Consider the following 57,671-nt stretch of genomic DNA (forward strand, 5'->3'; position numbering starts at 1 on the left):
TCCTTGAAGTAGCCTTCCTTGATCTTGGCCGTGACCCCGGCCAGGTCGCCGCCCATGTAGCCGCGCAGCGGCGCGGCATCGGCCTTGCGTCCATACGCCAGGTCGTTGGCCTTGTTGCCGTTGTTGAAGCGGTCCGTCAACAGGAAATACACAGTCGCGTTTTCCCACACAAACGGGGCGCGCGCCGGGGCTGGAGCGGCGCTGACGTGGGAGGCGCCGAAAGTGAGCGCCAGTGAGACTGCAAGTGCGGAAAATTTCATGTATTCCCTGTTGGTTGGATTAATTCGTCAAGTCGTGACCGTCGGCCTGTCGCGCCCCGTGCGCTGGTGCAGGCCGGCCAGCCGGTCGGCAATCGCCGCCAGGCCCGCCAGCGCTTCCTGCGCCGGGATGTCGTGCATCGCCGCGTCGCGCTCGTAGCGTTCGAGGTAAAGACGGATGGTCGCGCCTTCGGTTCCGGTGCCCGACAGGCGGAACACGATGCGCGAGCCGTCCGTCATGACAATGCGTACTCCCTGCTTGCCGGCGATGCTGCCGTCGACCGGGTCCTTGTAGACAAAATCGTCGGCGACATCGACAGTGTAGCCGTCGATGGCCTGGCCGGCCAGTGCGGGCAGCTGTTCGCGCAGGTGCGTCATCAGCTCCTCCGCCGCCTTGGACTCGACCGCCTCGTAATCGTGGCGCGAGTAGTAATTACGGCCGAAGCGCGCCCAATGCTCGCGTACCAGCGTGTCGACCGATTTGCCGCTCGCGGCCAGCAGGTTAAGCCAGAACAGCACCGCCCACAAGCCATCCTTTTCGCGGATATGGTTCGAGCCTGTACCGTAGCTCTCTTCGCCGCACAGGGTCACCATGCCGGCATCCATCAGGTTGCCGAAGTACTTCCAGCCGGTCGGCGTTTCGTAGCACGGCACCTTGAGCGCTTGCGCCACCCGGTCGGGTGCGGTGGACGTGGGCATGGAGCGGGCGATGCCCTTGATGCCGCCGCGGTAGCCCGGCGCCACGGTCGCATTGGCGGCGATGATGGCCAGGCTGTCGGACGGCGTGACGGCGATGCCGCGCCCGACGATCATGTTGCGGTCGGCGTCGCCATCGGAAGCGGCGCCGAAGTCCGGCGCGTCGGGCGCCGACATCAGCGCCACCAGTTCGGCCGCGTTGACGGGATTCGGATCGGGATGGTGGCCGCCGAAGTCTTCCAGTGGCGTGCCGTTGATGACGGTGCCGGCCGGTGCGCCCAGCAAGCCTTCGAGGATCGCGTGCGCATACGGGCCGGAGACGGCATGCATGCCGTCGAAGCGCATGGTAAAGCCGCGCGCGAACAGCGCCCTGATGGCGCCGAAGTCGAACAGCTCGCCCATCAGGGCAGCGTAGTCGGCCACCGGATCGATCACTTCCACATCCATCTGTTCGATGCGCGCACTGCCGATGGCGTCCAGATCGAGGTCGCCGGCGTCGCTGGTGCGGTATTGGCTCAGGACCCGGGTCTGTTCGTAGATGGCGTCGGTGACTTTTTCGGGCGCCGGGCCGCCGTTGGCGATGTTGTACTTGATCCCGAAGTCGCCATCGGGTCCGCCGGGATTATGGCTGGCCGAGAGCACGATGCCGCCCGAGGCGCCGCGCTTGCGTACCACGCAGCTCAGGGCCGGCGTGGACAGGATGCCGCCCTGCCCCACCAGCACCCTGGCAAAGCCGTGGGCCGCCGCCATGCGCAGGATGACCTGGATGGCGTGGCGGTTGAAATAGCGGCCGTCGCCGCCGAGAACCAGGGTCTGGCCGGCGCAGTCGCCGAGCGTGTTGAAGATCGACTGCACGAAGTTTTCGAGGTAAGCGGGTTGCTGGAACTCGCCGACTTTTTTGCGCAAGCCGGACGTGCCGGGGCGTTGTCCGGCAAAAGCCGTGGTGTTTACGGTGTGGATGGTCATTTTTGCTCCTGTCTGTTAACAATACGATACGACAGGTAGAAAAAATTCGACGCCAGCTTAGTTGGCTTGCTCGCCTTTATCGTTCACCAGCATGGTCAGCAAACCGCCGACGGCCATGCAGGCGCCGGCCAGCAGCAGGGTCGCCACCGGACGCCCGCCCAGCAGGGCCTTGCTGATCGGGCCGAGGATCACGCCGCCGATAATCTGCGGGATCACCACGAAGAAGTTGAAGACACCCATGTAGAAACCCATGCGCTGCGCCGGCAGCGCACCGGCCAGGATCGCATACGGCACGGTGAGGATGCTGGCCCACGCGATGCCCACGCCGACCATCGGCAGCAGCAGCATCTCTTTTTGGGTGATGAAGAAGATGCTGGCCAGGCTGATGCCGCCGATGACCAGGCAGGCCAGGTGCGTCATCTTGCGGTTGGTGCGGCGCGCGATCGCCGGCAGGATAAAGGCGGCAATCGCCGACACGCCGTTATACACGGCGAACATCACGCCGACCCAGTTGCCGGCGCTCTGGAAGGCGGCCGACTGCGCGTCGACCGTGCCGAAGACGTTTTCGGCCACGGCCGGCGTGGTGTTGACCCACATCGTAAACAGCGCCAGCCAGGAGAAGAAGCTCACGCTCGCCAGCTGCACCATCGTGCGCGGCATGGTGGTGAAGCCTTTGACGATTTCGCGCAGCGCGGTCAAGGTGCCCTTGCGCTGTTCGACCTCGGCGCGGAAGGCCGCCATGTCCTCGGGCGGCGTTTCGCGCGTGGTGATGACGGTCCACGACACCGCCCCCATGAAGGCCAGTCCGCCGGCATAGAAGGAGTAGCGCACCGTATCCGGAATGCCGCCGTCGACGGGGATGTTACTGACGTTGAACCATTCGGTAAACATGGTCGGCAGCAGCGAGGCGATCACCGAACCGCAGCCGATGAAGAAGGTCTGCATCGCAAAGCCGGAAGTCTGCTGGGCCGGATGCAGCTTGTCGCCCACAAAAGCGCGGAACGGCTCCATCGACACGTTGATCGACGCGTCCATCATCCACAGCACGAACACCGCCATCCACAGCGACGAGGAATTCGGCATCAGGAACATGGCCACGGTCGCGAGCAAGGCGCCGAGGAAGAAGAAGGGACGGCGCCGGCCCCAGAACGGATGCCAGGTGTTGTCGCTCAGGTAGCCGATGATCGGCTGCACCAGGAGACCCGTGACCGGCGCGGCGAGCCAGAACAGCGGCAGGTCGTCGGCGTTCGCGCCCAGGGTCGAGAAAATGCGGCTGGTGTTGGCGTTTTGCAGGGCAAACCCGAACTGGATGCCGAAGAAGCCGAAGCTCATGTTCCACAACTGCCAGAAGCTCAGGCGCGGTTTGGTCGGCGGGAATTGCATCTGCATCGGGAGTCTCCAGGCGTTTGGCCACGCATTATATTTGTAGGAAAATAACATGACGATTTCTAAGTGTCAATCTAAACAGTTCCATAGTAGAATCGCCGCAGGAAGACGGATAAATCGCACGACAAATCCAGGGATTTGTAGTCAAATAACAGAACCAGATGGGGACACGATGCGGGACATGCAGAAGCACCTGAACAAGCTTTTTTACGCGACCCTGAGCCTGCCGTCGACGGCCATGGGCTTCGCGCTGTGCATCCAGATTTCAGCGCTGAGCTGGATTTTGAGCACCCGCTTCAACCTGGAGATTCACGAAATCGGCATCGTCTGGGCGGCCGGCCCGCTGGCCGGCATCTTCGGCCAGGTGATCATCGGCCTGATCAGCGACGACGCCTGGTTCTGGGGCGGGCGGCGCCGGCCCTTCATCCTGATCGGCGGCACGCTGGCCGCGCTGATGGTGTTCCTGCTGCCGCGCATCGACGTGGTGGGCAAGGTCCTCGGCATCGACGACATGGTCATCGTCGCGGTGATCATTGCGCTCACGCTGGACCTGTCGATCAATATCAGTTTCAACCCGACCCGCTCGATCATCGCCGACCTCACGCCCGAAGGCGAAGCGCGCACGCGCGGCTATACCTGGATGCAGACCATCTCGGGCTTTTTCGGCGTGCTGGCCTACGTGATCGGCGCGACCATGGGCAACGACGTGCTCATTTCGGTCGGCGCGGGCATCGTGTTCCTGTTTTCGGTGGTGCCGATGTTCTTCATCAAGGAAGAACGCGAGCTGGTGAAAAAGAGCGCGACCGCCGTGGCCACGGTGGCCACCAGGGCCGACTGGGGCCAGCTGTGGCGCATCTACATCGCGCACGGCTTCGCGTGGCTGGGCGTGCAGTCGATGTTCGTCTACACCTATGGTTTCATACAGCAGCAGCTGGTGCCGGCGGGGCTGGACACCAGGGCGGCCGACGCGATGAGCGGGCAGATTATCGCCTACGCCTTCGCCGTATTGAATACCGTCGGCTTCCTGCTGCCGGCCCTGGTGCTGGCGCCACTGGCGCGCCGGATCGGACGCGTGCATACGCAGGCCGCCTGCATCGCCATCATGGCGCTCGGGTACTTTGCGATTGCGACCATGGCGCGCACGCCGATGATGCTGTATGCGCTGATGGCGGTGGTCGGCATCGGCTGGAGCGCGATTGTCAGCCTGCCGTTTGCGATCATGAGCGACAAGGTGGACAAGAGCCGCATGGGATTCTTCATGGGCGTGTTCAACCTGTCGGTGGTGCTGCCGCAGCTGATGTCCACGGGCGTGGGCTTCGTGCTGAAAAAAGTGCCGGACCAGAGTACCTTGTACCTTATCTGCGGCGTGTCGCTGGCCATCTCGGCGGCCTTGTGGTGCCTGGTGAAGGACGACGCGCCGGCGGCGCAAGCCGCGATGCCCGCTTCCGCGCACTGAGGTAAACGCAAAATGGGCAGCCGAAGCTGCCCATCTTTTTTACCCGCCTGCCGAATTACTCCGGCTTGGCCAGCTTGCGTGCTTCCTTCTTGGCCTTGGTGGCCGCGTCGTAGGGCTTGCGCGGTCCGAGCTTCTTCTCTTCGAAACGACGGTCGCCGGCTTTTTTCGGCGCCGCCTTCTTGACCGCCGGCGCTTCGCCGTCACGGGTGATGTTCAACTGCTGGCCTGCGACCCACACACCCTTGAGGTGGTCGATCAGGTCGGCCGGCATGTCGATCGGCAGGTCGAGCGTGCTGTAGTCGTCGTAGATCTCGATGCGGCCGATGAACTTGGACTCGATGTTCGCTTCGTTGGCGATCGCGCCGACGATGTTGCCCGGCTTGACGCCGTGCGCATGACCGACTTCGATACGGAAGGTACCCATGCCTTCTTCCGACGGACGCGAGACGCGTTCGCGCTTGAACGCCGGCGCATCGCCACGGTCGCCGCGCATCGGCGCGTCCGAACGCGGTGCGCGCGCGGCAGGCGCGTTCTCTTGCCACGATGGCGCGCTCTTGGCGTCGCGGTTCGGTTTTTCCAGCAGCAGCGGCACATCGCCGCGCGCCAGCCTGGCCAGCGCCGCCGCGATTTCGACCGCAGGCACGTTCTGCTCGCGCTCATACTCTTCGATCAGCGAACGGAATACATCGAGTCCGCCGGCGGCCAGCATCTCGGTGATCTGGTCCTTGAATTTGGCGATACGCACGTCGTTGACGGCTTTGACGGTCGGCAGCGTCAATGGCGCCACCGGCTGGCGCGTGGCGCGCTCGATCGCTTTCAGCAAACCCTGCTCGCGCGGGGTGATGAACAGAATCGCTTCGCCGCTGCGGCCCGCGCGGCCGGTACGGCCGATGCGGTGGGTGTAGCTTTCCGGGTCGGACGGCACGTCGTAGTTGATCACGTGGCTGATGCGTTCCACGTCCAGGCCGCGCGCGGCGACGTCGGTGGCGACCAGGATGTCGATCTTGCCGTTCTTGAGCTGTTCGATGGTGCGCTCGCGCTGCGCCTGCTGCATGTCGCCGTTGATCGCCGTGGCCGCGAAACCGCGCGCCTGCAGCTTGGTCGCCAGTTCTTCGGTACCGAGCTTGGTGCGCGCAAAAATGATCATGCCGTCGAACGGTTCGGCTTCCAGGATGCGGGTCAGCGCTTCGAGCTTCTGCATGCCGCTGACCATCCAGTAACGCTGGCGGATGTTGTCGGCGGTGCCGGTCTTGGCGGCGACCGTCACTTCGGCCGGTTCGCGCAAATAGGTCTTGGCGATGCGCTTGATCGCCGACGGCATGGTGGCCGAGAACAGCGCGGTCTGGCGCGATTCGGGCGTCTTTTGCAGGATCTGTTCGACGTCGTCGATAAAGCCCATGCGCAGCATCTCGTCGGCTTCGTCGAGCACCAGCGTCTTGAGCTTGGACAGGTCGAGCGAACCTTTTTCGAGGTGGTCGATGACGCGGCCCGGGGTGCCGACGATCACGTGCACGCCGCGGCGCAGCGCCTGCAGCTGCGGACCGTAGCTCTGGCCGCCGTAGATCGGCAGGACGTGGAAATCTTTAATATGGGTAGCGTACTTCTGGAATGCTTCGGCGACCTGGATCGCCAGTTCGCGGGTCGGTGCCAGCACCAGCGCCTGCGGCGACTGCTGCTTGATGTCGATGCGCGACAAGATCGGCAGCGCGAACGCCGCGGTCTTGCCGGTTCCGGTCTGGGCCTGCCCCAGCACGTCGCGATTGGCCAGGAGCAGCGGGATGGTGGCAGCCTGGATCGGCGACGGCGTTTCGTAACCGACCTCTTTCATGACCTTCAGCACGGCGGCGCTCAGGTTGAGTTCGGAAAACAGTAGTACAGGGGTTTCAGACATAGGACACTCACAATTTGACTAGCTAGCCCGACGGGAAAGCATCCTGCAGTTTACTCTCTTGTAGTCCAGAATGCGATTTTTTGTAACGGCGTTGCGTGCAAGTGGGCGCACATTGAGGCTATTCGTGCAATCTGCACCTCATTCGCGCTCGCCCCAAACGCAACAACCCCGCCGCACTCGCGTGCAACGGGGTTGTTTTCGGCGCCGGGATCGCCCCGGCAGCCCCTTCATCAGAACTTGTAGTTGGCGCCCATCAGGAAGGTGCGGCCATACTTCTGGTATTCCAGCGGCTTGTTGCGGTCGCCGGCGTAGGTTTCGTAGGCGGTATCGCCAACGTTATTAACCTGCAACACCAATCCCAGGCCCTTGAAGCTGCCTTCGGTAAAGTTGTAGCCGATCTGGAAGTCGACCACATCTTCGCCAACCACATAACGCAGGCTGCGCTCGTTGGCAAAGTTGCCGATTTCACCAACGAAATCGGAACGCTTGCGCTGGCTGACGCGGGTTTCGAAACCGTTCTTTTCATAGTACAAAGTCAGGTTGGTCACGCGCTTCGACAAGCCCGGCAGCGGGATGTTCTTGCCGATGTTGCTGTCCGGATCTTCGATGTTGATCGAGCTCTTGCTATGCGTGGCACTGGCCGAGACGCCGAAGCCGTCGAGTACCGGGGTCAGCAGGCTCAGCGGCAGCGATGCCGACAGTTCCAGGCCCTTCAGCTTGCCGCCATTGCCGTTGTACGGCGCCTTGTAGTTACCGATCGGGGTAATGGCATTGGTGCCAGGAATATATTTCGAGAAATCGTAATCCTTGGTCTGCGTAAAGATGTAGGTATCGAGCTTCTTGTGGAAAGCCGCGACCGCCACATACGCCTTGTTGCCGAAATATTTCTCGTACGACAAGTCGAGTGCCTTGGCGCGCCATGGATCGAGGCGCGCATTGCCGCCGTTGGCGCTTGGCTTGAAGTCGGTGGTGCCGACGTTGAAGTCGAGCGCCGAGCGCAGCTGGTCGATACGCGGACGTGCCAGTTGCTTGGCGGCCGCAAAACGGATGGTCTGCTGGTTGCTCAGGCCAAACGACAGATTCAGGCTCGGCAGGTAATCGGTGTACGTCATGCCATCCGTGACCGGCTTGACCTGGCTGCCGACCGGTGCGGTACCGTCGAAATAATTGGCATTCGAGGACTGCTCGGTGCGCTGCACCTGCACGCCCACATTCCCCTTCACGCTGACCGAACCGATTTCGCTGTCGATATTGGCCTTGACGAAGCTGGTCGTGATCTTTTCGTTCACTTCCCAGGCCTTCGAAATCAGGAACGATTCCGTCGAGCTCGGGTTGAAGTTCATGTACTGGCCCACCACGCCCGGCACATTCCACGAAGGAATCATGCCCGTGCCGGCAAAGCCCAGGTCGACCTGGCTGTACAGCAGCTCGCCCGGCACCGGACCCGGCGCGCCGCGCAGGGTGATCGCGCCTTCCGGCTGGACCTTGTTCTTGCTGCGGTCGGCGTAGTTGACACCCACGTCCACGCCCGAGAAATAGCTTTCGAGCACGGTCGGCATCGGCAGCGAGGCGACCAGCTTGAAGCCCTTGAGTTCGTCTTCGATCTGCGGCGTCTTGCCGTAGCCAGAACCGTAGATCGTGTTGCGCAGGTACAGGTTCTTGGCGTCGCTGTAATTCAGGCGGCCGGCGATCTGCGAGAAACCGCCGGTCGCGAACTTGAGGTTGACGGTGTCGAGGAAAGGATCGCCGGCGGCGTTGCTCAGTTGCAGGTTATTTTCCAGGCTGACTTCATCGCGGTTCGCCTTCGAATAGCTGACGTCGGCAAACAGCGACCAGCCGCCTTCGAAGCGCAGGGTATTGCCCCAGCCGATGGCCTTGATTTCATCCTTGCGGTCGTTGTACATGCCGCGCACCAATGGATACACGCCGCTGGCCGAGCCGCCGGTCAGCACGCCGTTGGAGGTGGTCGCCGGCGTGTACTGCAGGCCCGGCTCGAAGCCGCCGTTGTAGTTGCTCAGGTTGACTTCGAACTGGTTGGCGGTTTCTTCACGTTTGAATTTCGATGCGTACACATCGATCATGCTGGTCCAGGTCTTGTTCGGACGATATTGCAGCACGCCCATGACGCCGTCGCGCTTGTTGGTACCGCTGCGGGCGACCGATTTCAGGCCGTCCATCAGGTAGGTGCCGGCAGGCACGCCCGGACGCGCATCGGTTTTCCATGGCTCGTACAGGCCGGTTTCGTTGGACAGCACCGGCGAGGCCAGGTGCGCGTAGCCGATGGCGATACCGATCGTGCGGTCGGCGAACTGGTCGATGTAGCTGACGCTGAAACGCTTGCCGGTATCTTTGGCATTGGCGATGCCGCCGAGCGAGTTTTTCTCGCCGCGCACGTTCATGGCGATGGTGCGCTTGCCGAACGACAGCGGACGCACGGTCTGCATGTCGATCGTGCCGGACAGGCCCTGGCCGACCAGGCCGGCGTCCGGGGTCTTGTAAATGGTCACGCCGCTGAGCAGCTCGGACGGATACTGGTCGAACTCGACGCTGCGGTTGTCGCCGGTGCTGACCTGTTCGCGGCCGTTCAGCAAGGTGGTCGAGAAGTCGGGCGACAGGCCGCGCACGCTGATCACCTGGGCGCGGCCGCCGACGCGCTGCGCCGCCAGGCCGGGAAGGCGGGCGATCGATTCAGCGATACTCACGTCCGGCAACTTGCCGATATCTTCCGCGGAGATCGCCTCGACGATGGAAGACGCATCCTTTTTCACCGAAATCGCATCCTCGATACCGCGGCGAATGCCCGACACCTTGACCGTGGCAATCGGCTGCTCGCTCGCTTGCGGGGCCGCGGGCGCTTGCGCATACACGCTGCCCGACATGGCGGAAACGAACAGGGCGCAACCTGCGGCGACCGGGCTCAGTGGAAATGCGGCACTCCTGGTACGGGTATTGGCGAAAAATTTCATTCTGTCCCCTCATCTCATCATTACTACACAATTCCCGTATCTTCAGTGCTGGCGACGACTGGACGGGTTCCAAAGGCAACGTTCTAGGACGTCTGAAGGCGATTCTGTATTAAAACTAGATGCACTGTCAACGTGAGTTGCGTACGACTACGTAAAAGTGCACTTTTTCTATATCTTGCCCGCAAGATGAGGCCCTCTCGTTGTATTTCGGCTACAGAGAATGACAAGAGCAACTGTAGTACGACTACAAAATCACCTATTTTCACCACTTTGGACAGGCCTCGCACCATGACGGAGCAAGTTTTCCTTTTAGATATTTATCGTTACTACATTTTCGTAGTAATTTCGTAGTAAAACCAAGCTGCGCCGGGCGTGCTGCGGCGCGCGCGGGCGAGCGGCACCGCAGCAACAGCGGCAAGGCCGTCGCCGGACGGACTATGTAGCAAAACTAGCAAAGTAAACACGCGCCGAGCGGTCGATATGGCGGCGCTTTGATAGCCGCGCTCTTCTGTAGTATGCTTTATCGATAATAAGACCATGTAGCCATACTACGAGACTGCCCCGCAGTCGCCACAACCGGAGACCGCATGACCCCAGCAGGCCGCCGCACGCCCGTGCCCAGACTGTTCGCCGCCCTTGTCCTCGGCAGCGCCGCCGCGCTTGCCGGCGCCGCGCCCGGGCCGATCGCCCACCTCGAACCGCCTTCATGGTGGGTCGGCATGCGCCACAACAAACTCCAGCTGATGGTCCATGGCGAACGGATCGCCGACAGCACGCCGGCGATCGACTATCCCGGCGTGCGCATCGACGCGGTCACCCGCGTCCCGAACCGCAACTACCTCTTCATCGACCTGCTGATCGCGCCCGAGGCCGCGGCCGGCAAGTTCGACATCCTGTTCAGGCAAGGTAACCGCACCATGCGGCACGCCTACGAGCTGCACGCGCGCGAGAACGGATCGGCCGGGCGCCAGGGCTTCGGCAGCGGCGACGCGATCTACCAGATCATGCCCGACCGCTTCGCCAACGGCGACCCGGCCAACGACGACATCGCCGGCATGGCCGACAAGGCAAACCGCGCCGACGGCAAGGGGCGGCACGGCGGCGACCTGCGCGGCGTGGCAAACCATCTGGATTACATCGCCGCCATGGGCTTCACCCAGATCTGGCCCACGCCGCTGGTGGAGAACGACATGCCGGCCTACTCCTACCACGGCTACGCGGCCACCGACCATTACCGCATCGACCGCCGCTACGGCAGCAACGAGGATTACCGCGCCCTGTCGGCCAAGGCGCGCGCCAAAGGCATCGGCATCATCCAGGACGTGGTGCTCTCGCACATCGGCAGCCATCACTGGTGGATGAAGGACCTGCCCGGCCCCGACTGGACCACCAACGGCGGCGCCTTCACGCCGACCCAGCACCATCGCGTGGCGGTGCAGGACCCGTACGGATCGCAGCAGGACCGCAGCAACTTCACCCAAGGCTGGTTCGCCAGCAGCATGCCGGACCTGAACCAGGCCAACCCGCTGGTGGCCACCTACCTCATTCAAAACAACATCTGGTGGATCGAGTACGCCGGCCTGTCCGGCCTGCGCATCGACACCTACGGCTACTCCGACAGTGCCTTCCTCACCGACTACACGCGGCGCCTGATGGCCGAATACCCCAGGCTGAACCTGGTGGGCGAGGAGTGGCACAAGTCGCCGGCGGTGGTGTCGCACTGGCAGCGCGGCAAAGTCAACTTCGACGGCTACGTCAGCTACCTTCCGAGCCTGATGGACTTTCCCATGTCCGAGACGATCCGCTCCACGCTCGCCGCCACCGACCCCGGTGGCGACACCAGCGGCTTCACCGACGTCTACGAAATGCTCGCGCAGGACCATCTGTATCCGGACCCCGGCAGCCTGGTGCTGTTCGAAGGGAACCACGACATCGCGCGCACCTTCAGCGTGGTGGGCGAAGACATCGATCTCTACAAGATCAGCCTCGCCATGCTCATGACCTTGCCGCGCATACCGCAGTTCTACTACGGCACCGAGGTGCTCATGACCAGCGAGACAAAGACCCGCGACGACGCCAGCTACCGGCGCGACTTCCCGGGCGGCTGGCGCGGCGACGCCGCCAGCGCCTTCAGCGGCCAGGGATTGAACCCGCAGCAGCGCCAAGCCCAGGCCTTCGTCAAGAAGCTGGTCAACTGGCGCAAGTCGCGCAGCGTGATCCACCACGGCAAGACCATGCACTACGGCGCCGAGAATGGCACCTACGTCTACTTCCGCTACGACGGCAAGAACAAGGTCATGGTGGCGCTGAACAAGGGCGACAAGGATGCCGTGCTGCCCTTGGCGCGCTTTCGCGAAATGCTCAAGGGCGCCACGCGCGGGGTCGATGCCATCAGCGGCGCCACCCATGCACTTGCGACGACGCTGACCTTGCCGGCCCGCTCGGCACAGATCCTGGAGATCGAATGAAGCACCTGATCACCCTGGCGGCCGCCATCGCCATGCCGCTCGCGGCCAGCGCCGCCAAACCCGGCGTGGACGCCTTTTTCGACGCCATGGCGATCGCCGTGCCGCCGGGCCAGCAATCGCAGTTCGTGGTCGGCGACAACCTGGCCGGCTACTTCGAAGGCTATACGCAAAGCCACGTCAGAGGGGCGGGCTACACGATCGGCAATACCTCCGTGTTCGAAGGCTACGCCACCCTGGTCGACGGCGTGCCCAGGCAACGCGCGCACGCCGACGAACAGGTGCTGCCCTACGGCCACCGGGTGCGCCACGCCGGCGGCGCCATCGAGGAAATGGCGCTGCTGTCGAAACAGCAGGCGCTCGCGATCCGCCTGAGCAATCCGTCCAGCGCCAGCCTGACCGTGCAAACGCTGTTCAAGGCGCCCGGCGCCATCCGCCGCGACGGCGACGTGGTGCTGATCGCTCCTTCGGAGGGCGGCGCGCGCCTGTTCACCGCCATCGCCGCCGACCAGCCCTTCGTGCTGGAAGATGCACTCGCGCTGCGCAGCGCACAAGCCGCGCGCGCCATGACCGTGATCGTGGCCTTCGGCGACACTGCCGCCCAGGCCAGCGCGCGCGCGCAGGCACTGGCCAAGGGCGATGCCATCGGCGCCGAACGCAAGGCGCTGTACGAGGCGCTCACCAGGAGCTACCTCGCCACCAGCGACCTCGAATACAACAAGGCGCTGAACTGGGCCAAGGCCGCCAGCCGCATGTTCGTGGTGGAGGAATTCGGCACCGGCATCTGGGCCGGCCTGCCATGGTTCCGCGACAACTGGGGCCGCGACACCTTCATCGCCCTGCCCGGCACCCTGCTCGTATCGGGCCAGTTCGACGAGGCCAAGGCCGTGCTGTCGAACTTCGCGCGCTACCAGAACCTGCGCGAGCCGCGCGACCAGGAGTACGGCCGCATTCCCAACCGCGTGTCCGCCAGCGAGAAGACCATCTACAACACCGTCGACGGCACGCCGTGGATGCTGCGCGAAGCCTTCGAATACATCCAGTACACCGGCGACAAAGCCTTTGCGCGCCAGATGTACCAGCTCGCCCTGCCCTACTTCGACGGCGCCATCGCCAACTACGCCGACCGCGACGGCCTGCTGGCGCACGACGGGGCCGATACCTGGATGGACGCGCGCATCGACAACCAGGACCCCTGGTCCGCGCGCGGCCCGCGCGCCGTCGAAATCCAGGCCCTGTGGCACACCGCCCTCAAGACCGGCGCCTACCTGGCAACGCAGGCCGGCGACATCGGGCGCGCGCGCCAGTGGAACGCCCTTGCCGCCAAGGCGCAGCGCAGCTTCCTCAAGCTGTACTGGGACGGCAAGCTCATGGCCGACCGCCTGCGCGAGGATGCCAGCCGCGATACCAAGGTCCGCCCCAACCAGCTGATGCTGGTGTCGATTCCGTTCGACGACTTCATCCCGCCCCGGGTGCAGGCGCGCGTGACGCGCAATGCGGTCTGCGGACTGCTCTACCCCTACGGCATCGCCTCGCTCAGCCAGGACGATCCCTACTTCCATCCGCGCCATGAAAACCCGGCCTACCACCACAAGGACGCGGCCTACCACCAGGGCACCATCTGGGGCTGGAATGCCGGCTTCACCGTCACGGCGCTGAACAAGTTCGGCTACCAGGACCTGGCGTGGCAATTGAGCCGGAACCTGGGCAGCCAGATACTCGGCCTCGGAACGCTGGGGAACATGAGCGAACTGCTCGACGCCCTGCCCGGCGACGACGGCAGGCCCAGACCATCGGGCACCTACGCGCAATCGTGGAGCGTGGCCGAATATGCGCGCAACGGCTACCAGGACTACGTGGGCTTTCGTCCGCGCCTGCTCGACGACACGCTGGCCTTCACGCCGGCGATTCCGGCCGCATGGAGCGATTTCCATGCGGTCCTGCCGTTCGGCGCGGCCGACAGCATCGAGGTCGATTTCAGGCGCGTGGGCAAACGGCAGCGGTGGACGCTGCGCCTGCACGGCGCCAAGAAGCGCAAGGTCGCCTTCAGCATCCTCAACGACGACAAGAGCCGCTCGCAGCTCGCGTTCGACCTCGCGCCCGGCAAGGCCGCTGTCCTGACGACGGGCGGCGGCAAGGCCAGCGTCGACGGCAAGCCGCTGGTACTGCGCGCGCACCAGGCCAGCTACGCCGGCGAAATCGGCGAACTGGTTTTCCGCACGCCCAGGCCCTACCGCCCTGGCGACTTCCCCATGCTCAGATCGAAGGATGTCCTGAAAGGCATCGTCGAACGTAAGGAATACCGCTGATGTCGACCACCTCCCACCTGCTGGCCGCGGCCGCCCTGTTCTCGGCCAGCGCCGCCTGCATCGCCGACAGCGGCACGCTGGCCACGCCCATGTACCTGCGCGGCGGCTTCAATGGCTGGGGCATCGACCATCCGCTGGCCTACAAGGGCAAGGGCCTGTACCAAGCCGATATCCTGGTCAGTCCGGGCTACCACGGCTTCAAGGTCGGCAGCAAGGACTGGTCGTCCGAATGGGTGATCGACCCGACCGCCAGCGTCACCGTGAACCCCCGCGCCAGCTACACGATGCGCACGCAAGCCGGTCCCGAAGACTACCTGTTCGTCAGGCAGACCTCGACCTGGCGCTTCTCCATCGACGCGTCCGACCCGGCGGCGCCGCTGCTGCGCGTGGCCCAGACCGGCACGCCGCCGGCCAGCACGGAAAACCCGCACCAGGGGCACGCGGCCAGCGTCGCCAGCAAGTACGGCGGCAACACGGTGCGCTGGTCGACACCCGATGCCGCGGCGGCGCTGCGCAGCTACACCCAGTCGACCACGATGCCGCTACGCGATCCGGGGCCGCAATCGACGACCTACCGGGAAGCGGCGGACGGGCCGACGGTACGCAGCGGCAGCCTGGCCTTCGATGCGCTGTTCGCGCTGGCGGTGGCCGAAATGAAGCAGAACGCGGTCGCGCAGATCAAGGACGGCAACTACAACGGCGGCGCCGCCATCGACTGCGCCTGCTTCGAAACCGGCGAAAAGTGGCACTACGTGTGGACGCGCGACCTGTCGTATGCGGCCGACCTGGGGCTGGCGATGCTCGACCCCGAGCGCGTGCGCAATTCGCTCGACTTCAAACTGTCCGGCTACCGCGCCGGCATCGAGCGCGCCCCGCATGTGGCGGGCAGCGCCGACGGCCTGCAGATCATCCAGGATACCGGCACCGGCGGCAGCTGGCCGGCCAGCACCGACCGCGTGGCCTGGGTGCTCGGCGCCGAAGCGGCGCTCGACAACCTGGCCCCGCAGCAGCGCGCGCCGTTCGCCGCGCGTGCCTTGCGCGCGCTCGTCAACACCCTGGAAAACGACCGCCTGGCCGCCTTCGATGCCGCCTCCGGCCTGTACATGGGCGAACAGTCCTTTCTCGACTGGCGCGACCAGAGCTACGCCGCCTGGATCGTGGGCGACCTCGCCTCGCTGGCCAGTTCCAAGGCGCTGTCCACCAACGTCCTGCACTACAAGGCACTGGCATTCGCCGCCATGCTCGCGCGCGCGAGCGGCGAACACGCGCAAGCGGCCAGGTATGCCGCCTGGGCCGGCGCGCTCAAACGCAGCATCAACCAGCGCTTCTGGCTGGAAGACGCGGGCATGTACAGCAGCCTCACCGCACCCCATTTCGACGCGGCGCCGCTGCACAAATTCGACTGGCTGGGACAAGCCCTGGCGATCGTCACCGGCGTGGCCGACGGCGAACGCGCGCGCCGCATCCTGGCCAGCTATCCGCACGGGCCGATGGGCGCGCCGGTCATCTACCCGCAGCAGCAGGGCATGCCGGTGTATCACAACCGCGCGATCTGGCCCTTCGTCACAGCGTACGGCCTGAAGGCGGCCGCCATGCACGCCAATGTCGGCGTGGCCGACGCCGCGTACGACACCCTGATGCGCGGCGCCGCGCTGAACCTGTCGAACATGGAGAACCTGGAGTGGATCACCGGCCAGCCGCTGCTGCTCGACGAACGGCAGCCGGCCCTGATCGGCCCCGTCATCAACTCGAAGCGCCAACTGTGGTCGGTGGGCGGCTACCTCGGCATGGTGATCGGGAACGTGTTCGGTATCGAAGCGACCGCCGGCGGCATCGACGTGCGCCCCTTCATCACCAGCAAACTGCGGCGCGAGGTGTTCGGCGCGGCGAAGGTCATCACCCTCGACAGCCTGACCGTGCGCGGCAAGCGCATCAAGGTGCGCATCGCGCTGCCCGATGCGACGGATGAACAGGGCTGGTTCCCGGTCAAAACCATCAGCGTCGACGGCGCCCCCGCCACGCAATCGATCGCATGGCGCCAGCTGCCCGACAACGCCACCATCGACATCACGCTCGGCGCGCTGCGGCAAGGCGACACGACGATGCGCCGCGTCGACGCCGCGCCGTATGCGCAAGGCGCGGACGTCTTCGCCCCGCGCGAACCGTCCATCGCCGGCATCGCCAGGGGCACCCTGCGCATCGACGCCAACGGCAATGGCGCGGACACCGTGTACAACGTCTACCGCGACGGCAAGCTGGTCGCCGCCAGGATCGCCGCCGGCGCCTGGACCGACCGCAACGCGCCGGCCGCCGCGTGCTACGCCGTGGAAGCGCAGTTTGCCGCCTCCGGCAACCGCAGCCACCACAGCGTGCCGCGCTGCACCGGGACGGCGCTCGACATCCCGGTGATGGTCGACGGCGTGGCGCAGGCGCAGGTCACGGACTGGGGCAAGCCGGGCGAGCGCCTGCGCTTCGGCGCGGTGGACGTTGCGCAGGGCGGCGAGTACGGCGTGCAGGTGCGTTACCACAACCGCGCCAACCAGATCAACCTGGGCATCAGCGGCGGCGTAAAATGGCTGGCCCTGAAAGACGCCGCCGGACGCATCGCGGCGCAGGGCGTGGTGCAGCTGCCGCACGCGCGCATCGATCGAACCGGCGCGCCGCCGGTGATATCCACGCCGCTGGCGGCGCGCCTCAAGCCCGGCCGCTACCGGCTGGAGATGAGCGACTTCTATAATATGAGCTACCTGCAAAGCAACAGCACCTTCAGCGCGGCCGGCGGCGCCGACGGTCCGTCCAACAAGTTCGATGTGCATGGCGCGCGCCTGCTGCGCCTGAAGTAGAAGGGAAGATCCAATGACACTGGCACGACTCACGCTCGCGGCGGCAGGCCTGCTGCCGCTGGCCGCCACCGCCACCGCCACCACGGTGCGCGTCCATTACGACAGTCCGGACGGCGGCGTTAGCATCCGTGGCGACAAGGGCCCGATGTCATGGTCCAAAGGCGTGGCGGCCAAGAGCGACGACGGCAAGGTCTGGACCTACAGCTGGCCGGACGAACTGGGCGACGTGGTCATGAAGCCGGTGCTCGGCGAGGACAAGGTGGCCATCGGCGGCACCTACAAGCTCGCCGCCGGCAGCACGCGCGACATCTATCCCTTTTTCGGCGCGCCCTTCGGCAAGGTCAGGATCATCCCCGACTTCGCCTCCCCGCAACTGAAGAACAGCCGCAAGCTGCGCATCTACCTGCCCCCGAGCTACGAGGAAAACCGCGCCAAGCGCTATCCGGTGCTGTACATGCACGACGGCCAGAACCTGTTCGATGCCAGGACGGCGGCCTTCGGCGCCGAATGGGGCATCGACGAAACGGTCAACCGCCTGGTGGCCACCGGCGCGATGGAAGAAATCATCGTGGTCGGCATCGACAACACCTTTTCGCGCATCGACGAATACACGCCCTGCTGCGACCCGCAATACGGCGGCGGCCAGCTCGATACCTACCAGCGCTTCGTGGTCGATACCGTCAAGCCCTACGTCGACAGCACGCTGCGCACCATGCCCGGCAAGGAATCGACCGCCATCATGGGGTCGTCCCTGGGCGGCATCGCCTCGGTCTGGATCGCGCAGAAAAACGCGGGCGTGTTTTCCAAGGCCGGGGCCCTATCCGGCTCGTTCTGGTGGAATAAACAGGAACTGGTGACGGCGCTGCCGCCACGCCTGCCGGTGAAGTTCTACCTCGACGCCGGCACGGTCAAGGATGGGCTGGGGGATACGATCAGGATGCGCGACGCGATGCTCAGGCAGGGCTACCGGCAGGACGCCGACCTGTTCTACCACGCCGCCGAAGGCGCCGGCCACAACGAAAAATCGTGGGCCGCGCGCGTCGACAAACCGCTGACCTGGTTCTTCCCCTGGCAATGAGCCAGGATCAGCGCTTGCGGCGCTGCAGGTCGAGCGACGTGACCTTGGCAAAATCGATCGGCTTGACGATATGGTCGTCGAAGCCCGCTTCCATGGCCTGCTCGCGGTCGCGCGCCTGGCCGTAGCCGGTCAGCGCGACCAGCAGCGCGTCGTCCATGCCGGGCAATTCCCGCATTTTGGCCGCCACCTGGTAACCGCTCATGTCGGGCAGGCCGATATCGAGGAACACATACGCGGGCCTGAATTGCGCCGCGCGTTCGAGCGCCTGCTGGCCGTTGTAGGCGACCTTCACATCGTGGCCGCCGATGCCGAGCAGCTCGGCCAGCATGTCGGCCGCATCGACGTTATCGTCCACCACCAGGATGCGCGTCGCCGCCGCATCGGCGCCGGCAGCTTGCGCGCCGGCGTCGCCGCTGCCGATGGCGTCGATCGGCAGGCGCACTTCGAACACGCTGCCCTGGTCCACGCCGGCGCTCGACGCGCTGACGGTCCCGTGATGCAGGGTGACCAGCGTGCGCACCAGCGACAGGCCGATACCCAGGCCATCCTGCACCCGGTCCGGCGTAAAGCCATCCTGCGCGAACAGGTCGAAAATCACATCGAGCTTGTTGGCGGCGATGCCGATGCCGTTGTCCGCCACGCGGATCACGATTTCCTGCCCGGCCACCTCGGCGCTGAGCTTGACGATCCCGCCCGGCGGCGTGAACTTGAAGGCGTTATGCAGCAGGTTGCCGACGATTTGCCCCAGCCGCACATGGTCGCCGCTAAGCCACACTTCGTGCGCCGGCAGCGCCACTTCCAGGCGCTGGTTGCGGCTCTCGGCGATGTGCGCCACCGACTCGCGCGCGCTGCCGATAAAGGTTTGCAGCTCCACCCGCTCTTCGTGCAGCGTGATCTTGCCCTTCGAAATACGGGCCACGTCGAGCAGGTCTTCGACCAGCCGCACCAGGTGGCCGGTGTGGCGCAAGATGGTCTGGCGCGCCTTGTCCTGGCGTTCCGGCACGTTGGGGTCGAGCCGGCACAGGAGCTCGACCGCGTTGCGGATCGGCCCCAGGGGATTGCGCAGTTCATGCGCCAGGGTGGCCAGGAATTCGTCCTTGCGGCGGTCCACGTCGCGCAGTTCGCGCTCCACCTGTCCCAGGCGCAGCAGCGCCTTGACGTTGGCGACCAGTTCTTCCGGTTCGATCGGCTCGAACAGATAGTTGTCGGCCCCGCCTTCGAGCGCGCGGATCTTGTCGGCCACGCCGATGTACGAGGCGGACGTTTGCAGCACCAGCACGGCGCGCGTTTCCGGGTCGGCCTTGAGCAGGCGGCACACTTCGAAGCCGTTGATGTCCGGGAGCTTGACGTCGAGCAGGACCAGGTCCGGCTTGTCTTCGCGCGCGCGCAGCAGGGCCGAGTTGCCGTCGGCAGCTTCGATCACGCGGAAACCGGCACGCGTGAGGATGCGCGACTTGGCGTAGCGCGCGCCTTCGCTGTCGTCGACGTTGAGGATCAGTGAATCGGCAAATGACGTGGACTGCATGGTGGACCTCAATCCGGTGAAAGTGAATGCGGCATGGTGGCGGCCTCGCCTCCCTGCGCCGTGTAATTGATCGGAACCGACACATGGAACACGGAACCGGCGCCCGGCACGCTCTCGACGCCGACCGACCCGCCCAGCAGGTCGGCCAGCTTGCGGCACAGCGGCAAACCGAGGCCGGTGCCCTTCACGCGCGTCTGCAGGCGGTTCTCGATCTGGCTGAATTCCTCGAAAATGAAGGCCTGGTCGGCGGCGGCGATCCCCAGCCCGGTGTCGGCGACGCTGAACCGCATCATACCCTGCCCGGGAACCAGGGCCGCAAGAACCGTGATGTCGCCCTGTTCGGTGTACTTGATCGCGTTCGAAATGAAATTGCGCAGGATTTGCGACAGCTTGCCCTGGTCGCTGACCAGCGCCAGGCCGGGCGGCGGTTCCTGGAAGGTCAGCGCGACGGCGGAACCGCCCAGCAATGGCCGCAGCAGGCCGCGCAAGGTGCTGAACATCTCGGCCACCATGAAGCGTTCGGCGCGCACATCGACCTTGCCCGCTTCGATCTTGGCCAGGTCGAGCAGGTCGTCGACCATCTCGTTGAGGGCGACGGTCCCCTGCAGGATATAGCTGACCTGTTTCTCCTGCCCTTCCGACAGTTCGCCGTCGGCGCGCGCCAGCAGCAGCTTGGCCAGCGCCCGGATCGAACTGAGTGGGGTGCGGAATTCGTGGCTCATGTTCGACAGGAAGCGCGTCTTGGCCTGGTCGGCGCGGCGCAGGTGCTCGGCCTTTTCGTCGAGCTCCGCGTACAGCACCTTGACGGCGCGGTTGTTCTCTTCCAGCTCGCGCGTCAGTTGCAGCAGTTCTTCCTGGCGCGCCTTGAGTTCGTCGAGGGTGCCGAGCAGTTCCTGGTTCTGCTGCTGCACTTCGCCCAGCATCGAATCGGGCGCCAGTGCGCTCAGATGGGCGCACATCTCGCCCACCATGCGCGCCGTCATGCGCGGCGCGTCGCCGGCGAAGCGCTTCTGCAGCACGATCTGGGTACCGCTGCCGGCGGCTGTGCGGATATCGCAGCGGTCCATCAGGCGGCGCGCGCCGAGGATGCCCAGGCCCATGCCGGTGGCCGACTGGTAGCGCCCGGACAGCACCAGATCGAGGTCGGCGATGCCCGGTCCCTGGTCGTCGATGCGGATCTGCAGCGCCTGCGCGCCGTCGGCCTCCTCGATCGAAAACTCGACCCGGCCGCCGTGCGCATAATTGAAGACGTTGCGCGCGAACTCCGACACCGAGGTCGCGATGCGCACCTGATCCTGCATGGCGAAGCCGCACAGCACCGCGATCTCGCGCGCGCGCTGGCGGGCGCCGACCACATCGAGCTCGGTGCCGATGGCGATCTTGAGGATGCGCAGCGACATTAGCCGAACCTCCGCTCGCGCACCACCAGCACGCTGGCGTCGTCGCGCTGGCGCGCAAAATCGCGGTACAGCACGGCCGCGATCAGGGCCGGATGGCGCAAGGCCAGGCCCGGATAGGCATCCAGGTCCCAGCGCGTTCCCAGGCCGTCGGAATGCATGATCAGCGTGGCCTCCGGCGTCCATGGATGGGTGAACATCTGCACCTTGCGCAGGTTGCTGCCGACGATGCCGTTATGCGACATCAGATGGCGGCGCGCCGTGCCGTCGAAAATGCAGCCGGCGATATTGCCGATGCCCGCGAACGTCAGCTCGCCGGCGTCGCAATCGATGGCGGCGATCGCCACCGCCGCGCCGCGCGTGCCGTGCAGGGCGCCGTGCGCCAGCTGCATCAGTTCCGACACGCCCACCGCCGGGCGGTCGGCCACCAGCGCCACCGCCGCTTCCGAGGCGACGGCGGCGTGCGGGCCGTGGCCCAGGCCATCGGCCATGCCGACCGTCAGGCCCCACCTGGGGAAACCGACGTCCCAGGCGTCGCCGCAGACTTCCTCGCTGGGAATCGGCAGGCACACCGCGCCCACTTCCCAGTCCTGCAACGGCGCGCCGGCGGGGCCGTTCCAGACCGTCATGAACAGTGCGGTGCCCTGGCCCTCGGCCGAATAGATATCGAATTCCGGCGCCAGGCGGCCGATCGCGCCCAGGCCCACGCCATACGTGCCGGCGGTGGAATTGCCGTCCTCCATGCGCAGCGCCACATTGGCCATGCCGGGACCGCGGTCGAGCGCGATCACTTCCACCCCGGCGCGCTCGCCCGCGTGCAGCGCGCGCAGCAGGATTTCGCCCTCGCCCGCATGCTTGACGATGTTGGTGGCCGCCTCGGTGATGACGATGGCCAGCTGGCCGGCGCGCGTTTCGTCGAAGTCGAGCTGGCGCGCCAGCGTGTTGCCGGCGCGCCGGGCTGCCGCTATTTCGCTCGATTCACCTACATGAAACGTCGCCTGCCTGCCTAATCGGTTCAAAACAGCTTCCATTTCGCGATGGTGACGGTGGTGCCCTGGCCCGGCGCGCTGTCGAGAATGAAGTCGTCGGCCAGGCGGCGCGCGCCGGACAGGCCCAGGCCCATCCCGCCGCCGCTGGTATAGCCGTCGGTCAGCGCCAGGTCGATATCGGCGATGCCGGGACCCTGGTCGATGAAGCTGACCTTGACGCCGCGCTTGCCGCCGCGCTCGACCAGTTCGAGTTCGGCGCGTCCGCCGCCGCCGTAGCGCAGCGTATTGCGCGCCAGTTCGCTGGCGGCGGTCACCATCTTGGTCTGTTCGATCAGGGAGAATTTGAGCGCGACCATTTCATCGCGCACCAGCTTGCGCAGGCGGACCACATCTTCGTCGGTGATCAGGGGTGCGTGGACCAGGCCGTCGGCGGCGGCGCTCACGGCACGCCCCGCCGTTGTGCCGGGGCGGTCATTCCCGTTCCTGCTGCAGCAGTGCCAGGCCGCGTTCGACATTGAGCGCGGTGCTGACGCCATCGAGCGTCAGGCCCAGCTCCACCAGCGTGATCGCCACGGCCGGCTGCATCCCCACCAGCACCGTGCGTGCGTCCAGGATGCGCGCCATGGCCGCCGTATGGCTGATCATGCGGCCGATGAAGGAGTCGACGATGTCGAGCGCCGAAATATCGATCAGGACCCCGGTGGCGCGGTCCTTGACGATGCGCGCGGTCAGGTCGTCCTGCAGGGTCATGGCCAGGCGGTCGTGCATGTCGACCTGGATGGTCACCAGCAGCAGACGGCCCATTTTCAGGATGGGAATGCGTTCCATGGCTTAGCGCGCGTTGTGCGGATGGGTGATGGTCGAACCGGTGCGCTTGAGCGCGACCACGAAGGCGTCCGCCAGGGTGGCCTTGGTGACCACGTCTTCCAGGTTCACGCCGAGGTGCACGATGGTCTGCGCGATTTGCGGGCGGATGCCGCTGATGATGCAGTCGGCGCCCATCAGGCGCGCGGCGGCGATGGTTTTCAGCAGATGCTGGGCCACCAGCGTGTCCACGGTCGGCACGCCGGTGATGTCGATGATCGCGATCGAGGCGCCGGTGTCGACGATTTTCTGCAGCAGGTTTTCCATCACCACCTGGGTGCGGGCGCTGTCGAGGGTGCCGATCAGCGGCAGGGCCAGCACGCCTTCCCACAACTGGACGACGGGGGTGGACAACTCCAGCAGTTCCTGTTGCTGGCGCAGGATGACCTGCTCGCGCGCCTTCTGGTAGACCTCGATGGTGAACAGGCCGAGGCGGTCGAACAGCGCGCTGGTGACGGCGGTTTCCTCGACCATCCGGACCGGATCGTCGGCCAGGGCGGTGCGCAGGTGGGCGAACAGCGGCTCTTTCAGCGCGAAGATGAAGCTGGCCGTCTCGATCGACGAGAAGCCCTGGCGCACGCGCGCCTGGGAAATCTCGGCCAGCATGTGGCGGGTATCGTCCCAGGCGGCGCCTTCGATATCGATGGTGGCGCCGCGTTCCAGGGCCTGCACCAGCAGGGGCAGGAAACGCGTGGCTTGCTGGCGCAGTTCGGCCTCGGCGTTCTTGTCGCGCCGAATCATCCGCGTCATCAGTCCCGACAGCCACACTTCCAGCAGCTCATCTTCGAACTTGGTGATAATCAGGGCTAACTGCGTGCTTTTGTCGTTGCTCATTGGATCCTTAGGGAGTGTTCTGCTGAGATGGGGAAGGATAGGCGGACCGGTCCCGGCCAGCGCAATACCGCCATATTATATAGATACTGGACAACACACCGTGCACAATTAGTAGAGTCTCCGCCGCCCCGCCGATCGCGTCCGGCGCACCATTGCAAGCGAGCGTAGGAAGTCTGATCACCCAAACCCCGGCAAGTTCCCACAACCGGGGTCAGAGCTTTAATTAGCAACATTTCCTCACCTACAAGCGGGGTCTGACCTCTGATTCGAACCATTTCTTCCCCCGCCAAAGACCGCTGAACCAAACGACGTTGAAAGCTGCGATATCCGGCAAAAGTGGTGTCGAAGCGACATCCTGACGCGCGCCGACGCAAAAAACCGGGGAGCTCCCCCGGTTTCTTAAACCTAAAGCGCGACATGTTTCGAATCGGAGGTCGGCCCCCTGTTGGGGAATGTGAAATATTTCCAATTAAAGCTCTGACCCCGGTTGGGGGTGTTGCCAATTAAAGCTCTGACCCCGGTTGGGGTGTCAGAACTCTTCCCATTCCTTGTCGCCGGCGGGGACCGGGCGGGCGGGGGCGGGTTTGGCTTTGCTGGCCGGCAGGCGCACCGCCGGCGACGAACGCGCGACCGCGACGCTGCGATGCTGCGCGGCACGCACCGCCGGCGCCGCCGCCACGTGCTGCTCGCTAATCTTGAAAACACTGACCGCTTCGGCCAGGCTGGCCGCCTGGTGCTTCATCGCTTCCGCCGCCGCGGCCGCTTCTTCGACCAGCGCCGCGTTTTGCTGCGTCACCGTATCCATCTGGCTGATGGCGTCGTTGATCTGGTCGATACCCACGTTTTGTTCGCCGCTGGCAACGGCGATCTCGCCGATGATCGAGGTGACCCGCTGCACGCTGGCGACCACTTCGTTCATCGTGTTGCCGGCCTGCCCCACCAGCTTGCTGCCGGTTTCGACCTTGTCGACCGAGTCGCCGATCAGGGCCTTGATTTCCTTGGCCGCCGCCGCCGAACGCTGGGCCAGATTGCGCACTTCCGACGCCACCACGGCAAAGCCGCGCCCCTGCTCGCCCGCGCGCGCCGCTTCCACGGCCGCGTTCAGGGCCAGGATATTGGTCTGGAAAGCAATGCCGTCGATCACGCCGATGATGTCCACGATCTTGCGCGACGATTCGTTGATCGAACCCATGGTGTGGATCATTTGCGCCACCGCATCGCCGCCGCGCACCGCCACCGTCGAGGCATCCCCGGCGAGCTTGCTGGCCTGGCTGGCGTTTTCGCCGTTCTGCTTCACGGTCGAGGTCAGTTCTTCCATGGCCGAGGCGGTTTGTTCCAGCGAACTGGCCTGCTCTTCGGTGCGGGCCGACAGATCCTGGTTGCCGTCGGCGATTTCGCTCGAGGCGCTGGCGATCGCATCGGTGCCGGCGCGCACCTTGCCGACGATCTCGGCCAGGCTGTCGTGCATGTCCTTGAGCGACTTGAGCAGCATGCCGATCTCATCGCTGCCGCGCGCTTCGATCGTGGTCGACAGGTCGCCGCTGGCGACGATGCGGGCGATATTCACGGCCTCGTCCAGCGGCCCGGTGATGCTGCGCACCAGCCACACCATGATCGCCGCGCCCACCACCACCGTGATCAGCACGATCACCAGCAGTTCGATGGTGGCGGCGCGTTCGACGGCGGCCTGGTCCTTCGCCATGGCCAGCGTCAGCGCGCGCGATTCGGTGCCGATGTAGGTGACGATGGCGTCGATCTTCTGGGTCGGCTCGCGGTCCATGCCCTTGACCAGGTTGTCGACGATCTTGTAGCTGTCCGGATTGGCGCCATCGTATTTTTGCAGCGCGCCAAGATAGTTTTTCCCGAGCTCGTCGGTGGCGCGCATGGCGTCGTCGACCAGCGGCGTTTTCAGCCCCAGCCCGGCGAGCAGGCCGTTGACCTTGGCCAGTTCGGCGCGCGTGGCCTCGCCGCTCTTGCGGAAGGAGGCGCTGTATTTGTCGAGCTGGGCCGGGTCGCTGCCGCGCAGCAGGATGTTCTTCCATTCCTGCACCTGGATCTTGAATTCGACCTGGGCGCTGCGCGCCGTGTCGACCGCCTCGGTCAGCTTGGCGGCCTGCTGCATCGCCAGCGCACTCTTGGCGTTGGCGCCGGACAGCGCCGACCAGGCGCCGATTCCCACCAATAACAATGCGGCAAAGAAGAAGGCGCCGAGCGCGCCAAGGCGCACGGCAATTCGGAGGTTGGCGAGTTTCATGATCTCTCTCGGATGGTTGCATGGAGGCCGATAGCAGCGCTGTAAAGACGCGTGCTCTGCCATTCAATCATGCACTCGCAAAACCCAAAAAGAAATACGTTTCAGTTAACTGACAACAAGTATTTCAGTCGGGTGCACACAGTTGCATCCGATACAGCCGGGTTCCCGTGTCTTCCGGTGTAAGGTGGACAATCTTGTCAAACCGCAGGCCCAGTTTTTCGAGCAGCGCGCCGGACGCCGTGTTGTCCGGCGAGGTAATCGCCAGCAGGCGCGCCAGCCGCAGCGTGTGGCGCGCGTAGTCGACCACGGCGCGCGCCGCCTCGATCGCATAGCCCTGGCCGCGCCAGGCCGGCAGGAAGGCGTAGCCGAGGTCGACCTCGGGCAAGGTGTCGCGCTTGATCAGGCCGCACATGCCGATCGGCACGCCGCTGTCCTTCAGGGCCACCAGCCAGATGGCGTGGCCCAGCGTGGCCTGCATGCGCACCGGGCCGTTGTCGATGTGCTCGCGCGCCGCGTCCAGCGTGCGGATGCCGCGGTCGCCGATGTGCGCCAGGAAATCGGGGTCGTTGACCAGCTCCAGGTAGAACGGCGCATCGTCCTCCTGCACGGTGCGGATCGACAGGCGCGCGGTATCGAGGATGTGCTTCAAGCCCGGTCCTCCAGCAGCTGGTACATGACGTAGGCGTCGACGTCGCCGAGGCGCGCATGGCGGAAGGCCCTGGGCAAGGTGCCGACGATGGCGAAGCCGAGCTTCTTCCACAGCGCGACGGCGGCGTGGTTGGTGCTGATGACGTAGTTGAACTGCATCGCCAGGTAGCCCTGGCGCCGCGCCTCCTCCAGGCTGTGCCGGCCCAGCAGGGTGCCCACGCCGGCGCCGCGCGCCTGCGGGCTGACCATGTACGAGGCATTGGCCACGTGCGCGCCCAGGTCGACCTGGTTCGGCACCAGCTTGTACATGCCCAGCACGCGGCCATCGGCGTCGACCGCGACAAAGCTGGTCGAGCGCGCATTGAACCAGTAGCCGGCGCAGGTCTCGCGCGAGGTCCCCGGCGCGAACGGATAGGATTCGCCGGCCTCGATGACGGCGTCGAAAATCGGCCACAGCGCGTCGATGTCGGTGTCGACCGCCGCACGGATCCGGATCTGCATGTGTGTCACGCGTTCTCCCTCTTAAAACGTCTTCGAATGGGGCGCCCCGGGATTCAGCGTCCGAGGCGGAAATCGGTGCCGGCCGGGCGTCCCGGCAGGTTCAGGGTGGCGCGCGCCGGCGGCGCTTCGCTCACCACCACGCCGCGCCGGATCACCATGCGGCGCGCCGCGCGCAGGCGGATCGCTTCGACCGTGCTGGCGGCGTCCAGCAGCACCAGGTCGGCGTGGCAGCCGGGCGCAATGCCATAGCCTTCCAGCCCCAGGATGCGGGCCGGCGCCTCGGTCACCGCCAGGAAGCACTGGTGCATCGCCTCCTGCCCCGTCATCTGCGCCACGTGCAGGCCCATATGCGCCACTTCCAGCATGTCGCCCGAGCCGAGGCTGTACCATGGGTCCATCGCGCAATCGTGGCCGAAGGCCACCTCCACCCCGGCCGCGATCAGTTCCGGCACGCGCGTCATGCCGCGCCGCTTGGGATAGCTGTCGTGCCGGCCCTGCAGGGTGATGTTGATCAGCGGGTTGGCGATCGCCGCCACGCCCGCCTCGCGGATCAGCGGCAGCAGCTTGCTCACATAGTAGTTGTCCATCGAATGCATCGAAGTCAGGTGCGAGCCGGCCACCCGGCCCTGCATGCCGAGGCGCTCGGTTTCGAAGGCCAGCGTCTCGATATGGCGCGACAGGGGGTCGTCCGATTCGTCGCAGTGCATGTCCACCCGCAGTCCCTGCTCCGCGGCGTACTCGCACAGCAGGCGCACCGAGGCCGCGCCCTCGCCCATGGTGCGTTCGAAATGGGGAATCCCGCCCACCACGTCCACCCCCATGCCGATCGCGCGCTTGAGGTTATCGAAGGCGCCGGGACTGCGCAGGATCCCGTCCTGCGGAAAGGCCACCAGCTGCAGGTCGAGGTAGGGCGCCACCCGGCGCCGCACTTCCAGCAGCGCTTCCACCGCCAGCAGGCGCTCGTCGCAGATGTCGACGTGCGAGCGGATCGCCAGCAGGCCGCGCGCCACCGCCCAGTCGCAGTACTGCATGGCGCGTTCGACCAGCGCATCCTGGGTCAGGCCGGGTTTCAGTTCGCCCCACAGCGCGATCCCTTCGAGCAGGGTGCCGCTCCGGTTCACGCGCGGCAGGCCGTAGCTGAGCGTGGCGTCCATATGGAAGTGGGCGTCGACGAAGGGCGGCGTCACCAGGTCGCCGCCGGCGTCGATCTCGCGCGCGCCGCGCACGGCCAGGCGCGGGCCGACGGCGGCGATGCGCCCGTCCTCGACCGCGATGTCGATGTGAAGGCGCCCGTCGGGCAGGCTGGCGTTGCGCAGTACGAGATCCATCGGTGGCTCCTTGGGAACGGCGGTGTGCTTCCGATTGTAGCGAAGTCGGCCCGCGCTGGCGCGTTTGTCATGCGCCTGTCATGCAGATTCGATAAATGCTGCGATGCAAGATAATTTCGTGAACACCGTTGAAAAATTGCTTTTCAAGGCAGGCAATCATGGATAGACTTAGCAATATTGCAGCGCGTCATAAAACACTTCCAAGGAACCCAGATGAGTAACCTTCCAGAACAGTTTTCCGCAGCACGCAAAGCCCAGCTCGAAGCCCAGCTCGACGCCTTCCGCCATTTCTCCGGCAAAGCCGTAGAAAATACCGAGAAGCTCATTGCCCTGAACCTGAAGACCACCCGCGCCAGCGTCGAGAAATCGACGGCGGCCCTGCAGCAGCTGCTGGCGGCCAAGGATCCGCGCGACCTGTTTGCGCTCACCGCGCACAGCCGCGACAGTTTCGATACCCTGCTCGACTACAGCCGCGCCCTGTTCGGCATCGCCGGCAGCGCGCGCGCCGATGCGTCGCCTTCGTCGCCTTCGTCGACCTTCGCGGCGCTGGCCGCGCCAGGCGCGGCGCGCGAACCCGCCAACGATGAAGCGCATGGCGCCGACGACGAGGACTACAGCGAGGATTACGACGACCAAGCCGCTGCCGAACACGCCGGCGGCGTCGCGCCGGACGCACGCGACGAACCGATCATCGTCAGCCTGCGCGCGGCCGACGAAGCGCAGGCTCACGAGACCGGCGTCGATCCGCTGCCGCTGGCCGAGGCCTCGCCGATCGCGCGCGCCGCCGCCAGCGTCGCCGGCGCCACCCACGAGACGCCGGCCGCCGCGCCGCTGGCCGCCGACGACGCGATCCAGATCGACGTTTCCGGCATCAAGCCGGTCGACGCCACGCCACCGCCGGCGCCGTATTCGGGCAAGCCGGGCACCCCCAAAGTGGGCGAGACCTCGCCGTCGAAAGGCGCGCGCCGCAAGTAGCACACGGCGCCGGGCACGGTCGGCCTCTGCGCCAAGTTGCCAAAAGTAGTAAATTGACGGGCTTCGGCCCGTTTTTTCATATGGGCGCAACATCCAAGGAATGTCATGACATTATCGCGGCTCGTCGGCAGCTTCGTGCTGCGCCACTGGCGCTCCTATATTTCGTCGGCCTTCATGCTGGCCGGCGTGGCGGCGCTCACCGTCTGGATCCCGCGCAAGATCGGCGCGCTGATCGACGGCCTGGCCGCGCACAGCCTGTCGCGCGACGACCTGCTGCTGGGACTTGTGCAACTGCTCGGCATGGGCGTGGCCATCTACCTGCTGCGGGTCGGCTGGCGCCTGCGCCTGTTCGCGGCCGCCTACCAGCTCGGCGTCGAACTGCGCACGCGCTTTTACGCGCGCCTGTCGGCGCAAGGGCCGGCCTTCTACCAGAAGCAGCGCACCGGCGACCTGATGGCGCTCGCCACCAACGATATCGACGCCATCGAAATGGCGGCCGGCGAAGCCATGCTGGCCGGCTTCGACGGCACCCTGACCCTGGTCATGGTGCTGGGGATCATGACGCTCGGCGTCGACTGGCGCCTGGCCTGCGTGGCCCTGCTGCCCTTCCCCTTCATGGCGTTCGCGTTCTGGCGCATCTCCACCCATATCCATGTGGCGGCCACCGAATCGCTGCAGCGTTTTTCGAGCCTGAACGACCATGTGCAGGAAGCCTTGTCGGGCGTGCGCACCTTGCGCGCGCTCGGCCTGGAGCAGCGCAGCGCGGCGCAATTCGGCGAGCTGGCCGCGCACGCCGCCGACGCCAGCCTGCGCGCGCAAAAATGGGAAGCCGCCTACGAGCCGGCGGTCGGCCTGACCCTCACCGCCGCCAGCGCGCTCACGCTCGGCCTGGGCGGCTACCTGGTGTGGCAAGACCAGCTGACCATCGGCGCGCTGACCAGCTTTACCATGTATCTGGGCCAGTTGATCTGGCCGATGTTCGCGGCCGGCTGGGTGCTCTCCCTCATCGAACGCGGGCGCGCCGCGCTGGCGCGCGTGCAGCCCCTGCTCGACACGCCCCTCTCCGTGGACGATCACGGCAAGCTCGCCACGCTGGCAGCCGGTCCGCTGGTGCTCGCGCAGGTCGGCTACAGCTACAGCGGCCAGGGCACGCCCGCGCTGGCCGATATCTCGTGCAGCGTCGCGCCCGGCCAGACCCTGGGCCTGGTGGGACCGACCGGCTCCGGCAAGTCGACCCTGCTGCGCGTGCTGCTGCGCCAGGCCACGCCGCAAACCGGCACCGTCACCTGGGGCGGCCAGCCGCTGGCCGACTACACCCTGGCGACCTTGCGCGCGGCGATCAGCTGGGTGCCGCAGGAATCCTTCCTGTTCTCGGCCACCATCGCCGAGAACATCGCGCTGGCCCGGCCCGACGCCTCGCGCGCGCAGATCGAGCACGCGGCCCACATGGCCGCCATCCACGAGGACATCCTGCGCTTCCCGCAGGGCTACGACACGCCGGTGGGCGAACGCGGCATCACCCTCTCGGGCGGACAGCGCCAGCGCGTGGCGATCGCCCGTTCGCTGCTGGCCGACAGCACCCTGCTGCTGCTCGACGACGCCCTGTCGGCGGTCGATACCGGCACCGAAACGCGCATCCTCGAACACCTGGAAGAACTGCGCCGCGCGCGCCCCGAGCGCAGCGTCATCATCGCCAGCCACCGCCTGTCGGCCGTGGTCAATGCCGATCACATCGTGGTGCTGCGCGACGGCCGCATCACCGAGTCGGGCACCCACGAGTCCCTGCTCGAACGCGACGGCTGGTACGCCAGCCAGTGGCGCTATCAACAACTGGAGGCCAGCCTCGATGCAATCTGATTCCACGCCCAAGGACATGCGCGCGCAAGCCGCGCAAGCCGTTGGCCTGCTGCGCCGCGCCGCCCATCCCGACCGCCGCCATCTGCTGTGGGCCACCCTGTGGCTGATCCTCGCGGCCGGCCTGGAAGTGATCGGCCCGATCCTCGGCAAGGCCCTGATCGACGAACACCTGCTGCCGCGCCACCTGGACTTTCCGCGCATGGCCATGCTGCTCGGCGCCCTGCTGGCAAGCGGCTGGATCGCCAGCTGGCTGCGCTACCTGCAGCTGGTGCGCCTGTCGGGGCTGGCCATGCGCTCGGTGCAGCGCCTGCGCGAATGGGTGTTCGGCCATGTGCTGCGCCTGCCGATGGCGTTTTTCGACCGCGCCATCACCGGCCAGTTGATCAGCCGCGTCACCAACGACACCGAAGCGGTCAAGACCCTCTACATCCAGGTGCTGTTCGTGATCCTCGACAGCAGCATCGTGCTGGTCGGGACCATGATCGCCATGGCCTGGCTGGACTGGCGCCTGATGCTGATCGTGCTGGCCCTGGTGCCGGCCGTGGTGGTGATCGTGTTCGTATACCAGCGCCTGTCGGCGCCGGCGGTGACCCGCGCGCGCGCCCTGCGCAGCGACATCAACGGCCAGATCGCCGAATCGATCGGCGGCATGAGCGTGCTGCAGGCGAATAACGCGGAGAAGCGCTTCGGCGCGCGCTTTGCCGCCACCAACGAGTCGCACTACAAGGCGCGCCTGGCCGAGCTGCGCGCCAACGCCTTCCTGCTGCGCCCCGCGCTCGACCTGCTCAACGTGATCCTGCTGGCGGTGGTGATCTACAGCTTCGGCCGGCGCGAGATGAACGCGGTCGAAGTCGGCGTGCTGTACGCCTTCATCAGCTACATCGCGCGCGTGGTCGAACCGATGATCCAGATTACGATGCAGTTCAGCGGCCTGCAGCAAGCCGTGGTGGCGACCGCGCGCGTGTCGACCCTGCTCGACGAAGCGGGCGCGCCGGAACATGCGGCCGGGCGCGCGCTGCCGCTGGACGCGGCCGCGCCGGACGCGCCGGCGGTGCGCATCCGCGACCTGACGTTCGGCTATGCGCCGGGCCAGGACGTGCTGCACGGCCTGACCCTGGATGTGCCGCAGGGCGCCTTCTTCGGCATCGTCGGCCACACCGGCAGCGGCAAATCGACCCTGCTGTCGCTGCTGCTGCGCTACTACCCGTCGCGTCCCGGCGCGATCGACGTCAACGGCCAGCCGCTGGCGTCCATCGACAACGAGCGTTTCCGCGCCGAGGTGGGGCTGGTGCCGCAGGACCCGTTCCTGCTGGCGGCGTCGGCGCGCGAGAACATCGACATGGGACGCGGCCTGTCGCAGCAGGCCATCGAAACGGCGGCGCGCGCGGCGCACGCGCACGACTTCATCGCCGCGCTGGAAGACGGCTACGACACCCCGCTCGGCGAAGGCGGCTCGCGCCTGTCGACCGGCCAGAAGCAGCTGATCGCGATCGCGCGCGCGCTGGCCGGCCAGCCGCGCATCCTGCTGCTCGACGAGGCCACCTCGCACATCGACAGCGCGACCGAACAGGTGGTGCAGGAAGCGCTGAACGAATTGCGCGGGCGCGTGACCATCATCGCCATCGCGCACCGCCTGTCGACGATTCGCGAAGCGGACCGCATCGTGGTGCTCAATCACGGCCGCATTGCCGAAGCCGGTTCGCACGACCAGTTAATGCTGGTCGACGGCGGCCTGTATCAGCGCCTGTACCTGCTGCAGCAGCTGGCGGTCTAGCCGCGCCGGGCGCAGGCAGGCGCACGCCTGCCTGCGCGCCCATGGTCTTTCCTGACATATTAATCAATCGGCTTGCAGGGAAATCAAGACCGGCCTGGCGCGCCGCTTCGCGCACGCGCCAGCCCTGCCGGATCGCGCTCATCCATTGCCGCCGCGGGCGTCGCATCGGACCAACACTTCCATGCCAAAGCGTCATCGAAACACCGCTGCCTGCCACTTAAATGTGCATTCGCAGGCACAATCTGTGTGTGCCTCGGGATTTCCGCTCTGCAACAAGAATATAATTGTCCGCAGTTTTCCGGTTCGGGAAGCACCCGGTTTTCTCATGAAGGAACGTGATGTTGGCAGGTTTATCAGACACCCCGTCGGGCCGCAAGGTCCGCGTGCTGCTGGCATCGCTATGCCTGGTGTCCGGTCTCGCCCATGCCCAGCATCCGGTGCTCGATGCGCGCCTGCTGGAGATCCGCGAGATCAACCGCTACGTGCCGCCCAGGGCCCTCGGCGAACTGCGCAAGATCGAAGCCGAGGCGCGCGCGGCGCCGGTGCGCACCAAGGCCGACTTCCTGGTCCAGCTCTGCCTGGCCCTGCGCGGCTTGAACCAGGTGCCGGAAGCGCTGGCCGCGGCCGAGGAACTGATCGCCTTCGGCCGCGAGACCAGGGACAATGTGGTCATCGCCAAGGGCCTGCTGACCAAGGCCTACGTGGTCTCGCGCATGGACCAGCTGGCCCTGTCGCACCAGCTGGCGTGGGAAGGCGAAAAAATCGCCAACACCACCGGCGACATGGTGCTGCGCGTGCAGGCGGCGATCACCTCGGGCCAGGCCTACGCGGAAGACGGCAATTTTCCGGCCGCGATGGGCAAGATGCAGACCGCGCTGACCCTGGCGCGCCAGCACGGCGAGCCGATTCCCAAGGTCCAGGCCCTCAATTCGCTGGCCATCCTGTACGGCCAGTTAAATGAGCACGACAAGGGCTTCGAGGCGCTGGAAGAAGCCACCGCGCTGGCCGAGCAGACCAATTCGCCGGGGCGCCTGGCGACCCTGAAGGATACCGAATACGGCCTGGCGGTCGACACCAACCAGCCGCAGCGCGGCTTGCGCGCCCTGCTGGCGGGGCTGGAATACGAACGCCGGATCGGCGCCGAGGCGATGATCGCCGGGACGTTGGTCAATCTCTCCGACAGCTACCTGAAGCAGCACGATTACGCGCGCACCCTGTCGTACGGGAACCAGGCCTTGCGCGCCGGACGCCGCCTGAACGACGACAGCACCGTGGCCACCGCGCACCTGAACCTGGGCCAGGCGCACCTGGGCCTGGGCAGCCTGTCCGAGGGCAAGCGCCATTTCGAACTGGGCCTGGCCTGGTACGAAAAGGTCGGCGACAAGCCGGAACTGCAGGAAGTGCTGATGGAGTACGGCGCCGCGCTCGAACGCGCCGGCGACATGGCGGGCGCGGTCAAGGCGTATCACCGCGAGCGCGCGCTGTCGAACGAGCTGTTCGAAAAGCGGCGCCAGAAAGCCACGCTGGAACTGCAGGAAAAGTACGACACCGAAAAGAAGCAGCGCCAGATCGAACTGTTAAGCCGCGAGAACCAGCTCAAGACGACCGAGATCGACAACCGCCGCCTTCAGCAGCGCGTGTGGTGGCTGCTGGCGGTGGTGTTTGCGCTGGCCGCGCTGGTGGTCGGCATCCTGTACCGCAAGGTGCGCCATGCGAATGCCCAGCTGAAGGTCAAGAACCTCGAACTGAAGCAGCAAAGCTCGCGCGATCCGCTGACCGGCTTGTACAACCGGCGCCACTTCCAGGAATTCATGCGCAGCCACCTGCAGGTGGAAAAGCGCGGCGCCGGCACCTCGGGCGAAGAAATCGTCGGCGCCCTGTTCCTGCTCGACGTCGACCACTTCAAGCACGTCAACGACAGCCATGGCCACGCGGCCGGCGACGCGGTGCTGAAAACCATCGCCGACAGCCTGCGCGAGATCCTGCGCGAGACCGACATGATCGTGCGCTGGGGCGGCGAGGAATTCCTCGCCTTCCTGCCGGCCATTCCGCGCAGCGGCGTCGAGGAAATCGCGCGCCGCCTGCTGTCGGGCATTTCGCAGCAGCGCATCGACTACCAGGACAAGGCGCTGTCGGTGAACGTGTCGATCGGCTTTGCGCCGTTTCCGCTGATACCGGGCACCAATGCGCTGCCGTGGGAGCGCGCCGTCAACCTGGTCGACATGGCGCTCTACCTGGCCAAGGCGCACGGGCGCAACCGCGCCTACGGCGTGCGCGGCTTCGCCAATTTCGAGCAGACCACGATGGAACACATCGAGCAGGACCTGGAACGCGCCTGGGGCGCCGGCTACGTCGACATGTCGATCGTGCTGGGCGCCGCCCAAGAACCGAAGAACCCGGCGGCGCCGCCGAAACTGACCATCGTCTGACATGCCGCGCACGCAGCTTTCGTTCGCCAGGCTGGGCCTGGGCCCGGACGCCGATACCCGCTCGGTGCGGCGCGCCTATGCGCGTGAACTCAAGCAGATCGACCAGGAACACGACGCCGCCGGCTTCCAATGCCTGCGCGAGGCCTACGAACTGGCGCTGGCCTGGGCCGGGCGGGCGCTGGCCGGCGCGCCGGCGCCGCCGCTGGCGCCGGACCTGGAGCGGGGCGACCCGCAGCATCTGTGCGACCTGGCCATTGCGCAGTACCGCGCCGTGCTGCCGCGCCTGACGCAGGCGCACGCGGCCGGCGACGAGGCGTCGTGGCGGCGCGAGATGCAGCGCATCCTCGATAGCGAGGCCATGGTCAACCTCTGCGCGCGCGCCCTGTTCGAGGAAGTCATGGCGCACCTGCTGGCGGCCGGCTGGAAGCCGGGCCACGAGACCCTGCTGCCGGTGGCGGCCAGCCTGTTCGACTGGGCCGCCGACCGGGGCCGCGTGCTGCGCTTCGGCGCGGCCGGATGGCTGGTCGACCGCGCCATCGGCGAACTGGCGCTGTTCAATGCCGGCGGCCACGCCGACCTGGCGCACCGGCGCGGCGTGCTGGAACGCTTGCGCGCGCCGGCGCGGCCCGGCCCCGACCAGCTGATGCAGGACCTGCCCTGGCTGGACCAGATGCTCGAGCGCTTTCCCAACATGGTGGCGCTGGTGGTGAGCGCCGACGCTGTCGACGACTGGCGCCGGGCCCTGTAGGCGCGACTTATTTGCGCGCCGCTTCCTGGATCTTCTCGCCCGCTTCTTCCACCTTCTTGCCGACATTCTCGGTGGCCTGGTCCAGGCCCTTGCTGGCGTCCTGGGTCGCTTCGTCGATCTTGTTTCCGGTGGCCTTGGCCGCGTCGGTGATCTTCTTGCCGGCTTCCTCGGCCTTGTCGATGTTGGCCTTCAGGTTCTCGCCGACGTTCTCGCCGGCCTTGTCGAGCTTGGCGCCTGCCTTCTGCGCCGGCCCGATGCCCTGCTCGTCCTTCTGGCAGCCGCCCAGCGCGGCGAGCATCATGGCGCAGACGATGAGCGATGTGATTTTCATGGTTTCCCCCTACGGTTGTTGTTGCCTTATAGCATACACCGGCGCCCGACATTTCGGTTGACAGTTGGGCCACGAGTGCACACAATCGCACGACCGTTCGATTTTTTGGAAAGCGCTCGCCATGACCTTGTCCACCCCCGTCCCGACCACCGTTCCCGCCGCCGTCGCGCACCGTATCTGTCCGTTTTGCGAAGCCTGCTGCGGGCTCGAACTCGATCTCGAAGAAAACAAGGTGGTGCGCATTCGGGGCGACGCCAACGACGTGTTCTCGCGCGGTTTCCTGTGTCCCAAGGCGATCGGCCTGAAAGACCTGCACGACGATCCGGACCGCCTGCGCACGCCCCTGATCAAGCGCAACGGCGTGTTCGAACCGGCCAGCTGGGACGAAGCCTACGCCGAGATCGAACGCCGCCTGCCGCCCGTCATCGCCGCCGGCGGCGCCAACGCCGTGGCCACGGTGCTGGGCAATCCGGTCTCGCACAAAATGAGCCTGATGCTGTACTTCCCGCGCCTGGCGCGCGCGCTCGGCACGCGCAATATGTTCTCGGCGTCGAGCGTGGACCAGGTGCCGAAGATGCTGTCGGTCGGGCTGATGTTCGGCAGCTGGCTGTCGGTGCCGGTGCCGGACATCGAACGCTGCGACTTTTTGCTGGTCCTGGGCGCCAATCCCATGGTGTCGAACGGCAGCCTGTGGACGGTGCCGGACTTTCGCGGCAAGGCCAAGGCCCTGCGCGCGCGCGGCGGCCAGCTGGTCGTGGTCGATCCGCGCCGCACCGAAACGGCCGACGTGGCCGACGCCCACCACTTCATCCGCCCCGGTGCCGACGTCTTCTTCCTGCTCGGGATCGCGCACGCGCTGTTCGACGAAAACCTGGTGCGCCTCGGCCGCCTGGCGGATCACACCGTGGGCCTGGAACAGCTCGAAGCGGCGGTGCGCGAGTACGCGCCCGAGCTGGTGGCGGCGCGCTGCGGCATCGACGCGGCCACCATGCGCCAGCTGGCGCGCAGCCTGGCCAACACCCCGCGCGCGGCCATCTACGGGCGGATCGGCACCTGCACCCAGCAATTCGGGACCCTGTGTTCGTGGCTGATCGATGCGATCAACGTGCTGACCGGGCACCTCGACGAAGAAGGCGGCGCCATGTTCCCGAAAGCGGCGGCGTTTTCGGCCAACACGCGCGGCGCGCCCGGCATCGGGCGCGGCGTGACGACGGGACGCTACCGCTCGCGCGTCTCCGGCGCGGCGGAAGTCTCGGGCGAACTGCCGGTGACCTGCCTGGCCGAAGAAATCGACACGCCCGGCCCCGGCCAGGTGCGCGCGCTCATCGCGATCGCCGCCAATCCGGTGCTGTCGGCGCCGAACGGGGCGCGCCTGGCCAAGGCGCTCGACCAGCTCGACTTCATGGTCAGCCTCGATATCTACCTGAACGAAACCTCGCGCCACGCCGACGTGATCCTGCCGGGCGCCTCGCCGCTGGAAGACGCGCATTACGACGTCACCTTCACCCAGTTCTCGCACCGCAATCACGCGCGTTTCAGCGCGCCGGTGCTGGCGCGCGCGGGCGAGCAGCCGGACGAATGGCAAAGCATGATGCGCATCGCCGCCATCGCCAAGGGCCTTGGCGCCAGGGCCGACATCGCGGCGCTCGACGACGAACAGATGCAGGAAGACCTGGCGCGCGCGGCCGGACCGGCGGCGCCCGCGCTGATGGCGGCGCTGGCAGGGCAAAGCGGCGCCGAACGCATGCTCGACCTGGCCCTGCGCAGCGGCCCATACGGCGACCAGTTCGGCAAACATCCGGACGGCCTGACCCTGGCGCGACTGAAGGCGGCGCCGTCCGGCATCGACCTGGGACCGATGGGCAGGCGCATCCCCGAAGCGCTGCGCACGCCCTCGGGCAAGATCGAACTGGCGCCGCAGGTGCTGCTCGACGACCTGGCGCGCGCCGCCGCCGACCTGCGCACGCCTGCGCCGGACCTGGTCATCGTCGGCCGGCGCCAGCTACGTTCGAACAACAGCTGGATGCACAACCTGCCGGTGCTGGCCAAGGGCGCCTACCGCTGCACGGCGCTGGTCCATCCGGCCGACGCTGAACGGCTTGGCCTGCTTGACGGCGCGATGGCGCAGATCCGCAACGGCGAGCGCGCGATCGAGGTGCAGGTGGAGCTGTCGGCGCAGATGATGCAGGGCGTGGTCAGCCTGCCGCATGGCTGGGGCCACAACCTGGAGGGGACGCAGATGCGGGTGGCGGCCGAACGGCCGGGGGTCAACCTGAATGCGCTGCTGGACGAAAACCTGCGCGACCCCTTGTCGGGCAATGCGGTGCTGTCGGGGATCGCGATCGAGATGCGGCCGCTGACGGCCGGCGCGTAGACGTTTAGCGCAGTTCGACCGCGTAGTCGACCGGGGTCTGTTCGACGAAGCGCATGGCTTGCTGATCGCGTTTTCCGCGCGCGACCCTGGCCGCCGCGTCGCCGTTGCGCGCACGCGCCGTGCTGGCGGCGCTGGCCGTGGCGCTGGCGCGCGTCAGCGTCCAGCGTTCCACGCCGGCCGCCACCTCGTCGTTCTGGCGCGCCGCATCGATGCTCCAGTGGCTGGCGCGGTACTGGGCATAGCATTTTTCCCACGCGCGCACCTGGTCGTCGACGCGGCGCGCGGCCTGGCTCGATACCGTTTTATCGGGAAACTCGGGCGACACGCAGTCGAAGCTGGCAGCTTGTACCGACGCTGCGCCGCAGGCCAGCGCCAGCGATGGAATAATTCTGCTGAGAGCCATCGACGTCTCCGGTGAGGTGGAAAGTGTCGATCCTAGACCAAGTAGCAACATTTCTGCAAGCACTTTGACAATCTTTACAGAAAAGATACATGTCTGACGAGCACATCGGACTATGCGCCATGCATTGCATTCACATGCAGCGGTCGCTGGTCCAGTCGCGCCCCGCAGCCACGCAGCGCTGCTTTTCCCTGAGCTGGCGGTCGGCGTATTTTTTATAGGCGGCGCATTCGCTGCTGCCCTCCACCATGGCGATGCAGGTTTCCAGCTTGTCGGAAGCGGCCTTGTAATTGCCCTGCGCGATGTCGCGCTCCGCTTCGGCGATCAGGTTGCGCGCCGACTGGCCGGCTTCGCGCTCCGGCGCCGGCGCCGCCGGCTTGACGGGAGCGGCCGGCGTGTCGCGCTTGGGCGCGGCCTTGGCCTTGGCGGCGCGTGCGCGTTTGCGTTCGCAGGCGCTGGCCGCCGCGTCGATCGAGGAGCGCAGGCGCTCTAGCTGGGCGTCGCCAGCCTTGTCTTTACGCAGCGCGTCCAGTTCGGCCCTGGCCTGCCTGATATTGCAGTCCTCGGCCTGCAAGGTGGCCTGCTCGATGCGCGCCTCGAATTTTTTCGGCTCCGGCTTGGCCGTGAACCAGATCCCCGCCAGCACGGCGAGCGCGATCAGCCAGTAGCGCAGGCGGATCGGTTTGCGCAGCGCGGGGCCGGACGGCGCGGGACGCGGCACGGCCTTGGGCGGCGCGGGCGCGACAGGCGGCGGTGCAGGCGGCGCCTCCTGCACCGGCACCGGTGCGTCGGGCGGCGGCGCGGCCTGCTCCGCCACCGGCGGCGCCGGCACGGGCGCCTGCACCGGCTCGGTGACGGCGGCGGGCGCCGGGCGCAGCGCGCCTTCGTGCTGCGCGCTGCCGCAGTATGGACAAAAATCGACCCGGCGCGGCATCGGCCGCGCGCAGGCGGCGTGGATGCAGCGGTAGATCACTTGGTCTTGCAGATTCATGGCGTCAGTCCGGATCGGGTATCTCGTTGTCGGGGTCCGGGATGGCATCGTCGAAGAGCGCGGCCAGTTCCGGCAGCTCGCCCGCTGTCTTCCACTTGTCGGCCTTGGGATTCCACTGCATGTTCCATACCTTGGTTTGCGCCACCACTTCGGCGCGGGCGATGCGCAGCGCGATGTCGTCGAACGAATACGGTCCCTGCTGGGCGCCGCCGATGAACAGTTTATAGCGTCCGCCCGTCGCCTGCAGCGGCGGCGCCACCGCGCGCGCGGCCAGCGCCTGCGCCGCCTCCTGTTCGCTGGCCAGGTAAGCGGGGCGAATGGCGCGCTTGTCGACCGCTCGCTCGACTTCCCACGCATAGGCATCGCTGGCCGATCCGGGCACCGGTTCGGTCCACTGCGCGAGCGAGACGGCGGCGTCGTCGATATCGCGCGACGACAGCGCCGGATTCATGGCGCGCGCCCGCTTGAACCACTCCTCGTACAGGCGGCGCGCGGTGATGTTCGGCAGCGACGGCGACGGCAGCTGGGCCCCGGTTTCGTCGACTTCCAGCTTCGGTTCGTAGACGCGCTGCTGGAAGTGGCGCATCAGGGTAGCCAGCATGAGCAGCTGGTGCGGCCCCAGCGAGGCCAGGCGCTGCCGGACGGCGGCGATGACCTGTTCGCGGTAATACGGCGGCAGGCCGTTGGAGCGGATGGCGAACTCGTTGCCGATCTGGAGCCACTCGCCGGACCCCGGCTCGACTTCGAACAGATACTGCCCGCGCGGCTGGAACGACGCTTCGCGGTCGGCCAGGTCGCCCTTGCGGCGGATCACGCCGAGCGCGTTGGCCTGCAAGAACCACTCGTAATCGTCGGCCAGGCGGTTCAGTTCATCCATCGACGGCGAAATCGGATGGCGGAAGCGCGTGGCGTCGAAGTGCAGGTGGGTCGGAATCTTGGGGTTCTCGATCTGGTACGAGGTGCGCCAGGTCGGCAGGCCGCGCAGCACCGTCATCGGAAAGCCCGACAATTCGATGTAGCACACGGCCTTGCCGGCGATGCCGGTATTGACCACGGAAACCAGGTCGCCATGGAAGGAGCCGGCCGGCACGGCGGCGCGGATCTCGGCTTCCATCTTGCGCCAGGCATTCACGTCGCCCACGCCGATGAAGCATTTGAACTGGTCGGCCTTGGGCGTAAACTCGGCGGAAAAGCGCGCGTTCATCCACGGCATGGCGCTTTTGAGCCACTCGCCGAAGATGCGCTGGCGCTCCTGCGGCGACATGGCGCCGAGCCGTTCGAGCAGCGGGTCGAGCGGTTCGTCGCCGCCCAGTTCTTCCACGGTGAGCTGGGTCTGGGCGCGGCGGAACAGTTTGAGCAGCAGGCTGGCGCGCAGCTTGTCGTCGCCCAGTTGCGGGAACAGGCGCGCCGAACCGCCGAATTCGAGCAGCACTTCCTCGCTCCAGGCGTGGATGTCGCCGCCCAGGGCCACCGGCTCGGGCAGGACGTCGCTGGCCAGCTTGATGCAGGTCGCGTGTTCGTGGCGCGCGTCGGCGCGCAGCTGGTCGATGCGCTGGTCGACCGCCCCCAGCATGGCGTGCACGCAGCGGCGTCCTTCCTGGAATTCGCCGGCGATGCCGCTCCAGACGGGCTGGCCCTGTTCGTCGGTGCTGTGCGGGTCGCCCAGCCAGGCCGACATGGCGCGCATGACTTCGATCGACTGGCCGGCCGCCACCGCCAGCAGGTGGAAGCGCAGGTAGTCGGCGATGTCGCGCTTGAGGTGGGCCATCACTTCGCGCGCCTGCGCATCCTTGCCGAACAGGCGGCTGGCCGCCTGCGACAGGTTGTTGAGCGACTCCTCGACCTGGCGCGTGCGCAGCGCGTCGCGGATGTCGCGATAGCGCTTGCCATTGCGTTCGGCGTTGCCCAGGTCGCGCTGCAGCAGGCGCGCCTTGATCTGTTCCAGCAGCGAGAGCACGAATTCCAGGCCGCCCTGCTTGCGGTCGTCGAGCAGCGCGTACAACTGCGCGCGCGCGCGGCCCTTGAGGCGCGTGGTCAGTTCGCTGGTGTGGCGCTTGATGCGGTCTTCGCTGGTTTCGGCCGTGGCGCCGGCTTCGCGGATGGCGTCGCGTTCCAGGTGCGGCAGCAGCTCGGCCACCTTTTCGCGCCACACGCCAAGGTCGTACGAGGCCATGATGCGGTCCATCTCCAGCTGCACCTTGCTCTCGACCCGCTCCAGCAAGGAGCGCTGGTCCTTGTCCATCAGCAGCTGGTCGGTCAGCGCGTATTCCTGGAACGGGGTCTGGTCGACCGTGCCCTTCTTAAAATCGGGGAACTCGTCGAACGGATGCTCGCTCATCGCCATCTGCTCGCGCATGAAGATGTCGCGCTCCTGGTCGCCCGCGCGGCGCGCCGCCACGCCGTCGCTGCCGATCAGTCCGAAGAACGCCTTGACCATCAGCGCGGCCAGTTCGTAGGCGCGGATATCGTCGCGCAGGCTTTGCTGGGTGTCCAGCACCGCCTGGCCGAAGGCCGAATACACCTTGGAGTAGGACAGGCGCATGTCGCCGAAGCGCTGTTCCGGCACGCGCGGATTGAACGGCCCCAGCTTGTGCTGCTGCTGGTTGACGGCGATCGAGCGCTTGCGGTTGGCAAAATCGGCCGAGGCAAAGTCTTCGAACAGGGTGTCGGCCACCATCTGGTAGACATCCTTGATGTCGCCCGTCGCCTTGTTGGCCAGGTTGGCGGTATCGACGAAGTACACGTCGTCGAAGGGCGCGCCCTTGCCGACCAGGTTGTCCGGTTCGGCCCACACGACTCGCGCGTTCATGTCGCGCATCGTCGTTTCCAGCTCCATCAGGGTGGCGTAGGCATTGGCCTCGGTGCGCTCCTTGTTGGCCTTGGCGAAACCGGACGGCATGAACATGACCAGGTCGACCTGGTTGTCGGAGACTTCCTGGCGCGCGATGGCCTTGGAAATCCAGCCAAGGTCGATGGCGCTGCCAGCGCCCGTGCCGCCCGCGCAGGAGGCGATGACGACGATGCGGAACTTGGAGGTATCGACCTGCAGGCCGAGGCGCTGGTAGGTTTCCTTGCGCTCGTTGCCGGCATTACTGCTCAAGAAATTCAGCGCGCCCTTGATGCGCCCGCGCAGCTTGGGATATTTGTCGTACAGGTACAGGCGCGCCAGCGCGCGGATCTGGCCCGCGCCCTTGGAGGGATCGATCCCGAGCGAGCGCAGTTTTTTGGGCCGCAGCGGCATCCAGCTTTCGATCAGCGGAAAGCGGGCCAGGCTGTCGTCGGACTCGTGATACTGCGGCAGGTCGATGGTTTCGACCAGGCGCTCGTCGTCGGCCAGCTTGACCAGTTCGTACCACGGGTCGGTGCGCTGCGATTTTCCTTCGTCGATGATGGCATTGTTATCGAGGTCGAAGTGCAGGAAGCGCGCCACCGGAAACTGCGCGATCGATTCGACCCGGGTCGGATTGTGGCGGTTCCAGACTTCCGACAGGATGCGGCGGCGAATCCGCAGCATCACTTCCATGCCGGTGCCGCCGGCGCCGATGAACAGCGTGGGCCGCAGGTCGACCTTCAGTTCAGCCTTGCCGTTGCCGCTGCCGGTGTTGGGAAATTCTGCCATAGTCAATCTCTTTCAATCGTTAAATCGGCGGGGCGGATCAGCGCCGGCCCACGAACAGGGCGGCGCCGAGGGCGGCCAGGCCCACCAGCACCAGCGGCGCGGTGATGGCGAAGGTGAGGAATTTGCTGGCGTTGACGATCGCCAGCACCGCCGCCGCGCTCACGAACGCCAGGCCGACGAACATCAGCCAGCCGGCGCTGCCGGCGGCGGACGGCGCCACGCGCTTGACCACAAGGTGGTGCACATAGGCGTTACGCACGAAAAAGTACACGATCAGCAGCACCAGGAACACGGCGCCGCCGATGGCCAGGTCGCGCGAGGACGTATCGGTAACGGGTGCGCCGGCGAGCGGCGCGACTTCGATCGGCGCTTGCGTGGTCACGGCGCCGCCGGCGTCCTTGGCCGGCTGCGCGGCCGGCGCGCCGCTCTCGCCCGGGAGCTTGAAGCCGGGATCGGCGGAAGGGCTTGCGGGGGCCTGGGTTTTTTGCATGAAGAGGGTCCTGATAGAGATGAAGTTTAGCGGCCCAGCCGCACCTGCGCACCTTCGCGCAGGTCGATCAGCTGGTGGCCGAACAGCGTGGTTTTCAGTTGCGCTACCTTGTTGCCGGCCTTGTCGTAGATCGGCTGCACGGTGCCGGCGCGCGCGTGCATGGTGCGCAATTCGTCTTCCACCGTCACGTAGGCCTTGCGCGGACGCGCCATGGCCAGCATGGCGGCAGCGGCGGCGCCCAGCAGCGCCAGCGCGGCGCCGATGGCCGCCACCAGCGGGCCGACGCCGTAGTGCACGCGCACCTCGATCGGCAGCACGGCGGTCGAACCCTTGACCTGCGCCGGCGGCGTGAAGATGTCCGGCAGCGGGTCGCCCGGAAACAGCGTCGCCATGCGCTGGCGGAAGGCCTGCGACAGTTCGAGCTGCTGGCCGCTCAGTTGCAGCTCGATCCGCCCCGGCAGCACATAGGCCGAGCCGGCCGAGGTGATGGCCTCGATCGACCACTTGCCCGGCAGCTGCCTGACCGGCAGCTGCATGACGGACGCCAGCGGCGCGCCTGTGCCTGGCGCCAGCTTGCGCACTTCGGTGCTGGCCAGTTCGATCGGACGGTCCTCGCCGCCCAGCACCGAGCGCGCGCCGATGGTGGCGCTGGCGATGGTGTACGGGTACATGGCGTTTTCCAGGTTCCACTCGATCCTTGCGGTCGGCGCGCGCGTGTCGGCATCCACGTCGGCGTGCAGCACGCCGCCCGGCGTCATCGAAAACGACACGCCCGGCGCGTCGCTGACCTTGCGCGGCAACAGGCGCACGGTGTCGCGGTCGAGCGGTTTCAGGCGCGCGGGCGGTTCGGTGACGACGCGCTGCAGGCGGCCCGACGCCAGCAGCGCATCGAGCTCGCGCGCGCCCTGCTCGCCCACCGCGAACACGTACAGCATCAGTCCATTGGCGCGGTACTGGGCGCCCTGCACCGGCATCTGCAGCGGGAACGCCAGCGCCTTGCCGATCGCGTCGCCGCGGTGAATCAGCCGATAAAAATCGCGGTTGCGCAGCGCCGTGGCCTGGTCGTTGTTCGGGCTGTTGCGGTTGTTCGTGACCAGCCACACCAGGCCCGGCTTGCCGCCCAGCGCCGTGCCGATGGCCGAATCGACCGCCTCATTGAGGTCGGTGTCGGCCAGCGCCGTGCTGCCCGGCTTGCGCGCCACGTCGAGCGCGGCCAGCGCCTTGACCACCTCGCGCCGCGTGGCCACCGGGTCCACCTTGAGCGAAAGCAGCGCCCTGGGCGAGGGCGCGCCCGGCACGCCCTGGTTGAACGCGGCCAGCACCATCGGGTCGCCCGCCCGCGTGGCGGCCATGACGATTTCGGCCACCAGCGGCTTGAAGGGCGACGCCGGGTCGGTGTAGAACGGCTCCATCCAGCCGGAATTCTGGACCAGGAAGACGTGCGAGCCGGCCGCCGCGGCCGCGCTGGCGGTCAGCAGCGCGGCGCCGGCGGCCAGGCGGGCAAAGCGGCGCGTCACGGCAGCGCGTCCAGCTGCCAGCCGCGCACCTGGTTCCAGTCCGGATGGTGCAGCCACAGGCAGTTGTCGTACACGAAGGGCACGCAGTCGAGCGGACGCGCCAGGCGCGCGATGTCGTCGAGGATGACGTTGCGCTTGCCGATCCATTCGAGCGTGGTGCGCGCGATGATGCGCCCGGCCAGCGCATCTTCGGCCATGCCGGTGTACTGGTGAAAGCGCAGCACCAGCCCGCTGGGCTGGCTGCGGTTGTTATTGAAGCCGCGCAGCAGCGGCAGCACCATGGCGTCATCGTCGTGCGGATCTTCGACGTGCTCCTGCCCCCACGGCTCGCCCACCACCGCATGGCCGCGCCGGAACAGCAGGCTGGCGAAACCGAGGCGCGCGCCGCTCAGTTCTTCGCGCTGGGGGGCGGCCTTGCCCAGTTCGAGGAAGGAGTAAGCCTGGCCGTCATGGCCGATCAGCCACAGGCGGCCGTCGCGGCTCTGGGTGGGGCCGCCGAACTGCTGGCGCGGCGACCATCCGGCCGGCCAGGCGATCCATTGCGGCGGCGCGCCCGGCTGCCATACCAGCTGGCCCTGGGCGTGCAGCCAAAACAACTTGCCGTCGTAGCCGAACGGGCGCGCCCACTGGCCGGCGGGGGCGTCGCATTCGTAGACCAGCTGATTGCCCATGTCGCTGCCGGCGCTCCACAGGCGGGTGCCGCTCTCGCCGTTGACCAAGCAGGCGAGGTGGCGGCGCATGGCGCCGGGCGCGCTGGCGAGCAGGCCGTCGAACACGGTCTCGGTGCGGTAGGTCTCGCTGACGGGATTGATGAACAGGCGGCGCAGGCCACGGTCGGTCGGCACCAGCCCCACTTCGCCACGGCGCGGATCCGGCGCGGGCAGCCAGGCGTAGGACGCGGCCGGCGCGCTGAAGGTCAGGTCGGACCCGTTGTCTTCGGGCGCCATGACATGCCAGGCCCGGGCCAGCGGGTCCCAGTACTGCAGCACGTTGCGGGCGTGGGCCAGCGCGATCAGGCGCTGGGCGGGAAAGCCGTAGGTGCCTGCCGCGAACACGCAGTGCGCATTGGGCGGGGCCGGCATGCTCGCGTCCGGACGGCCGGGAGCCGGCGCGGCGGGGCGTTCTTCGACACTGTCGCCCAGCGCCAGCGACGTCACGTTCAGGCCGTGCGGCACATGGCGCGGCAGCAGCTGGTCGGACCACGGCCCCCACCAGTCGGGCGGGGTCCTGGCGCGGCCGGCCAGCTTGTCCAGCGCCGCGCCGCAGGTGGGGCAGAAGGCGAAACCTTCGGGATAGATGGGCGAGCAGTCGCAGGCCAGCGGCAGCGAGGCGCCGAGCAGGTGGGCGATGTCGGGAAGGCGGCCGCGCGACTGCGCCTGGCGTTCGATGCGGCCAAGTCCCTCGCTCGACGCCAGTTCAAACTGCGCCGTGTGTTCGTCTTCCAGCCAGATGCTGCCGGGCGTTTCCCATCGGTGTGCCATGTCGCTTGCCGCCATATATGTATGAAGTCGCGGCCCGTCGATGCGGGCCGGTTGCTCTTCAAATCATAGCGCAAACAGATTGCACACGCGGTTTATTTGCCGGGTACCGTTTCCCGGTATCTCAAGGGGCGGGCCGGAGGCTATTTATAGGTGCCGACGCCGATCAGCACATCGCCATTGCGTTCGATGTAGGTGTTTTTCTCTTCCATGGCCTTGGTGATCGAGTTCGGCCACTTGTAGCCGAACCAGCCGGTGCCCGCGGGGCTCTTGGCGATCTTGATGAATTCGCGGATCGGATAGACTTCGCCGGCCTTCAGGTCCATCAGGTTCTTGCCCACCATCTTGGCGTTCTGGCCGTGCGCCAGCGCGGTGCCGTCGAAGGTGAACATGAACACGTACAGATCGCCCTTGATGAATTCTCCCTTCGGATCGTTGAAGGCGGCGATCGCCTTCTCGCGCCCGTTCTCGGTCAGATAGGCGCTCGCCTTCTTGACCATGGCCACCGCTTCGTCGGCGGTGCCGCGCCTGGCGCTATCCTGCGCGCTGGCGGCGCCAGCGAGGGTGATGGCAAAGACCGCGAACATCAGTTTCTTGAACAGCGATTTCATCTTTATCTCCTGGTGTGTGTCAGATGGATGGGCCCGGTCTTGAACCGTGTAGTTTTATCCGACGTTAACATATGACCGCGCGGCAATCGCAATAAATTATGCAAAGCATTATTGCTTCGATAAGGAAGTGTGGCTCATAAGCAAAACCGGCCACGTATAATGGACGCCATCCGATACCTTGCACTGCACCATGACCTCCCCTGACCTGACCGCCGCCAGTGGCGACCTTCCCGCCCACGCCGTCGACGCCGCCGCCGCCCACCTGCGCGAGGTGCTCGCCACCGTAGTCGAACACGGCCCGTCCCGGCGCGCGCTGGTGGTGTACGACTGCCGCTGCGGCCTGGCGCGCGCGCTGGCCGAAGGCTACCGGCGCAACCTGCCCGATGGCCTCTTCATCGACTTCGACACCGTCTGCGCCGACGCGGTGCTGGCCGCCTTCAAGGACATGGCCGCGCACGACCTGGTGGTGCTGATCCAGTCCACCAACTTCCGCCTGGAAGCCTTCCGCATCCGGGTCGAGCTGTTCAAGCTGGGACTGAAAGTGATCGAGCACGTGCACCTGTCGCGCATGCCGGGCTCGCAGGGCGAGCATTACATCGAATCGCTGGCCTACGACAGCGCCTACTATCGCGGCGTGGGCAAGGCGCTCAAGCGCCGCATCGACAGCGCCTCGATGGGCGTGCTGCACAGCGGCGGCGAAACGCTGGTGTTTGCCTCGCCGTTCGAATCGGCCAAGCTCAATGTGGGCGACTACAGCGGCATGAACAACGTCGGCGGCCAGTTCCCGATCGGCGAAGTCTTCACCGAAGCGCAGGACCTGGAAGCGGTCAACGGGCGCGTGCGCATCCACGTCTTCGGCGACACCTCGTACATGGTCAACCGTCCGGACACCCCGATCACGCTGGTGATCGAGCGCGGGCGCGTGGTCGGCACGGAGGACGCCACGCCGGAATTCGAGCGCGTGCTGGAGATCATCCGTTTGGAGGAAGGCGAAGTCTGGGTGCGCGAACTCGGCTTCGGCATGAACCGCGCCTTTACGCGCGAGCGCCGCGTCAACGACATCGGCACCTACGAGCGCATGTGCGGCATCCACCTGTCGCTGGGGGCCAAGCATGGGGTCTACCCCAAGCCGGGCTTCAAGCGCAAGGATGCGCGCTATCACGTCGACATCTTCGCCGTGACCGACGCCGTGTACCTGGACCAGGAACTGGTCTACCAGGACGGCGCCTGGCAGGTCGGCGCCGGGGCGTAAGCTAGTTCAGGATACCCGCCTGCGCCAGCGCCAGGTCCCACGGCGCCACGCGATACTCCTCCACCAGGAAGTCGACCAGCGAACGCACCTTGGGCGAGAGCTGGCGGCTGGCCGGGTACAGGGCCGACAGGTCGTTGAGCGGCAGTTCCCACTCCGGCAGCACCGGCAAAAGGGCGCCATCGATCAGCTTTTGCCACGCCAGGAAGGTGGTGTTGTAGACGATGCCCAGCCCGCGCTCGGCGGCCTGCTGCAGCACCAGCCCGTTATTGGCCGTAAAACCGGCGTTGACGCGCACGGTGCGGCGCTCGCCCGCGCGCGTGAAATGCCAGCTGGTGCCGTCGGTCAGGTGGCTGAAGTGCAGGCACTGGTGCGCGAGCAGATCCTCGGGCGTGTGCGGCACGCCCCACTTGTCCAGATACGCCGGACTGGCGCACAGCACCCCTCGGCACGGCGCCAGGCGGCGCATGGCCAGGCCGCTGCTGTCCGGAATGCCGCCCACCCGGATGGTCAGGTCGAAGCCATGGCGGATCGGGTCGAGCAGCGCATCGTCGACGAACAAGGAAGGCGTGAGCAGCGGGTGGCGCAGGCTGAAACGCGCCACCGCGTCGGCCAGCCACGCGCTGCCGAAGCCGGACGGCGCCTGGATCCGCAGCGCGCCCGCCAGCGCGGCGCCGGCCGGGCTGATGGCGCGCGCCGCCTCGCGCGCCTGCTCCACCGTGGCAAGGCAGGGCGCAAGGTAAGCTTCGCCGGCCTCGGTCAGGCTCACGTCGCGGGTCGAGCGGTGCAGCAGGCGCGCATCGAGCTTCGCCTCCAGCTGCATGATGTGTTTACTGACCATGGCGCGCGTCAGCCCCAGGCGGCGCCCGGCGGCCGAAAAGCTGCGCAGGCGCGCCACCTCGACGAAAATTTCCATTGCGCGCAGTTGATCCATGCGGGCGATTGTCAACCCGATGGCGACAATCTGTCAACCGATCGGGCGATTGCCCGGTATCCTGGCCGGTCCTACAATGGCAGCTTCCATCATGGCAGGAGCCACACCCATGCTCAGTACCGAACAACGCGACCAATTCCGGCGCGACGGCTACCTCGTCGTCCCCGGCTTCAAGACGATGGACGAGATCGCGCGCCTGCGCCAGCGCGCCGGCGAGATTGTCAACGAATTCGATCCAGGCCAGGGCCGCTCGATCTTCACCACGCGCGACCAGACCACCGCCACCGACGAATACTTCCTGCGTTCGGATAACACCATCCGCTGCTTCTTCGAAGAAGAAGCCTTCGGTCCGGACGGCCAGCTGCGCCAGGAAAAAGCCCTGTCGATCAACAAGATCGGCCACGCGCTGCACGACCTGGACCCGGTGTTCGAGGCGTTTTCGCGCGATGCGAAGCTGGCCGCGGTGGCGCGCGACCTCGGCCTGGCCGATCCGAAAGTATGGCAATCGATGTACATCTTCAAGCAGCCCGGCATCGGCGGCGAAGTGCGCTGGCACCAGGACGCGACATTTTTCGAGACCACCCCGATCAGCGTGACCACCTTCTGGTTCGCGCTGGAAGACGCCACCATCGAGAATGGCTGCCTGTGGGTCGAACCGGGCGGGCATCGCGGCCCGCTGCGCGAGCGCTTCGTGCGCAACGGCGACGACATCAGGATGGAAACGCTCGATACCATGCCGTGGCCGGACGACAGCACCGCCGTGGCGCTGGAAGCCAAAGCCGGCAGCCTGGTATGTTTTCACGGGCTGCTGCCGCACTACAGCGCGCCGAACCGCTCGCCGGTGTCGCGCCATGCGTACACCCTGCACGCGACCGACGGCGCCACCGCCTACTCGCCGCAGAACTGGATCCAGCGCGACGCCAGCCTGCCGGTGCGTGGCTTCGAATAAATCATGGACATCCGCATCTTCGCCCCGCACTGGGGCAGCAACGAGCTGGAACCGGCCGTCTTCATCGACCGTGTCAAGGCGGCCGGCTTCGACGGCATTGAAATGTCGCTGCCGCTGGACGCCGCACAAAGGGACGACTGGACCTCGCGCATCGCCGGCGCCGGCCTGCTGCTGATCGCGCAGCAGTGGGAAACCGTGTTCCACGCGGACTTCGACGCGCACCGCGATGCGCTGGCGGGCTACCTGGCCAACGCCTGCGGCGCGCGTCCGCTGTTGGTCAACACGCACACCGGCAAGGACTTCTACACGCACGAACAGAACCTGGAACTGATCGCGCTGACCGGGCGCATCGCGCGCGAGCACGGCGTGCCGATCGTGCACGAGATCCACCGCAGCCGTTTTTCCGGCCACCCGATGCTGCTGCTGCCCTACCTGCGCGCGCTGCCCGAACTGGAACTGACGGCCGACCTGTCGCACTGGTGCTGCGCCTGCGAGTCGCTGCTGGAGGACCAGCCGGCCACGCTGGATGCGACCTTGCCGCACGTGCGCCACATCCACGCGCGCGTCGGCCATGCGCAGGGGCCGCAGGTGAGCGACTTTCGCGCGCCGCAGTTCGCGGCCGAACTGGCGCGCCATCTTGGATGGTGGGACCGCATCGTGGCGTTGCGGCGCGCGGCCGGAGCCGCGACCATGACCATCACGCCCGAATTCGGCCCGGTGCCGTACACCCAGACCATGCCGTTCAGCGGCGAGCCGCTGTCGGACGCCTGGGACCAGAACGTGGCGATGCTGCGCCTGCTGCGCGAGCGCTACGCCGCCTGAACCGGAATGTCCCGGCGCCATCGTGTCCACTTCGGTGCCAGGTCTGACATTCGGACACTGTCCACTTCGGTGCCAGGTCTGACATTCGCACACGGACTCGGCCGCGTAATGCCTGAGGCCGTGTCCACTTCGGTGTCAGGTCTGACATTCGGACACGGTCCACTTCGGTGCCAGGTCTGACCTTCGCACACGGACTCGGCCGCGCAATGCCTGAGGCCGTGTCCGCTTCGGTGTCAGGCCTGACATTCGGACACGAACTCGACCGCACAATGTCCACTTTGGTGCCTGTCCACTTTGGTGCCAGGTCTGACATCCGGACACAGACTCGGCCGCGTAATGCCTGAGGCCGTGTCCACTTCGGTGTCAGGTCTGACATTCGGACACGAACTCGACCGCAAAATGTCCACTTTGGTGCCTGTCCACTTTGGTGCCAGGTCTGACATTCTGTCCACTTTTGTCCACTTCGGTGTCAGGTCTGACATTCGGACACGAACTCGACCGCAAAATGTCCACTTTGGTGCCTGTCCACTTTGGTGCCAGGTCTGACATTCTGTCCACTTTTGTCCACTTCGGTGTCAGGTCTGACATTCGGACACGAACTCGACCGCAAAATGTCCACTTTGGTGCCTGTCCACTTTGGTGCCAGGTCTGACATTCTGTCCACTTTTGTCCACTTCGGTGTCAGGTCTGACATTCGGACACGAACTCGACCGCAAAATGTCCACTTTGGTGCCTGTCCACTTTGGTGCCAGGTCTGACATTCTGTCCACTTTGGTGCCAGGTCTGACATCCGGACACAGACTCGACCGCGTAATGCCTGAGGCCGTGTCTGAATGTCAGACCTGGCACCGAGGTGGACACGAACTCGACCGCATAATGCTTGAGGCCGTGTCCGAATGTCAGACCTGGCACCGAGGTGGACACGAACTCGACCGCATAATGCTTGAGGCCGTGTCCGAATGTCAGACCTGGCACCGAAGTGGACATCGAAGTGGACACCGCAGTGGACATCGCTACATCAGCAGCATGTTCACGTCGGCCGCCTCGCTCTCGCGGTTGGGGGCCTTGCGCGGAATGCGGATCGTCACGCTGGTGCCGTGCTCGGGCGTCGATTCGATCTCGATGCTCCCGCCCAGCATGCCGGTGACGATGTTGTAGACGATATTCATCCCCAGCCCCGACCCGCCCTGTCCCATCTTGGTCGTGAAAAACGGATCGAACACCTGGTGCAGGATCTTGGGTGGCATGCCCACGCCATCGTCGCTGAAAATGAGGAGCAGCTTGTCGTCCTCGATCTCGCGCGCGGTGATCGTAATGAGCGCGCTGCCGCGCCCTTCGAACGCGTGCAGCAGCGCGTTGTTGATCAGGTTCGACAGCACCTGCCCCACGCTGCCCGGATAGGAATCGAGCGGCAGGCTGGCCGGCCCGTCGACCCGCGTTTCGCAATTGGCCCGACGCAGCTGCGCCGCATACGTGGCGAGCGTGTCGCGCACCAGGTCGCACAGGTCGAAACGGCGGCGCTGGTCGCTGGTCTGGTCCACCGCCACCTGCTTGAACGAGGTAATCAGGTCGCCCGCGCGGCGCAGCGAACTGGCCATGATGTCGCAGGCCAGGCGCGTATCGGCCATGTGCGCCTCCAGCGCCGAACGCTTGATGCCGCCGTCCGCGTACTTGCGCTCGAAGTCGGCCACCATGTCGGCCAGCGCAGTGGCGGTCAGGAGGCTGTTGCCGATCGGGGTATTGAGTTCGTGCGCGATGCCGGCCACCAGCGATCCGAGGGACGCCATTTTTTCCGAGGTGATCAAATTGGTCTGGGCCTGCTTGAGCGTGGCCAGCACCGTCGACAGGTCGCGGTGCGCGGTTTCCACGTTGGCCTTTTGCTGTTCGAGTTCGGCCAGGCTGTGTTCCAGGCCATCCTTGGCGTCGACCAGGGCCGCCTCGGTGTGTTTGCGGTCGCTGATATTCTGGATAACCCACACGCCGCCCTTGGACAGGTCGGCGGCGTCGAGCGCCTTGCCGTTGATCAGGCACCAGATCGTACTGCCGTCCTTGCGCATCAGTTTCAGTTCGCCCTGCCAGCGCCTGGTGTGCGGATCGACCGCAAACGGATCGGCGGCACCGGCCGTCGCCGCGCGCGAAAGCACCTGCGTCTGGCAGCCAGCCAGCTCGCCCTGCGCGTAGCCCATCATCTCCTCCAGGCCGCGGTTGCAGCGCATGATCACTCCGTGCGAGAACAGCGCGATGCCGACATTGGCGCTGTCCTGGAAGGCGCGCTGCTCGTCGAGCGTCACGCTCAGTTGCTGCGCCAGGGTGCGGCTGCGGCGCGATGCGATCATCAGCGCCGCGATCAGGGTGCTGACCACCAGGCCGCCGGCGGCGATCACCAGCACCGGCCGCACATCGCGGCTGTAGCGGCTCCCCGGCAGCGCTTCGAAGCGCATCACCCACTGGCGCTGGGCCACATTCAGGCGCGCCTCGGTCTGCACGCCGGGCAGCGGCGGCCTGTCGGCGCGGGTGGTATCGAACATCACGTTCGAAGCGGCGTAGGGCGCGGCCGCGCCATCGCTCACGTTGCCGGCATCGTGGATGCGAAACGCCATCTGGTCCAGCAGCGCCGGTTCGATCACCTCGTGCATCAGGTTCTTCACGCGGAACACGATCGCCACCAGCCCCACCAGCGCGGCGCGCCGTTCGGCCACGGTGGTGAGCGGCATGTTCTGGCGGTACACCGGCGCGCGCGCCACGAAACCGGGCTGGCCGCTGTCGTCCTGGACCAGCGTAATGCGCTCGGTGGCGACGATCTCGCCGCTGTCGCGCCCCGCTTCGACCGCTTGCAGGTGCGGCGGCAGCGCGGCCAGATCGAGGCCGAAGGCGATCTCGTTGCCCTTGAGCGGCTCGGTGTATTCGACGATGAAGTGCTCGGCGCGCGCCACGACCGGATGCACGGCGAACGTCGGATAGCCTTCGGCGACCAGGCGCGTATCGCGCCGCACGGCGTCGGTGAAGCGCGCCAGGTCGGCGGCCGGCACATGGCGCACGAACTGGATCGCCTGGAAGCCGGGGTAGCGCGTGGTCAGGTTCAGTTCGCGCACGAAGCGGGCGAACTGGGCGCGGTCGACCTGCTCGTTGACGGCGAAAGCGCCCTTGATACTGAGGAGCATGTCGAAATAGGTTTGCAGGCGCACGTTGGTGTCGGTGGCGACCTTGTCGGCATCGCGCTGGAAAGCGGCCACGATGCGCGCCTGCTGCGCATCGAGTACGGCAACGCAGGTCCACATGGTCAGACAAATACCGACTACGAAGGCCAGGTATCCTTGAGTCCGCATCGGTTCGCTCCACGTTGTACCGAGGGCCGGGCGCGGCCCGGGTATGCGAATTTACTATAGCATATTGGCATGCGGAAATCGCACAAATGGCGCGGCCCAACAACACTTCCGGCCTGCCACAACTTCCTACAGCCTCCCCTCCAAACCTCCTACAACCGGGGTCAGAGCTTTAATTAGAAACATTGCCCAAGCGGCGTCAGACCTGTCAGACCTCCGACTCGAAACAATTGCCAAAACCGCCATAGATCCTACTTTTTTAGCTTTTCGCCAGGGGAGTCCAGAGGATGCTGCAGCAGGTCTTACAGAAAATGTGTCGATTCGGAGATCTGCCCCCGGTCAGGAAACAAAAATGTTGCAAGTTAAAGCTCTGACCCCGGTTTGGGGGGAGGAAATTCGGCGGCGATGGCTTTGAAGCGGTCTTCGATGGCCAGCATGGCGTCGACGACGTCGGGATCGAAGTGTTCGCCGCGGCCCTGGCGGATCAGCTCGACCGCCGTTTCGTGCGTGAACGCCGGCCGGTACACACGCGCCGTGATCAGGGCGTCGTACACGTCGGCTACCGCCATCAGCCGCGCCGACAAGGGAATCGCGTCGCCCGCCAGCCCTTGCGGATAGCCCGAACCATCCCACTTTTCCTGGTGCGAGTAGGCGATCTCGCGCGCGCAGCGCAAAAAGCCGTTGCTGCCCCCAAGCGTGCGTTCGACACCGGCAATCGCGTCGCGCCCGTACACCGTGTGCAGTTTCATCTGCGCGAATTCGCTGTCGCTCAATTTGCCCGGTTTCAGCAGGACCGCGTCCGGCACGCCCACCTTGCCGATGTCGTGCAGCGGCGCCGCCTTGTGCAGCAGCGCGATATGCTCGTTGGTCAGTTCGGCCGTGTAGGCGGCCACAAAACGCAGCTCGCGCGCCAGCGCCGTCACGTAGCGCTGCGTGCGCAGCAGATGCTGGCCGACGCCGGGATCGCGCGATTCGGCCAGCACCGCCATCGCCAGCACGGTGGCATCCTGCATCAAGCCGGCCTCGCGCACGCGCTCGGCCACCAGGTGCTCGAAATGCCGGTGCTGGTCGCGCAGCATGCCGTCCGCCGCGCGCAGCCGCAATTGCGTGGCCACGCGCGCCAGCAGCGCCGCCGGCGAAAACGGCAGCTGCACCATGTCGGCCACGCCGTCGCGCCAGGCACATTCTTCCAGCTGCGCGCCGCCCTCGGGAATGAGCATGATCACCGGCGTGTCGTTACTCAGGACCTGGCACCGCAAGCCGTGAAACACGCGCAGGCTGTCGCCGTCGGCCAGCGCGCCACCGAGCACGATCAGGTCCGGCCGCGGCGCCTGCTGCGCAATGCGCAGCGCGTCCTCGCCGCTGCGCGCCAGCCGCACGTGGTAGCGTTCCTGCAGCAGCTCTTCCATCAGCACAAGCTTGTCCGATACGCCATCCACGATCAGGATGCTTGCCTTGAAATTCATGTCCATTCCCCACGCCTCCCCGCGCCCTGGTCGCCGCAACAATCAGCCTCGGCAATCATAGCCCGCGCCGCGTGTATGTTTCAGGTTTTTTACAATTCCCTGAGACAATTGACTAATCGGTACGTTTAGAATACTTCCTCTTTTTCACGAGAAAAGTCAGGGAAAACATGATCCGTATGCCGGTCAGCCTAGCCGCCTTGTTCCTCGTGTCGGGCATCGCCTCGGCCGCCGAACCGTTCGACGACAAGTTCCGCCAGCTCGAGGAAGTGCTGCCGACGCCGAATACGATCCGCAATGCCGCCGGCGCTCCCGGCCACGCCTACTGGCAGCAGCGCGCCGATTACACCATCCGCGCGCGCCTCGACGAAAACAGGCGCACCATCAGCGCGACCGAAACGGTCACCTACCACAACAACTCGCCCGACACCCTGTCCTACCTGTGGGTGCAGCTGGACCAGAATATCTTCAAGCCCGATTCGGACGCGCGCATGTCGGCCACGGTGGCCTCGCGCGAGGCCTGGGCCAAGGCGCGCAGCGAGGAAGACGGCATGCGCTTCGAGGGCATGCGCTCGCTCATCGAGAACCCGCTCTTCGAAGGCGGCTTCGCCATCGGCGCGGTCAAGGGCGCGGACGGCAAGCCGCTGCGCTACACGATCAACAAGACCATGATGCGGATCGACC

The 57,671-nt window shown here is 66.2% G+C and carries 41 protein-coding genes (2 of these 41 running past the window's edge); 15 read left to right on the forward strand and 26 right to left on the reverse strand.

What is annotated here, in order from left to right; translation table 11 throughout:
• The 3 genes in view from EJB06_RS18750 to EJB06_RS18760 are tightly spaced (at most 57 nt apart) and all read right to left on the reverse strand, a layout consistent with a single transcriptional unit that may run on beyond the window.
• Positions 1-260 carry the 5' end (the start) of an alpha-amylase family glycosyl hydrolase gene (locus EJB06_RS18750; RefSeq protein ID WP_126075530.1) on the reverse strand. 1,393 nt of this gene lie to the left of the window's left edge, so the window shows 260 of its 1,653 coding nt (coding positions 1-260); the start codon lies at positions 258-260; its stop codon lies beyond the left edge, outside the window.
• Positions 261-287: 27 nt separating this feature from the next.
• Complete coding sequence (locus tag EJB06_RS18755; RefSeq protein WP_126075531.1) at positions 288-1,919, reverse strand: alpha-D-glucose phosphate-specific phosphoglucomutase; 1,632 nt, start codon at positions 1,917-1,919, stop codon at positions 288-290.
• Positions 1,920-1,976: 57 nt separating this feature from the next.
• Positions 1,977-3,308, reverse strand: a complete 1,332-nt coding sequence (locus tag EJB06_RS18760; RefSeq protein ID WP_126075532.1) for an MFS transporter — start codon at positions 3,306-3,308, stop codon at positions 1,977-1,979.
• A 178-nt stretch (positions 3,309-3,486) separates the two neighbouring features.
• Here EJB06_RS18760 and EJB06_RS18765 point away from each other — a divergent pair, with 178 nt between their 5' ends.
• Positions 3,487-4,761, forward strand: coding sequence for an MFS transporter (locus EJB06_RS18765; RefSeq protein WP_229427151.1), 1,275 nt, complete (start codon positions 3,487-3,489; stop codon positions 4,759-4,761).
• Positions 4,762-4,816: 55 nt separating this feature from the next.
• On the opposite strand, the gene EJB06_RS18770 is transcribed toward EJB06_RS18765, so the two are convergent.
• Together EJB06_RS18770 and EJB06_RS18775 are read right to left on the reverse strand one after the other, a co-directional pair.
• Positions 4,817-6,652 carry a DEAD/DEAH box helicase gene (locus tag EJB06_RS18770; protein WP_126075534.1) on the reverse strand — a complete coding sequence of 612 codons (1,836 nt, stop codon included), beginning with the start codon at positions 6,650-6,652 and terminating at the stop codon, positions 4,817-4,819.
• Between the two features lie 230 nt (positions 6,653-6,882).
• Entirely contained in the window at positions 6,883-9,618 is a 2,736-nt protein-coding gene (locus EJB06_RS18775; protein WP_126075535.1) for a TonB-dependent receptor, read from the reverse strand.
• A 587-nt stretch (positions 9,619-10,205) separates the two neighbouring features.
• Here EJB06_RS18775 and EJB06_RS18780 point away from each other — a divergent pair.
• Genes EJB06_RS18780 through EJB06_RS18795 form a run of 4 tightly spaced genes read left to right on the forward strand, consistent with a single transcriptional unit; the run spans position 10,206 to position 18,313 of the window.
• Positions 10,206-12,086, forward strand: a complete 1,881-nt coding sequence (locus EJB06_RS18780; RefSeq protein ID WP_126075536.1) for a glycoside hydrolase family 13 protein — start codon at positions 10,206-10,208, stop codon at positions 12,084-12,086.
• The gene (locus tag EJB06_RS18785; protein WP_126075537.1) at positions 12,083-14,392 is read left to right on the forward strand and encodes an amylo-alpha-1,6-glucosidase; all 2,310 of its coding nucleotides are present in this window, start codon (positions 12,083-12,085) and stop codon (positions 14,390-14,392) included. The genes EJB06_RS18780 and EJB06_RS18785 overlap by 4 nt, the downstream gene beginning before the upstream one ends.
• Entirely contained in the window at positions 14,392-17,235 is a 2,844-nt protein-coding gene (locus EJB06_RS18790; protein ID WP_229427152.1) for an alpha-L-rhamnosidase-related protein, read from the forward strand. Before EJB06_RS18785 ends, EJB06_RS18790 begins: the two co-directional genes overlap by 1 nt.
• A 13-nt stretch (positions 17,236-17,248) precedes the next feature.
• The gene (locus EJB06_RS18795; protein ID WP_126075538.1) at positions 17,249-18,313 is read left to right on the forward strand and encodes an alpha/beta hydrolase; all 1,065 of its coding nucleotides are present in this window, start codon (positions 17,249-17,251) and stop codon (positions 18,311-18,313) included.
• A gap of 7 nt (positions 18,314-18,320) precedes the next feature.
• Here the strand turns inward: EJB06_RS18795 and EJB06_RS18800 are convergent, their stop codons facing one another.
• The 10 genes from EJB06_RS18800 to EJB06_RS18845 form a co-directional block, all read right to left on the reverse strand.
• Positions 18,321-19,838 carry an ATP-binding response regulator gene (locus tag EJB06_RS18800; RefSeq protein WP_126075539.1) on the reverse strand — a complete coding sequence of 506 codons (1,518 nt, stop codon included), beginning with the start codon at positions 19,836-19,838 and terminating at the stop codon, positions 18,321-18,323.
• Between the two features lie 8 nt (positions 19,839-19,846).
• Positions 19,847-21,238: an ATP-binding protein gene (locus EJB06_RS18805; protein ID WP_126075540.1), complete on the reverse strand. Its 1,392-nt coding sequence runs from the start codon at positions 21,236-21,238 to the stop codon at positions 19,847-19,849.
• Positions 21,238-22,254, reverse strand: a complete 1,017-nt coding sequence (locus EJB06_RS18810; protein WP_307720460.1) for an ATP-binding SpoIIE family protein phosphatase — start codon at positions 22,252-22,254, stop codon at positions 21,238-21,240. Before EJB06_RS18810 ends, EJB06_RS18805 begins: the two co-directional genes overlap by 1 nt.
• A complete protein-coding gene (locus tag EJB06_RS18815) occupies positions 22,251-22,667 on the reverse strand; it encodes an anti-sigma regulatory factor (RefSeq protein ID WP_229427153.1) in 417 nt (138 codons plus the stop codon). Before EJB06_RS18815 ends, EJB06_RS18810 begins: the two co-directional genes overlap by 4 nt.
• A gap of 28 nt (positions 22,668-22,695) precedes the next feature.
• Positions 22,696-23,052 carry an STAS domain-containing protein gene (locus tag EJB06_RS18820; RefSeq protein WP_099875418.1) on the reverse strand — a complete coding sequence of 119 codons (357 nt, stop codon included), beginning with the start codon at positions 23,050-23,052 and terminating at the stop codon, positions 22,696-22,698.
• Between the two features lie 3 nt (positions 23,053-23,055).
• Positions 23,056-23,922, reverse strand: coding sequence for an STAS domain-containing protein (locus EJB06_RS18825; RefSeq protein WP_126075543.1), 867 nt, complete (start codon positions 23,920-23,922; stop codon positions 23,056-23,058).
• A 529-nt stretch (positions 23,923-24,451) separates the two neighbouring features.
• Positions 24,452-26,176 (reverse strand): methyl-accepting chemotaxis protein, encoded by a 1,725-nt coding sequence (locus EJB06_RS18830; protein ID WP_126075544.1) that lies wholly within the window; start codon positions 26,174-26,176, stop codon positions 24,452-24,454.
• Positions 26,177-26,300: 124 nt separating this feature from the next.
• The gene (locus tag EJB06_RS18835; protein ID WP_126075545.1) at positions 26,301-26,825 is read right to left on the reverse strand and encodes a GNAT family N-acetyltransferase; all 525 of its coding nucleotides are present in this window, start codon (positions 26,823-26,825) and stop codon (positions 26,301-26,303) included.
• Complete coding sequence (locus EJB06_RS18840; protein WP_126075592.1) at positions 26,822-27,325, reverse strand: GNAT family N-acetyltransferase; 504 nt, start codon at positions 27,323-27,325, stop codon at positions 26,822-26,824. The genes EJB06_RS18835 and EJB06_RS18840 overlap by 4 nt, the downstream gene beginning before the upstream one ends.
• A gap of 53 nt (positions 27,326-27,378) precedes the next feature.
• Positions 27,379-28,653 (reverse strand): amidohydrolase family protein, encoded by a 1,275-nt coding sequence (locus EJB06_RS18845; protein WP_126075546.1) that lies wholly within the window; start codon positions 28,651-28,653, stop codon positions 27,379-27,381.
• 213 nt (positions 28,654-28,866) lie between these two features.
• On the opposite strand from EJB06_RS18845, the gene EJB06_RS18850 reads away from it, so the two are divergent.
• From EJB06_RS18850 to EJB06_RS18870, 5 genes are all read left to right on the forward strand, one after another.
• Positions 28,867-29,628, forward strand: coding sequence for a phasin family protein (locus EJB06_RS18850; RefSeq protein WP_126075547.1), 762 nt, complete (start codon positions 28,867-28,869; stop codon positions 29,626-29,628).
• A gap of 105 nt (positions 29,629-29,733) precedes the next feature.
• Positions 29,734-31,485 carry an ABC transporter ATP-binding protein gene (locus EJB06_RS18855; RefSeq protein WP_126075548.1) on the forward strand — a complete coding sequence of 584 codons (1,752 nt, stop codon included), beginning with the start codon at positions 29,734-29,736 and terminating at the stop codon, positions 31,483-31,485.
• Positions 31,475-33,259 carry an ABC transporter ATP-binding protein gene (locus tag EJB06_RS18860; protein ID WP_126075549.1) on the forward strand — a complete coding sequence of 595 codons (1,785 nt, stop codon included), beginning with the start codon at positions 31,475-31,477 and terminating at the stop codon, positions 33,257-33,259. The genes EJB06_RS18855 and EJB06_RS18860 overlap by 11 nt, the downstream gene beginning before the upstream one ends.
• A 338-nt stretch (positions 33,260-33,597) precedes the next feature.
• A complete protein-coding gene (locus EJB06_RS18865; RefSeq protein WP_126075550.1) occupies positions 33,598-35,688 on the forward strand; it encodes a tetratricopeptide repeat-containing diguanylate cyclase in 2,091 nt (696 codons plus the stop codon).
• 1 nt (position 35,689) lies between these two features.
• Positions 35,690-36,436 (forward strand): hypothetical protein, encoded by a 747-nt coding sequence (locus EJB06_RS18870; protein ID WP_126075551.1) that lies wholly within the window; start codon positions 35,690-35,692, stop codon positions 36,434-36,436.
• Between the two features lie 7 nt (positions 36,437-36,443).
• Here the strand turns inward: EJB06_RS18870 and EJB06_RS18875 are convergent, their stop codons facing one another.
• The gene (locus EJB06_RS18875; RefSeq protein WP_126075552.1) at positions 36,444-36,767 is read right to left on the reverse strand and encodes a hypothetical protein; all 324 of its coding nucleotides are present in this window, start codon (positions 36,765-36,767) and stop codon (positions 36,444-36,446) included.
• Positions 36,768-36,888: 121 nt separating this feature from the next.
• Here EJB06_RS18875 and EJB06_RS18880 point away from each other — a divergent pair, with 121 nt between their 5' ends.
• On the forward strand, positions 36,889-39,141 hold the full coding sequence (locus EJB06_RS18880) for a molybdopterin-dependent oxidoreductase (RefSeq protein ID WP_126075553.1): 2,253 nt from the start codon (positions 36,889-36,891) through the stop codon (positions 39,139-39,141).
• Positions 39,142-39,145: 4 nt separating this feature from the next.
• Here EJB06_RS18880 and EJB06_RS18885 read toward each other — a convergent pair whose 3' ends face one another.
• The 7 genes from EJB06_RS18885 to EJB06_RS18915 form a co-directional block, all read right to left on the reverse strand.
• Positions 39,146-39,544: a hypothetical protein gene (locus EJB06_RS18885; RefSeq protein ID WP_126075554.1), complete on the reverse strand. Its 399-nt coding sequence runs from the start codon at positions 39,542-39,544 to the stop codon at positions 39,146-39,148.
• A 130-nt stretch (positions 39,545-39,674) separates the two neighbouring features.
• Entirely contained in the window at positions 39,675-40,532 is an 858-nt protein-coding gene (locus tag EJB06_RS18890; protein ID WP_164557965.1) for a hypothetical protein, read from the reverse strand.
• Between the two features lie 4 nt (positions 40,533-40,536).
• Complete coding sequence (locus tag EJB06_RS18895) at positions 40,537-44,151, reverse strand: tubulin-like doman-containing protein (protein ID WP_126075556.1); 3,615 nt, start codon at positions 44,149-44,151, stop codon at positions 40,537-40,539.
• 37 nt (positions 44,152-44,188) lie between these two features.
• Complete coding sequence (locus EJB06_RS18900) at positions 44,189-44,641, reverse strand: hypothetical protein (RefSeq protein WP_126075557.1); 453 nt, start codon at positions 44,639-44,641, stop codon at positions 44,189-44,191.
• A gap of 26 nt (positions 44,642-44,667) precedes the next feature.
• A complete protein-coding gene (locus EJB06_RS18905; protein ID WP_126075558.1) occupies positions 44,668-46,158 on the reverse strand; it encodes a hypothetical protein in 1,491 nt (496 codons plus the stop codon).
• Entirely contained in the window at positions 46,155-47,639 is a 1,485-nt protein-coding gene (locus tag EJB06_RS18910) for a hypothetical protein (RefSeq protein WP_126075559.1), read from the reverse strand. The genes EJB06_RS18905 and EJB06_RS18910 overlap by 4 nt, the downstream gene beginning before the upstream one ends.
• A gap of 140 nt (positions 47,640-47,779) precedes the next feature.
• Positions 47,780-48,247: a cache domain-containing protein gene (locus EJB06_RS18915; protein ID WP_126075560.1), complete on the reverse strand. Its 468-nt coding sequence runs from the start codon at positions 48,245-48,247 to the stop codon at positions 47,780-47,782.
• 190 nt (positions 48,248-48,437) lie between these two features.
• Here EJB06_RS18915 and EJB06_RS18920 point away from each other — a divergent pair, with 190 nt between their 5' ends.
• Complete coding sequence (locus EJB06_RS18920) at positions 48,438-49,499, forward strand: M29 family metallopeptidase (protein ID WP_126075561.1); 1,062 nt, start codon at positions 48,438-48,440, stop codon at positions 49,497-49,499.
• A 1-nt stretch (position 49,500) separates the two neighbouring features.
• Here EJB06_RS18920 and EJB06_RS18925 read toward each other — a convergent pair whose 3' ends face one another.
• A complete protein-coding gene (locus tag EJB06_RS18925) occupies positions 49,501-50,412 on the reverse strand; it encodes a LysR family transcriptional regulator (protein WP_126075562.1) in 912 nt (303 codons plus the stop codon).
• Positions 50,413-50,539: 127 nt separating this feature from the next.
• On the opposite strand from EJB06_RS18925, the gene EJB06_RS18930 reads away from it, so the two are divergent.
• Positions 50,540-51,379 (forward strand): phytanoyl-CoA dioxygenase family protein, encoded by an 840-nt coding sequence (locus EJB06_RS18930; protein WP_126075563.1) that lies wholly within the window; start codon positions 50,540-50,542, stop codon positions 51,377-51,379.
• Between the two features lie 3 nt (positions 51,380-51,382).
• The gene (locus EJB06_RS18935; protein WP_126075564.1) at positions 51,383-52,201 is read left to right on the forward strand and encodes a sugar phosphate isomerase/epimerase family protein; all 819 of its coding nucleotides are present in this window, start codon (positions 51,383-51,385) and stop codon (positions 52,199-52,201) included.
• A 1,013-nt stretch (positions 52,202-53,214) separates the two neighbouring features.
• Here the strand turns inward: EJB06_RS18935 and EJB06_RS18940 are convergent.
• The gene (locus tag EJB06_RS18940) at positions 53,215-55,527 is read right to left on the reverse strand and encodes a CHASE domain-containing protein (RefSeq protein WP_126075565.1); all 2,313 of its coding nucleotides are present in this window, start codon (positions 55,525-55,527) and stop codon (positions 53,215-53,217) included.
• 359 nt (positions 55,528-55,886) lie between these two features.
• Entirely contained in the window at positions 55,887-56,990 is a 1,104-nt protein-coding gene (locus EJB06_RS18945; RefSeq protein ID WP_126075566.1) for an HD-GYP domain-containing protein, read from the reverse strand.
• A 176-nt stretch (positions 56,991-57,166) separates the two neighbouring features.
• Here EJB06_RS18945 and EJB06_RS18950 point away from each other — a divergent pair.
• The coding region annotated (locus EJB06_RS18950; RefSeq protein ID WP_164557966.1) for a gluzincin family metallopeptidase crosses the window boundary (this coding region is incomplete at its 3' end): on the forward strand, positions 57,167-57,671 show 505 of its 785 nt. Its footprint extends 280 nt past the window's final position.

This window comes from Massilia atriviolacea (assembly GCF_003953935.1).
Lineage (GTDB): Bacteria > Pseudomonadota > Gammaproteobacteria > Burkholderiales > Burkholderiaceae_D > Telluria_A > Telluria_A atriviolacea.

Excerpts from the sequence above, each read along its gene's own strand:
- EJB06_RS18895 (WP_126075556.1), bottom strand. The coding sequence starts at position 44,151 with ATGGCAGAATTTCCCAACACCGGCAGCGGCAACGGCAAGGCTGAACTG.
- EJB06_RS18800 (WP_126075539.1), bottom strand. The coding sequence starts at position 19,838 with ATGCAGTCCACGTCATTTGCCGATTCACTGATCCTCAACGTCGACGAC.
- EJB06_RS18940 (WP_126075565.1), bottom strand. The coding sequence starts at position 55,527 with ATGCGGACTCAAGGATACCTGGCCTTCGTAGTCGGTATTTGTCTGACC.
- EJB06_RS18855 (WP_126075548.1), top strand. The coding sequence starts at position 29,734 with ATGACATTATCGCGGCTCGTCGGCAGCTTCGTGCTGCGCCACTGGCGC.
- EJB06_RS18780 (WP_126075536.1), top strand. The coding sequence starts at position 10,206 with ATGACCCCAGCAGGCCGCCGCACGCCCGTGCCCAGACTGTTCGCCGCC.
- EJB06_RS18875 (WP_126075552.1), bottom strand. The coding sequence starts at position 36,767 with ATGAAAATCACATCGCTCATCGTCTGCGCCATGATGCTCGCCGCGCTG.
- EJB06_RS18935 (WP_126075564.1), top strand. The coding sequence starts at position 51,383 with ATGGACATCCGCATCTTCGCCCCGCACTGGGGCAGCAACGAGCTGGAA.
- EJB06_RS18770 (WP_126075534.1), bottom strand. The coding sequence starts at position 6,652 with ATGTCTGAAACCCCTGTACTACTGTTTTCCGAACTCAACCTGAGCGCC.
- EJB06_RS18870 (WP_126075551.1), top strand. The coding sequence starts at position 35,690 with ATGCCGCGCACGCAGCTTTCGTTCGCCAGGCTGGGCCTGGGCCCGGAC.
- EJB06_RS18890 (WP_164557965.1), bottom strand. The coding sequence starts at position 40,532 with ATGAATCTGCAAGACCAAGTGATCTACCGCTGCATCCACGCCGCCTGC.
- EJB06_RS18915 (WP_126075560.1), bottom strand. The coding sequence starts at position 48,247 with ATGAAATCGCTGTTCAAGAAACTGATGTTCGCGGTCTTTGCCATCACC.
- EJB06_RS18910 (WP_126075559.1), bottom strand. The coding sequence starts at position 47,639 with ATGGCACACCGATGGGAAACGCCCGGCAGCATCTGGCTGGAAGACGAA.
- EJB06_RS18775 (WP_126075535.1), bottom strand. The coding sequence starts at position 9,618 with ATGAAATTTTTCGCCAATACCCGTACCAGGAGTGCCGCATTTCCACTG.
- EJB06_RS18900 (WP_126075557.1), bottom strand. The coding sequence starts at position 44,641 with ATGCAAAAAACCCAGGCCCCCGCAAGCCCTTCCGCCGATCCCGGCTTC.
- EJB06_RS18785 (WP_126075537.1), top strand. The coding sequence starts at position 12,083 with ATGAAGCACCTGATCACCCTGGCGGCCGCCATCGCCATGCCGCTCGCG.
- EJB06_RS18795 (WP_126075538.1), top strand. The coding sequence starts at position 17,249 with ATGACACTGGCACGACTCACGCTCGCGGCGGCAGGCCTGCTGCCGCTG.
- EJB06_RS18880 (WP_126075553.1), top strand. The coding sequence starts at position 36,889 with ATGACCTTGTCCACCCCCGTCCCGACCACCGTTCCCGCCGCCGTCGCG.
- EJB06_RS18805 (WP_126075540.1), bottom strand. The coding sequence starts at position 21,238 with ATGTCGCTGCGCATCCTCAAGATCGCCATCGGCACCGAGCTCGATGTG.
- EJB06_RS18885 (WP_126075554.1), bottom strand. The coding sequence starts at position 39,544 with ATGGCTCTCAGCAGAATTATTCCATCGCTGGCGCTGGCCTGCGGCGCA.
- EJB06_RS18865 (WP_126075550.1), top strand. The coding sequence starts at position 33,598 with ATGTTGGCAGGTTTATCAGACACCCCGTCGGGCCGCAAGGTCCGCGTG.
- EJB06_RS18830 (WP_126075544.1), bottom strand. The coding sequence starts at position 26,176 with ATGAAACTCGCCAACCTCCGAATTGCCGTGCGCCTTGGCGCGCTCGGC.
- EJB06_RS18760 (WP_126075532.1), bottom strand. The coding sequence starts at position 3,308 with ATGCAGATGCAATTCCCGCCGACCAAACCGCGCCTGAGCTTCTGGCAG.
- EJB06_RS18920 (WP_126075561.1), top strand. The coding sequence starts at position 48,438 with ATGACCTCCCCTGACCTGACCGCCGCCAGTGGCGACCTTCCCGCCCAC.
- EJB06_RS18930 (WP_126075563.1), top strand. The coding sequence starts at position 50,540 with ATGCTCAGTACCGAACAACGCGACCAATTCCGGCGCGACGGCTACCTC.
- EJB06_RS18945 (WP_126075566.1), bottom strand. The coding sequence starts at position 56,990 with ATGAATTTCAAGGCAAGCATCCTGATCGTGGATGGCGTATCGGACAAG.
- EJB06_RS18860 (WP_126075549.1), top strand. The coding sequence starts at position 31,475 with ATGCAATCTGATTCCACGCCCAAGGACATGCGCGCGCAAGCCGCGCAA.
- EJB06_RS18850 (WP_126075547.1), top strand. The coding sequence starts at position 28,867 with ATGAGTAACCTTCCAGAACAGTTTTCCGCAGCACGCAAAGCCCAGCTC.
- EJB06_RS18845 (WP_126075546.1), bottom strand. The coding sequence starts at position 28,653 with ATGGATCTCGTACTGCGCAACGCCAGCCTGCCCGACGGGCGCCTTCAC.
- EJB06_RS18765 (WP_229427151.1), top strand. The coding sequence starts at position 3,487 with ATGCAGAAGCACCTGAACAAGCTTTTTTACGCGACCCTGAGCCTGCCG.
- EJB06_RS18820 (WP_099875418.1), bottom strand. The coding sequence starts at position 23,052 with ATGGAACGCATTCCCATCCTGAAAATGGGCCGTCTGCTGCTGGTGACC.
- EJB06_RS18790 (WP_229427152.1), top strand. The coding sequence starts at position 14,392 with ATGTCGACCACCTCCCACCTGCTGGCCGCGGCCGCCCTGTTCTCGGCC.
- EJB06_RS18825 (WP_126075543.1), bottom strand. The coding sequence starts at position 23,922 with ATGAGCAACGACAAAAGCACGCAGTTAGCCCTGATTATCACCAAGTTC.
- EJB06_RS18755 (WP_126075531.1), bottom strand. The coding sequence starts at position 1,919 with ATGACCATCCACACCGTAAACACCACGGCTTTTGCCGGACAACGCCCC.
- EJB06_RS18840 (WP_126075592.1), bottom strand. The coding sequence starts at position 27,325 with ATGCAGATCCGGATCCGTGCGGCGGTCGACACCGACATCGACGCGCTG.
- EJB06_RS18925 (WP_126075562.1), bottom strand. The coding sequence starts at position 50,412 with ATGGAAATTTTCGTCGAGGTGGCGCGCCTGCGCAGCTTTTCGGCCGCC.